Genomic DNA, 57,671 nt, shown 5'->3' with positions numbered 1-57,671 from the left:
AGCTCGGCGAGCAGCGGCGTGTCCGCAGACGGACGCGGCAGGCTGTCGACGAGGGCAGCCCTGCGCGCCTCGTCCTGGTCGCCGAGCGGGTGCGGAGCCGTGTCCACGGCCCCCTCCTGCTGCTCTGGCAGGTCTTCCACGGTGCCTCTCTCGTCCTCAGGTGGCGTCCCGCTGCTGGTGACGCCGGCTGTTGCTTCTGGAGCCCCTGGGGGCGGCTCCCCCGCCGACCCTGGTGCTCCGTGTGCACCGTCCGGTGCGCTCACGCGCGGCCCTTCCGGCAGGTCGTCCATGTCGTCGTCCAGCGCGCCGCCCGGTGGCGCTTGTGACGGAGCATCGGGCTGGGCCGACGCGACCTCGTCCGCAGCACCGTCCGCGGCCCAGGGATATGAGGCGCCGAGGTCGACGACCGACACCGGCTGCGGGCGTCCCGCTCGCCGGGGGCGAGGATCCGGTTGGGGGGCGTCATGCGGCGCGGCATCGTGTGAGGTGGTGTCATGCGGCGCGGCGTCCTGCGGGGCGGCGTCATGCGGCGCGGCACCGTGCGAGGCGGCCTCGTGCGGGCTGGGGTCGTGCGGGCTGGGGTCGTGCGGGCTGGAGTCGTGCGCGCTGGCGTCGTGCGCGCTGGAATCCTGCGGGGCGACGTCATGAGAGGCAACTGTTTCGCGCGGCTCCGTCACGGACCCGTCGTCTGTCGTCCCTGTCGTCGGGGACTCTGTTCCACGTGAAACCGCGCCGCTGGCGCCGTCGCCGCGCGAACCGGTTCCACGTGAAACGACGTCGCCGCGGGCGGAGGAATCCGCTACCCGCGCAGCGCCTGAGCCTGAGCCGTTCTCACCGGCCGTGACCTGGACGTCAGCGTCGGCTCCCCTGGCGTTCCGCTGTGCGCCGAGATCCTGCGGCTTCCACCGCGGGCCGGGCTGATCAGGTGATCCCGCCGGCGCGGTCGTCATCGCGCCCGCACCTGTTGGTTCGGAGACGACGCCAGCCGCGGGCGATGACGCCGCTGCGGCAGGTGCCGCGGGGGCTGCGGGAGGCGACGAGGGCTCCGTGGAGGCAACAGACCCGGACAGGGCGGCGGAAGCAGGCGGCGGAGCGCTGTCGCCAGTGGTCAGCCCCTGATCCGCCGTCCCAGCAACGTCGGTGGCCCGTGCGCGCACGTGTGGCTGCGCCTGCACTGGCGACACGTCACGCGGCGCGGACACGAAGGCGTCCGCCGGGTCGGGCATGGCCGGCCGCGGCTGCTGAGGCGTGCCGCCCGTCGGGCGCCCGCCGGCAACAACCGGGTCCGGGATCGTTCCGGATGCCGCTGCGGCCTGCGCCGCTGCCCGCTCCGCGGCCTCGCGCTCCTCGCGGCGCTTCTTCCTACCGAACACGCGCACCTCTTCCTCGGACGGCTGACACGACCCGCGTGGGTTCGGTCCCGGCGATGGTCGTCGCCTCGTGCACGCGGCCATCGGTCAGTCCGACGGACCGCATGACCTTGGCGGCTGCAGCGAGCTCTTCCTCGGCTCGGGCACCCTTCATGGCGACGACACGGCCGCCCTCGCGGACCAGGGGTGCGGTCCACCGGAAGAGCTTGTCCAGAGACGCCACTGCTCGCGCGGTGACGGCGTCGGCCTCCAACGCCCCATCGAGGTCCTGCGCCCGCGCGCGCCTCACCTCGACGTTTGTCAGTCCGGTGCGCTCGACGACGTCAAGCAACCACGCGACGCGGCGTTCCATCGGCTCGACCAGGATCACGTCGGCCTGCGGACGCATCGCCGCCACGACGACGCCCGGAAGCCCAGCGCCTGACCCCACGTCGACGATCACACCCTTCTCAGGAAGGAACGGGACGACCGCCGCTGAGTTGAGCAGGTGCCTCTCCCAGAGCCGCGAGACCTCGCGGGGCCCGACCAGCCCTCGCAGCTCGCCCTCAGCGACCAGGAAGTCATGAAAGGCCGCCACCGCGGGCCATGCTTCACCGAAGTAGTCGGCCAGGCGGGGGTCGTTCTCCCACGGGTCGGCCATCGTCTCGCTCGCTGGCTCAGCGCTCGGTACGTCTGGCACTCGGCGGCTCCTGTTCCACGTGAAACGAGCGCTGGGCGCTTGCGAGCATGGCCCCGCCGTCCCGGTTCGTTGCGGGGATACGCTACCCCGCCGGTCACCGCACGGTGGTCTCCCCCGCGGGCTGTGGAGAAGGTCGCTTGCGACGTTCTCAACGCGGTCAGCCGCTGTGGCAGAGCAGACTCCGCCATCGACGCCACTGCAGGTGCCGCGCCGAGCACCCGCGTTGCGTGAACCCTCCTAAAGTCCTGCCGTTCCCCGGTGCCCCTGTTCCCGCGCCACGGGGCACGAGGCTGCCCAACAGCCCGGTCACCAACGTCCGCACGGCGGTGTCGATCATGCCCGAAGGGGCAGGTCACCGACCCGATCGTCACGCACAACGACTCCCCGCACCCTGGCTCACGAGCCGACCACGTCCCGTGCCCGCCGGCGCGATGCGCACGACGCACCTGTCCACCGCGTCGGGCGCTGCACACCGCCCGCACACGAGGCAGCACCTCCTGGCGCTGGACTGCGGCACAGTCGGGCGTCGCATGGCTGGCGCACCGGCCCGCTGCGTCGATGCAGATCAGCGCGTCGCCCGTTCACGAGGCACAGACCGCGCTCGAGGGCGTTCACCGCGGCAAAACGGCAAGGCCGTGGAACCCGTGGACCCCGTGGACCCCGTCAAGCCCATCGACCCAGGCAGGCCTTTGAGTTCCCCGCCGCCGGTGATCAACCGGACGCCCTGCACAGCTATGCCGTTGGCCGTTGGTCGATGTCCTCACAACTCCGCGGGTGCTCGTCGACCGAACGTCTTGACTACTGTTTCACCAAAGCGCCCGGGGGGCGAGCGCCTCCCGGACGACGACCGCGATGGTCGGGCGCACATGGAACCTCGCCCGCCACCGTCGATGCATGACACTCCTACTGCCTCGCTCACTGCGATGCGTCTGGCGCCGACGACGTGGACCAGCGTCGCTGGTGGCTGAATCCCCTGACGGCCGATAGGTCCGTCACGGGCGACCCGCGGTCCTGCCCGCCGCCTGCCGGTTCCACGTGAACGGCTGAGGGCCGGCCGTGGCCGCTGGCCGCTTCGTTCCGCCTCAGCGTCCGGCAGGGCAGCCAGCGGCCCGTGCCGCATGAGAATCGTCGATGGTGGACGGGGGCCCATGTCTCGTCGCAGGTCAAGCCGCGATCGCTAGTTGATTGTGGGCTCCGCTGCACGGAGCCCTTCCCCGGCGGCTGGGGGACCGCTGCCTGTGAGGCCCTACCCCGGCGGCCCCGGAGGACCGCTCCCCGTCAACCCCCGCCCCGGCAGCCCCGGAGGACCGCTACCCGTCAACCCCCACCCCGGCAGCCCCGGAGGACCGCTACCCGTCAACCCCCACCCCGGCAGCCCCGGAGGACCGCTCCCCGTGAACCGCTGTCCCCGGCGGCCCGGGAGTGCCGCTCGCCCTCAACTTCTGCTCACGGCAGCCCAGGACGACCGCTGGCCGTACTTTTGCCCTCGACACCCGAACGCCGGGGCCACGGCCGGACTTGAAGGCGTATCCCGCGCGGTCCGTACGGTTCGTTCCACGTGAAACGCGTCCAGTCAGACCGTGGCGCACCTCCACACGCACGGCCCCCGTGCGAGGGCAGGCCTGGTCTGCCTCGGGTCCGAGACCGGCCCAGGTGACGAGTTCATGCAGGCCCGTGGCTCGCCCACGCAAGTCCCGTCAACGGCGGGACGCCGCCCCGCGCCCGCGCGCGACTCGCGGTGTGTGGCATACCCCAGGTCAGTTCCGCTCCGTGCAGGCCGCTGGATCCGCTCGACGTTCGCGCAGTCCGCATCTGCCGACCCGGCCCGTCCCGCGCACTCGCGTGCCCGGCCGCCCGCGTTGACGCCACAGGCAACCTGCCCGCCGCGCGCCGCTTCTCTGCTCCACGCGGGCTGCTCCTTGGTCGAGCGCCGACGGCGTTCCACGTGAAACAGATGCTGAGCCTGCCTCGAGCGATACCCCGAGGGAGCCGCTCGGTTGCAGTGAGCTCGCCTGGGTGGACCTCGCCCCGGCAGGACCGTCCGGTCGCTGAGCCGCGCGTGGGCGGACGCCACCCCCAGGCAAACAGGCTGAGGAGACGAGTCGGTCCCGGGAGCCGTCGCCGTGCTGGGACCCGAGGCGACGATGACGAGGAGGCCAGTGACGTGATGGGTCGGTGCTGGTGGGCTCTCGGCCGTTCACTCGATGCACCGGCCCGCGCCCCTGGCCGTCGACCCGGGACCCCCGCGGCACGAGACCGTCCGCCCTCTGGTGCCGATGAGCTCCGCGCAGGTACACGCATGGTTCGCATGCCTCCGCAGGCCAACTGGGTCGCGCCAGATGCCTCCGGATGCGCCCGAGCCGATCCGCCTGTCGGGGCACCATCCATCAGGGACCGGCTAGAAGGATGCGCCCGCGCTGTGCGGCACCCCGACTTAGGCCCTTGACCAGTCGGCCAGCTACCCGCGGCAGTCCCGGCGTCGGCCTACAGCTCCGCCGCTCCGGCTGACGCGCCGGACGCATGGTCGGCTCCCTGACTGCGCCCACGAGCGCGAGTGCGCGGTGAGTCGCCCTCTGCAGCCGCTACGGCGCCACCGCGGTGCGGTCCGCGTCAGGGGACCTTGCCAGGTGGTCCGCCAGACGAAGGCGCGCCGTCCTGACCTGCATCTTCACGCTCGAGGACACGCCAGCACTCCCTGTCCGCACTTCGTGGTGCGTCGTGGTGGTCACGGCCGCTGCGGCCACGTCCGGTGCAGGGGTGGCTATCCCTGACTGCCGCTGGGTGCACGCCCGGACGCGCCGGGCTGGCGCACTAGCTGCCTGCGCTCCACGTGAAACACGAAGACTCAACGCAGCCGGCACCGGTGCGACAGACGGGCCCGTTGTCGTCGACCTGGTGACCACGCGGCCGGACACCGCGCCGATGACTGGAACCTGGAACGGGCGAATGGGTCGGATCCCGGATGCACGACGTCCACGCGGAGAGCACTGGACGGGAGCCTGACGACGTCGCGGGCGCAACGACGCCCGCGACCTACCGCCGTCGTGGCGTGCGGGGACAGGGGTAGCAGTCAGAGGCGACCCCAACCGCCTCCTCCCCAGCGAGAGCCGCTTTTTGCCTATCGCAGGAGCGAGAGCCGGCGTACGGCTCGAGAGAGGCCGCAGCGAGTGAGCCTCCGGACCTGCACAGGTCCGCCTCCCTCAGCAGGACTCAGGCGCACGGCGCGTCGTCGCACGTCGATGCCAAGGAGCATCGGCGTCTTCCAGATTGACCTCGTGTACGGAACCGGCCCACATGCGCGGCCATGTTCCACGTGGAACCAGTGCGCCTTCCGCCACATCGCGCCCGGTCTCAGCCGTCCGGCCGCGCCTCGTCGCTCGACCATGATCGCCACTCGGCACGGGCCCATCGACCACCGGTGGGACACCGTGCGCGACCGCTCACCGCCCGGAGCCCGTGAACGCCCCATAGCTCCACGCGCTGCTGCGCGCCGGCGCCGCGCGACCTGGGCGTCGTCGTTCCACAACACGCCCGCTACCGGGGAGATGGCATCCCGGCCTTGGCATCCCGGCCTCGTCCGAGACCGAACCGGCGCCACGTTGCGAATCGCGCCAGTCGTCAGCAAGAGGTCAAGACAGCACCCCAGCAAGCCTCACGTCCGACCCTTTCACGCGCACACCGCACCATCCATCCAGCGCCCGCCGCACCCGGTTGCGCGACGGCACGCGACCGATTCGATCGCTAGCAACACGATCACCGCCCTCCACCACCGCACGGTTCCACGTGAAACAGCCCCGGCCCCTGCTGCACGAACGTCCACGTGCGCCTGCACGAGTCTCGACGTGCGCCCCACCTCAGTCGCTCTTTGCCGGCAACGTGGGTGTGTCACCGCCTGATAGCCCCACGGGACCTGGACGTCCATGCCGTTGTCCCATCGCCGCTCTCTCAGCACGTAGTCGAGCGATCCGCGTGCCAGCTCTCTTCCACGTCCTGCCACGCGGATCGGACGCGACACGCACCGCGCGCCACAGCGAACAGCCACACCGACGCCCGCGCGAACCCGAGCCGGCCGCTGGCACCCCGCCGCACCCCGCCTGCGCCGCACCGCGGACCCCGGAAGTCGCAGACCGCGCGGGGTGGACATCGGGAGCCCGGCGCACAAGCGCGCAACAGACCGCGGCGGCGGCGCACGAACCGCCGACGTGCGCCTGCACACGGCCAGAGGGCCGGTGCCCTCGGTGGGCCGTTCCACGTGAAACAGGCCGCGGGAGCCGCGACGTGACCGCGCGTCAGCCACCGGAACGACAGAGGGCGGGCAGCTCCCGCCACCCGCCCTCTGTGCAGTCGTTCGCTGCCATCAACCTCGGACTCACACGGCGCGGATCACCACGCGCCGATCGGGCTCGACACCCTCGGAGTCGCTGACGAGCCCGGCCTCGGCGACCGTGTCGTGCACGACCTTGCGCTCGAACGGGTTCATGGGGGCGAGCGTCACCGCCGCCTCCCCGGTCTTGACCCGCTCGATCGCCTCGGCCGCGATCCCGACGAGCTCCTTGCGCCGCGCCGCACGGAAGCCCGCGACGTCGAGCATGAGACGGCTGCGCTCCCCTGTCTTCGTCTGGACCGCGAGGCGCGTGAGCTCCTGCAGGGCGTCCAGCACCTGGCCGTCCTGGCCGACGAGACGACGCAGCGAGTCGTCGCCGGCGTCCTCCGCCACGATCTCCACCGCCGCGCGACCGTGGTCGACATCGATGTCGATGTCGCCGTCGAGGTCCGCGATGTCGAGGAACTCCTCGAGGTAGTCCGCCGCGATCTCGCCCTCCTCCTCGAGGCGCGTCACGAGGTCGCCGTCTACAGCTGTGCCCGGGTCGGAAGTAGCCATGTCTTCTCCGTTCAGCGAAGTCGCTACCGCACCGCCCCACGTCGGACGGGCACGGCGGTGGTCGTCAGGTTCCTGCGGGGCCGTCGGTCGGGGTCGACGGTGAGCCCTTGCGCTTCTTCTTCTTGGGGGCCGTGCCGGCCGGCTGGTCCGCCACAGGTGCGTCCGCCACGGCGTCCTGCACCGGTGCGTCGTCGGTGGCGCCATCGGGGGTGTCCGCCGTCCCGGCTACCTGACCCGGCCGCGCCTTGGCCCGGTCCTTGCGCTTGGGCTGCTGACGCTGTCCCCGCGGCTTCTCCTCGATCACCACGGTCGGCGCCGCGTCCTCGACCGCCTGGCCGCGCGCGGCGGCCTTGCGTGCCTGACGCGCCTTGAACGCCTTCTCGGCCTCAGATCCCGGCGCGGGCATCCGGCGGATCGTGTAGAACTGCTGGCCCATCGACCACAGGTTGGTCGTCGTCCAGTACAGCAGGACACCGATCGGGAAGTTGACACCCGAGAACGCGAAGATCAGCGGGAGCATGTAGAGCAGGATCTTCTGCTGCTGCGCCATGGGGCCCTGGAGGGCCGCCGGCGGCATGTTCTTCATCGTGAGCTGACGCTGCGTGGTGAACGTCGTCACCGACATCGCGACGATGAGGACCACCGTGACGAGCTGGATGTGCCAGTTGCCGTCCGCCTGGAGGAACGTCCCGGAGAGGGGCGCACCCCAGATCGTCGCCGTCTCTGCCTGCGCCGCGAGCTCGGCGGTCATCGGGCCGATCGCGTCAGCCCTGTCGTACGTCCCGGACGCCAGCTGCGGCAGCGAGTAGAGGACACGGAAGAGTGCGAAGAAGATGGGCGACTGCAGCAGGATCGGCAGGCAGGACGCGAACGGGTTGGTCCCGTGCTTCTTGTAGAGCTCCATCATCTCGCGGCTCATCGCCTCGCGAGATGCCGGGTCGCTCTTGCCCTTGTACTTCTTCTGCAGCGCCTGCATCTCGGGCTGCACCAGCTGCATGCCGCGTGACGCCTTGATCTGCTTGAAGAACAGCGGGATCAGCAGGATCCGCATGACGATCACCAGTCCGATGATCGACAGGGCCCACGCCGCACCGCTGGCCGGGTCGAGGCCGACCCACGTCAGCAGATCGTGGAAGCGGACCATGATCCAGGCGACCGCGACCATCAGCGGGAACAGCAGGCCGTCCATCCAGTCCATGAAGCAGTGCTCCTTGCGAGCGTCAGTGCGCGGCAGTCGCCGCGTCGTGCGAGTGGTGCGTGGAGCGTGCTGGAGGAACGTCGTCGACGCCACCGGGGTTCCAGGGGTGGCAGCGGGCGAGCCGCCGGACGGCGAGCCAGACCCCGCGCAGCGCGCCGTGACGACGCACCGCGATCACTGCGTACTGCGAGCAGGACGGGTAGAAGCGGCAGGTCGCGGGCGTCAGCGGCGAGATCAGCCGCTGGTACAGCCAGAGCAGCCCCAGGAGGGCGGACGTCGGCACGCGTCTCACCGTCCGCCACAACGTCCCCCACGTCATCGCCGCACCTAGCCGTCGAGCCGTCGGGTGTGACGGCGGCACGCCGTTGCGACAGCTCCGTCGAGGTCGCGGCCGAGGTCGGCGGACGACGCCCCAGCGGCTGCCGGCTGCGCCCGCACGACGAGCAGTGCACCGTCCGGCAGCTCGCCGAGGCGAGCGGCCACCAGAGCACGCAGGCGCCGCTTGACCCGGTTACGGGTCACGGCGTTGCCCACGGCCTTGGACACGACGAGACCGACCGCCGGCGAGCCGGGGTCGGTCATGGTCGCGAGGTGCACGACGAGCGTGTCGCGGCCCCCACGCGCGCCCCGGCGCACCGTCTGCTGGAAGTCGGCAGAGCGGCGCATCCGGTGCGTTGCGGGGAGCACCGGGACGTGCGTCAGGCCGAGAGCTCGGTGCGCCCCTTGCGGCGGCGCGCCGCGAGGATGGCGCGACCGGCACGCGTGCGCATGCGCAGACGGAAGCCGTGGGTCTTGGCCCGGCGCCGGTTGTTCGGCTGGAAGGTGCGCTTGGTCACGACGTTCTCCACACGTTTGTCGTAGCGATCGCACGCAGTCGCGCGACCAGGTCCTGGTGCCGGGTCCGACAGCTCCAGGGAACGCACGCGGTGACGCGTACGTCGGCGTCAGGGCGCGCCGGACGGAGCCGTTGAAAGGCTGGACCACGCTACGCTCCTGCCCTCGACCCGGTCAAATGCGGTCCGGGCTCTGCGACACACCGCGTCACCCGGCACGCCGCCCTGGCGCTTACCGTAGATGATCCGGCAGGGACACGAGACACGCCGATCAGGCCCCATCTCTCACCCGGTCGCGTGCTGACGCCGTGCCCGCGTCCCCGTTAGCATCGGTTCGTCGTGCGGCTCGACCGCGGCGACGGGTCGTGCCACGCCGCACGCCACCAGCGTGGGAACGTGGTCGGAGCCGGCGTCAGGAAGCCCTCGCCGCGCGGCGACAGCTCATCGGACGAGTTCCTCGTCACGCGCGCTCACAGGTGTGGACAACTATGTGGACGACAGTTGCCCGTGCCACACTCAGCCAGCCCGCACGACCCGATCATCGAGGTAGACGTTGTCACAGGACGAAGAGCCGACCCGCGTCTGGGGCCACGTCGTCACGAGCCTCGAGGCGAGTCCGGACATCACTCCGCGGCAGCTCGCGTTCGTGCGTCTGGCGCACCCCCTGGGGCTCCTGGACGGCACCATGCTCCTCGCCGTCGGCAACGACCTGACCAAGGAGTACCTCGAGACGCGGGTGCGTGCCGAGGTGACGCAGGCCCTGACCGAGGCCCTCGGCCGTGAGGCGCGCTTCGCCATCACCGTCGACGCCGAGGTCGCGGACGACGTGCCGCCGGCGCTGCGTGTCGTGCCTCCCTCCCCCACCGCGCCCGCGCCCTACGAGCGCAACGGCGAGCAGCGTCCGGACCTGGCTCTCGTGACGTCCCACCCGGGCTTCCTGCGCGACCACTCGTCCGACGCGCCGCCGACCGACGACGAGGCGCCGCACGGAGAGCACCGCGCGGAGTCGCGCACGCCGCTGCGCGCCGTCGACGGGTCCTCGTACGACGCCCCTGCCCCCCGGCGCGGCCTGTCGGAGCCCGCACGGCTCAACCCCAAGTACCTGTTCGAGACCTTCGTCATCGGCTCGTCCAACCGGTTCGCCCACGCGGCCGCGGTCGCCGTGGCGGAGGCTCCGGCCAAGGCGTACAACCCCCTCTTCATCTACGGCGACTCCGGGCTGGGCAAGACCCACCTGCTCCACGCCATCGGGCACTACGCGCAGAACCTGTACCCCACCGTCCGCGTGCGGTACGTGAACTCCGAGGAGTTCACCAACGACTTCATCAACTCCATCGGCGAGGGCAAGGCGGGCGCCTTCCAGCGGCGCTACCGCGAGGTCGACGTCCTGCTCATCGACGACATCCAGTTCCTGCAGGGCAAGGAACAGACGATGGAGGAGTTCTTCCACACGTTCAACACGCTCCACAACGCGAGCAAGCAGGTCGTCATCACCTCCGACGTCCCGCCCAAGCAGCTCAACGGGTTCGAGGACCGGATGCGCTCGCGCTTCGAGTGGGGCCTCATCACCGACGTCCAGCCGCCGGACCTCGAGACGCGGATCGCGATCCTGCGCAAGAAGGCCGCGAGCGAGCGCCTGCAGGCCCCGGACGACGTCCTGGAGTACATCGCGTCGCGGATCTCGACCAACATCCGCGAGCTCGAGGGTGCGCTGATCCGCGTCACGGCGTTCGCGAACCTCAACCGGCAGCTCGTCGACGTGTCCTTGGCCGAGATCGTGCTCAAGGACCTGATCACGGACGACCAGACGCAGGAGATCACCTCGACGACCGTCATCGGGCAGACCGCTGCGTACTTCGGGCTGTCGATCGAGGACCTGTGCGGCTCGAGCCGCTCCCGCGTGCTGGTCACCGCCCGCCAGATCGCCATGTACCTGTGTCGCGAGCTGACGGACCTCTCGCTGCCGAAAATCGGGCAGGCGTTCGGTGGACGTGACCACACGACGGTCATGCACGCGAACCGCAAGATCCGTGAGCTGATGGCCGAGCGCCGCTCGATCTACAACCAGGTCACCGAGCTGACGAACCGCATCAAGCAGCAGCACCGGGGCTGAGGCCGACCACTCTCGGCCCCCGTCGGTGCTCGTCGTGGACGACAGGCCCGCGGGCGTCGACCTGGGCGAGCAACGGTGCGCCTGCTGCCCGCGGACGGTGGTCCCGTTCCCGTCGGGCGACGCGGCCTGGCAGGCGACTCCAACAGCCCTCGCGCGTGGATGCCGAGGCCCTCAGGGCCGGGCAGAGCCCTCCACCGATGGTCCTGGCGGTCGAGGTGATCGTGATGACATGGCCCGCCACGTCCGACCCAGCGCCGGCCCTGACCGCGAGATCTCACCCCTCCCCAAGTTATCCACAGGTTTGCCCACCGCCTGGGGACACTTGTGAACTCCTTCACCCAAGCGGACCAACCGGACATCGGTCGCAGGTGTGATGGGGCGTGCGCCACGCCGCTGACCTGCACTGATGCCCTCGAACGCGCGCTGATACGCACCCTCGAGCGGCATCGGCACGCCCTGCGCGAGGCTCCCGGTGGACGCCAGCAGGTCACGACCAAACGTCCTCAACCCCCAGAACCACCGTGTATCCACATCTACTGGACCGGGTGAAACATGCATGGGACGAATGTGCACACCTGTGCACAGACCTGTGGACGGCGGTGGACGACACGCACGAACACTGTGGACGGAGAGGTGGTCATCGGTGGACGACGAAGAACACCGCTCGCACCGTCCACCTCCGTCCACCGGTCCACCGGCGTGGCGTCCCCACCTCCCGCACAGGACGACACGCCTCGTGACCTGCACACGGACCGGTTGTCCCCATCATCAACAGCCCCGATGACGACGACGAACCATCCATCATGCAGAGATCCACACACCGACGTTGGGCCCGGCGGTGCGACGCCTCGGCTCCCGCGCCACCGGTGCGAAAGCAGGTGCGGTGGTGTGTACCGCTGTCGGGCCCGTCGCGTAGTCTTCGGGCAGACCCGCCAGCGCTCGCTGACGTGCCTCGACGTGCTCGCGAACGCCCGCACCGACGAGGGCACCAGGGCCGGACGACGAGAAGGTGATGCATGAGGTTCCGCGTCGACCGTGACGTGCTCGCCGATGCCGTCACGTGGACGGCACGCAGCCTGCCGACGCGGCCTCCCGTGCCCGTCCTGGCAGGAGTGCGCATCGAGGCCGACACCACCGGCACGGTCCAGCTCTCGAGCTTCGACTACGAGGTCTCGGCACGGGCCCAGCTGCCGGCGGACGTCAGCGAGCCGGGCACCGTCCTGGTCTCGGGACGACTCCTCGCCGAGATCTCGCGCGCACTGCCGGCCAAGCCCGTCGATGTCGTCCTGGACGGGACGAAGGTGCAGGTCACGTGCGGGGCGAGCCGCTTCACGCTGCTGACCATGCCGGTCGAGGACTACCCGAGCCTGCCGGTCATGCCCGAGGTCACCGGCACGGTCGACGGCGACGAGCTCACGCACGCCGTCGCACAGGTCTCCGTCGCGGCGAGCCGCGACGACACCCTGCCGCTGCTCACCGGCGTGCGCGTCGAGATCGAGGGCGAGCGCGTCACGCTGCTGGCTACCGACCGCTACCGCCTCGCGCTGCGCGAGATGACGTGGAAGCCCGCGAACCCCGGCGTGGAGGCGGTCGCGCTCGTGCGCGCCCGCACCCTCTCCGACGCGGCGAAGTCGCTGGGCGGCTCCGGCTCGGTGTCGGTCGCGCTGTCCACCGGCGGCGGGATCGACCTCATCGGCTTCGAGGCCGCCGGTCGTCAGACGACGAGCCTGCTGGTCGACGGCGACTACCCGCCGGTGCGCCGGCTGTTCCCCGACGACACCCCGATCCACGCCATCGTGAACCGGCAGGCGCTGGCCGAGGCCGCCAAGCGCGTGGCGCTCGTCGCCGAGCGCAACACGCCGATCCGGTTGAGCTTCAGCGAGGGCCAGGTCGTGCTCGACGCGGGCCAGGGCGACGACGCGCAGGCGTCCGAGGCCCTGGAGGCGGTGCTCGCGGGCGAGGACATCTCGGTGGCGTTCAACCCGCACTTCCTGGCCGACGGCCTGGGCGCGATCGACACGACGTTCGTCCGGATGTCGTTCACGCACCCGAACAAGCCCGTCGAGTTCACCGGTCAGGAGTCGCTCGAGGGCGACGACCTCAAGGACTACCGCTACCTGCTGGTGCCGATCCGCTTCGCGAGCTGACGGGCGGCACGCGCGTCCGTGCCCCGGGTACGGCACAGTGGCCGGGACGGTGGTCGGGAACGGACCACGACGCGCAGCGGAGAGGGGCAAGACGATGCACATCGGTCTGGTGGGCCTGGGCAAGATGGGTGCGAACATGCGCCAGCGGATCCGGGACGCAGGCATCGAGGTCACCGGCTTCGACCGCAACCCCGACGTGACCGACGTGCCCTCGCTGGAGGCACTGGTCGACGCGCTCCCCGCGGGTGAGCGTGTCGTGTGGGTCATGGTGCCGTCCGGGCCGATCACCGACGCGGTGATCCAGGACCTCGCAGGCCTCCTGGCGCCGGGCGACCTGGTCATCGACGGCGGCAACTCCTACTACCAGGACGACGAGCCCCACGGGGCCCTGCTCGCCGAGCACGGCGTCGGCTTCATCGACGCCGGGGTCTCCGGCGGCATCTGGGGCCTCGAGAACGGCTACGGCCTGATGGTGGGCGGCGCTCCGCAGGACGTCGAGCGGGCGATGCCCGTCTTCGACGCGCTGCGTCCCCCGGGCGAGCGTGCGGACGGCTTCGTCCACGCCGGTCCCGTCGGCGCGGGGCACTACGCCAAGATGGTCCACAACGGCATCGAGTACGGCCTGATGCAGGCGTACGCCGAGGGCTACGAGCTCCTCGCGGCGAAGGACCTGGTCACGGACGTGCCCGCGACGATGCGCGCGTGGACCAACGGGACCGTCGTGCGCTCGTGGCTGCTGGACCTGCTGGTCCAGGCGCTGTCCGAGGACCCCAAGTTCGGGGCGATCGACGACTGGGTCGAGGACTCGGGCGAGGGCCGCTGGACCGTCGACGAGGCGATCGACCTCGCCGTCCCGGCGCCCGTCATCTCCGCCGCCCTCTTCGCACGGTTCGCCTCACGCCAGGGTGAGTCCCCCGCGATGAAGGCCGTCGCGGCGCTGCGCCAGCAGTTCGGTGGGCACGCCGTGCGCGCCGCCGGCGGGGAGACCGTCACACCGTCGGCGCCGCCCACCTCGGAGGCCTGAGTCGCGTGTACGTCGCGCACCTGTCCCTCACCGACTTCCGGTCGTACCCGCAGGTCGAGCTCCCGCTCGAGCCGGGCATCACCGCGCTCGTCGGGCCCAACGGGCAGGGCAAGACGAACCTCGTCGAGGCGGTCGGCTACATCGCGACGCTCGGCAGCCACCGCGTGCCGTCGGACGCCGCCCTGGTGCGGGCGGGCACGAGCCGCGCCGTGGTGCGCGCCAAGGTGGTGCGCGAGGAGCGGGCCACGCTCGTCGAGGTCGAGATCACGCCGGGCAAGGCCAACAGGTCGCGCATCAACGGCGGCTCCCCCGGCCGCGCGCGCGACGTGCTGGGCATCCTGCGGACCGTGCTGTTCGCTCCCGAGGACCTGGCGCTCGTCAAGGGCGACCCGGACGGCAGGCGACGGTTCCTCGACGACCTCCTCGTGCAGCTGACGCCCCGGATCGCCGGGGTGCTGGGCGACTACGAGCGCGTCCTGCGGCAGCGGTCGGCGCTGCTGAAGTCCGCGGGGGCCGCGACCCGTGCACGCGCGGGCGCCGACCTGCGCACGCTCGACGTGTGGGACGCCAAGCTCGCGCAGACGGGGGCACAGGTCGTCGTCGCGCGCCAGGCGCTGGTCGCCGCGCTGCGCCCCCGTGCCGCGCACGCGTACGAGCAGGTCAGCGCGGGGCAGGGTGACCTGGTCCTGACGTACCGCTCGTCGCTCGACACCGCGCTGGGCCAGACCCCGGACGACCACGCGGGGTCGGCCCCTGACGCGGGCGTCGAGCTCGTCGAGGCGCGTCTGCTCGACGCGATGGGCCGGCTGCGCGGCAAGGAGATCGAGCGGGGCGTGTGCCTCGTGGGGCCGCACCGCGACGACCTCGTGCTCCAGCTCGGCGACCTGCCGGCCAAGGGGTACGCGAGCCACGGCGAGTCGTGGTCGGTCGCGCTCGCGCTGCGGCTCGCGTCGTACGCGCTGCTCACGCACGGCGTCGACGACGCGGGCGCGTGGTCGGCGGACTGGGGGCCCGACGGCGAGCCGGTCCTCATCCTCGACGACGTCTTCGCCGAGCTGGACACGCGCCGTCGCGAGCGGCTCGCGCAGCTCGTCGCGGGTGCCCGGCAGGTGCTGGTGACGGCGGCCGTGCCGCAGGACGTCCCCGAGCCGCTGGCCGGAGCGCGCGTCGACGTCATGGGTGGGGAGGTGGCGCGTGTCCTCTAGGCGCGCACGTGGCGCCGAGCCCTCCCCCGCGGGCTCGCGCTCGCCCGTCGACGGTCACCGGTCCGCGACGCCGCAGCACGACCCGGCAGACGCCGACACGCTCCTGCCGGCGCCGACGGCCGTCCCGGACGGTGTGCCGGTGTCCGAGCTGGTCGCGCTCACGCCGCCGGAGCAGGTGGTGCGTGCGGCGCTCGCCCGTGCGAAGGCGGCGGCGCGGGCCCGCGGTCTGCGGCCGGGCGTGGTCCGCAGCAGGCCGATCAGCAGCGGGGCGGGCGCCGGCCCTCGTGACCCGCAGCCGCTCGCGGTGTCCGCCGGTCTGCTCGCGCGGGACCTGGGCTGGGAGCCGGGGCTGATGGTGGGCGACCTCGTGCACCGGTGGGCCCAGATCGTCGGGCCGCAGGTCGCGGAGCACTGCGAGTACGTCTCGTTCACGTCCGGTCTGCTGACGGTGCGCGCGTCCTCCACGGCGTGGGCGGCGAACCTGCGGCTGCTCGCCCCGACGATGCTGGCGCGCTTCGACGAGACGCTCGGTGAGGGCGTCGTCGTGCAGGTGGAGGTGCTCGCACCGGCAGGGCACGGGTTCGGGCGCGGACCGCGCCGCGTGGCCGGGCGCGGACCGCGCGACACGTACGGCTGACGTCGGCGACGTCTGCACGGACGGTGCTCGCCGCGCCTGCCCGTGATGGGGTATCCACCAGGTAGACTGGACGGGTCAACAAAGGCGCCTGCGCGCCCTCGTGAGCCCAGAACTCCGCCGCTGTGGGGTGATCTGGACTGTCCGGCGGTTCGCAGCCGCTCACGACGCGCCTGGCGCGTATCGAGCTCTCGAGGAGAACCGCTGCCCGTGGCCGACCAGAGCACCCCTCGCGACCCGCAGGACGAGACCACCGAGGGGCAGGAGCCGGCGACGCCGTTCCGGGAGCGCCTCACGGACGACGGCACGTACGACGCCAGCGCGATCACCGTCCTCGAGGGCCTCGAGGCCGTCCGCAAGCGGCCCGGCATGTACATCGGCTCCACCGGCGCCCGTGGCCTGCACCACCTCGTCTACGAGGTGGTCGACAACTCCGTCGACGAGGCGCTCGCCGGCTACTGCGACACGATCGACGTCACCCTCCTCGCCGACGGCGGCGTGCGCGTGACCGACAACGGCCGTGGCATCCCCGTGGCGATCCACCCGACCGAGGGTCGCCCGACCGTCCAGGTCGTCATGACGATCCTGCACGCGGGCGGCAAGTTCGGCGGCGCCGGGTACGCGGTGTCGGGTGGTCTGCACGGCGTCGGCATCTCCGTCGTGAATGCGCTGTCGTCGCGTGTCGAGACGGTCGTCAAGCGCGACGGGTACGTCTGGAGCCAGGACTTCGCCGACGGCGGCAAGCCCGTGGGTGACCTGCGCAAGGGCGCGCCGACGGACGAGACGGGCACGTCGCAGACGTTCTGGGCCGACCCGACGATCTTCGAGACCGTCGACTACGACTTCGAGACGTTGCGCGCGCGCTTCCAGCAGTACGCGTTCCTCAACAAGGGGCTGCAGATCTCGCTGACGGACGAGCGCCCGGCGCACACGGGGACCGAGGACGAGGTCACCGGCGAGGCCGGTGCGGAGCAGGCGGAGACGCCCGTGCGTCGGGTCAGGTACCGGTACGACGGCGGCCTGGTCGACTACGTGACGCACCTGAACTCGGCCAAGAAGGTCGACCACGTGCACCCCGAGGTCATCGACTTCGAGGCCGAGGACAAGAGCCGCAAGATCGCGGTCGAGATCGCGATGCAGTGGACCACCGCCTACTCGGAGTCGGTCCACACGTTCGCCAACACGATCTCCACGACCGAGGGCGGCACCCACGAGGAGGGCTTCCGGGCGGCGATGACGTCGCTGATGAACCGGTACGCCCGGGAGAAGAACATCCTCAAGGAGAAGGACGAGAACCTCACGGGTGACGACATCCGCGAGGGTCTGACGGCCGTCATCTCCGTCAAGCTCGGCGAGCCCCAGTTCGAGGGGCAGACCAAGACCAAGCTCGGCAACACCGACGCCAAGCGCTTCGTGCAGCAGGTCGTCAACGACCAGCTCGGTGCGTGGCTGGACGCCCACCCCGTCGAGGCCAAGGACGTCATCCGCAAGTCCATGCAGGCCGCGGCCGCCCGCATGGCGGCCCGCAAGGCCCGCGAGGCGACGCGACGCAAGGGCCTGCTCGAGTCCAACTCGATGCCCGGCAAGCTGCGCGACTGCCAGTCGAACAACCCCGCCGAGTGCGAGGTCTTCATCGTCGAGGGTGACTCCGCCGGCGGCTCGGCCGTCCGCGGCCGCAACCCGCGGACGCAGGCGATCATGCCGATCCGCGGGAAGATCCTCAACGTCGAGCGGGCGCGGCTCGACAAGGCCCTGGGCAACCAGGAGGTGCAGGCGCTGATCACCGCGTTCGGCACCGGCATCGGTGAGGACTTCGACGTCTCGCGGCTGAGGTACCACAAGATCGTCCTCATGGCCGACGCCGACGTCGACGGCCAGCACATCCGCACCCTGCTGCTGACGCTGCTGTTCCGCTACATGCCGCAGCTCATCACGGGCGGGTTCGTCTACATGGCGCAGCCGCCGCTGTACCGCATCAAGTGGAGCAACGCGCCGCACGACTACGTGTACTCCGACCGCGAGCGGGACGCCGTGATCGCGGACGGCCGGGCGAACAACCGCCGGCTGCCCAAGGAGAACGCCGTCCAGCGGTACAAGGGTCTGGGCGAGATGGACTACACGGAGCTCTGGGAGACGACCATGTCGCCCGAGCACCGGACCCTGCTGCAGGTGACGCTGGACGAGGCCGTCGCCGCCGACGAGACGTTCACGGTGCTGATGGGCGAGGACGTCGAGGCACGTCGCGCGTTCATCCAGCGCAACGCGAAGGACGTCCGCTTCCTCGACATCTGACGCGGCGCCGGTGACCCCGGCGACGCGACCGACCTGGCACCGACGACTGGAGTGACCCGCACGTGACCGAGACCCCGGGCGAGATCGAGCACGGCAACATCGACCAGGTGGACCTGCAGCTCGAGATGCAGCGCTCCTACCTGGACTACGCGATGGCCGTCATCGTCGGCCGCGCGCTGCCGGACGTCCGCGACGGCCTCAAGCCGGTGCACCGTCGTGTGCTGTACGCGATGTACGACGGCGGCTACCGCCCCGACCGGCAGTTCTCCAAGTGCAGCCGCGTCGTCGGCGACGTCATGGGCAAGTACCACCCCCACGGCGACACGGCGATCTACGACGCCCTCGTCCGCCTGGTGCAGGACTGGTCGCTGCGCTACCCGCTGGTGTCCGGCCAGGGCAACTTCGGCTCCCCCGGCGACGACCCGGCGGCCGCCCCCCGGTACACCGAGTGCAAGATGGCACCGCTGGCCATGGAGATGGTCCGCGACATCGACGAGGACGCGGTCGACTTCCAGGACAACTACGACGGGCACACGCAGGAGCCCGCCGTGCTGCCCTCGCGGTTCCCGAACCTGCTGGTCAACGGCTCGGCCGGCATCGCCGTCGGCATGGCGACCAACATCCCGCCGCACAACCTGCGCGAGGTCGCGGCGGGCGTGCAGTGGCACCTGGACCACCCGGAGGCGTCCAAGGAGGAGCTCCTCGAGGCGCTCATGCTCCGGATCAAGGGCCCCGACTTCCCGACGGCGGCCACGATCCTGGGCCGGCGTGGCATCGAGGAGGCGTACCGCACGGGGCGCGGCTCCATCACGATGCGTGCCGTGGTCGAGGTCGAGGAGATCCAGGGCCGGCAGTGCCTGGTGGTCACCGAGCTGCCGTACCAGGTGAACCCCGACACCCTGGCCAAGAAGATCGCGGACCTCGTCAAGGAGAACCGCGTCCAGGGGATCGCGGACATCCGCGACGAGACCTCGGGCCGCGCGGGCCAGCGACTCGTGATCGTCCTCAAGCGGGACGCCGTCGCCAAGGTCGTGCTGAACAACCTGTACAAGCACACGCAGCTGCAGGACACGTTCGGCGCCAACATGCTGGCGCTGGTCGACGGCGTGCCGCGCACGCTGAGCATCGACGCGTTCGTCCGCCACTGGACGTCGCACCAGATCGACGTCATCCAGCGCCGCACCCGCTACCGCCTGCGCAAGGCGGAGGAGGACATCCACATCTTCCGTGGGTACCTCAAGGCGCTGGACGCGCTGGACGAGGTCATCGCCCTCATCCGCCGCTCCCCCGACGCCGAGCAGGCCCGCAACGGCCTCATGGAGCTCCTCGACGTCGACGAGCTGCAGGCACAGGCGATCCTCAACCTGCAGCTGCGCCGCCTGGCCGCCCTGCAGCGCCAGGAGATCCTCGACAAGCACGCCGAGCTCGAGGCCGTCATCACGGCCCTCAACGCGATCCTCGCCTCCCCCGAGCGGCAGCGGCAGATCGTCAGCGAGGAGCTCGCGACGGTCGTCGACAAGTTCGGCGACGAGCGGCGCACCCACATCCTGCCGTTCGACGGCGAGGTCTCGATCGAGGACCTCATCGCCGAGGAGGACGTGGTCGTCACGATCACGCGCGGCGGCTACGCCAAGCGGACCCGCGTCGACGCGTACCGGGCGCAGCGCCGCGGCGGCAAGGGCGTGCGCGGTGCCCAGCTGCGCGAGGACGACCTGGTCGACCACTTCTTCGTCACGACGACGCACCGCTGGCTGCTCTTCTTCACGAACCTCGGCCGGGTGTACCGGGCCAAGGCGTACGAGCTGCCGGAGGCCGGCCGCGACGCGAAGGGTCAGCACGTCGCGAACCTGCTGGCGTTCCAGCCGGGCGAGCGGATCGCCCAGGTCCTGGACCTGCGCGACTACGAGCAGGCGGAGTACCTGGTGCTGGCCACCCGGCGCGGGCTGGTGAAGAAGACGCGCCTGACGGAGTACGACTCGAACCGCAGCGGCGGCGTCATCGCCATCAACCTGCGCGAGGACGACGAGGGCCGCACGGACGAGCTGGTCGCCGCGCGCCTGGTCGACTCCGACCAGGACGTCATCCTGGTCTCGCGCCTCGGGCAGTCGGTGCGGTTCACCGCCTCCGACGAGGCGATGCGCCCCATGGGCCGTGCGACGAGCGGTGTCACGGGCATGAAGTTCCGTGCCGACGACGACCTGCTGGCGATGGACGTCGTCCGCGAGGACGCGTTCCTGTTCACCGTCACCGAGGGCGGCATCGCCAAGCGCACGGCGCTCACGGTCGAGAACTACCGCCAGCAGGGCCGTGGTGGTCTGGGGATCAAGGTCGCGAACCTGCCCGAGGCCAACGGCGAGCTCGTCGGTGCCCTCGTGACCGACCCGGACGACGAGGTGCTCGTCATCATGGAGCGCGGCAAGATCGTGCGGTCGGCCACGTCGGAGGTCAACGCCACCGGCCGGACCACCCAGGGTGTGATCTTCGCCAAGCCGGATCCGGGTGACCGGATCATCGCCGTCGCCCGGAACAGCGAACGACACCTCGAGGACGATGGCGGTACCGTGGGCGAGAACGTGGCCAACCACGACGCAACCGACGTACCGGACCCGGACGGGTCGGTGCCTGACAGCGGCGACCGACCCGCGGAGGACTGATGAGTGACACGCCCCCCTCGATCCCCCCGCGCAAGCGACCCACGTCACCCCTGACGGGCGGCGGCGCTCGCCCCGGCGATCACGGCGGCTCGGTGCAGGCCGCCGAGCACGACGTGCCGGGCGGCAGCTCGTGGTCGTCGATCGGGGGGGCCGAGGGAGCCGCCCCGCCGACGTACACGGTCGACGCGCGCAGCAGCGCGCTCCCCGCGTCGTCGACCGGGCGCAGCTCGGTGCCCTCCGGTCCCCGGACGGACGACCGTGCACGGCAGGAGTCGTCGGACCCGCGTCCGCCGCGGGTCGCGACGCCGGCCGCCGGTCCCGCCGGTGACGACGACGAGCCGCCCTCGCCGCTGGTCACAGCGGTCGACGCGACGACCGTCTGGCTGAAGAAGGCCGCCGGAGTCACGGGTTCCGGGCTCTCGAGGGCGTACTCTCAGCTGACCCGACCCCGCACCGAGGACGACCACATGACCACGACGCCGACGACAGCCGGTGCCGCAACGACGCAGCGCCCTGCGCCACGATCGACGGCGCCTGTGACCGGGGCGACCTCGCGCCCTGCGACGGGGCGCATCCCGACCGTCGGAGCCGGCCCGCGCCGTGTGCGCCTGGCGGTCTCGCGCGTCGACCCGTGGTCGGTCATGAAGCTCGCGTTCCTGCTGTCGGTGGCGATCGGGATCATGATCGTCGTCGCGGCGGTCGTGGTGTGGTTCACGCTCGACAGCCTGCAGGTGTTCTCGCAGCTCGACGGGCTGATCCGGCAGGTCGCCGGGCAGGAGAGCCCGGACCTGCTCGCGTTCGTCTCGTTCGAGAAGACCGTGTCGGCCGCCACGCTCGTGGGCGTCATCGACGTCTTCCTGCTGACGGCGCTCGCGACCATCGGTGCGTTCCTCTACAACATCGTGGCGGCGCTCGTCGGTGGCGTGAACGTCACCATGACGGACGAGTGACCCACAGGGAGCACCTCGCGGTGCGGCGCTCACCGGTTTGGGTGCGGCGGCTCGCCTGGGGTACTCTCGACCGTCGCGCCCGCCGGTGCTGATCTCCCGCCAGAGGTCGATCCGGTGGACGTGTCACGGGCCTATAGCTCAGACGGTTAGAGCGCTTCCCTGATAAGGAAGAGGTCACAGGTTCAAGTCCTGTTAGGCCCACGCTGCCGGTGCGCACGTCGTACCGCGGACTGCCGGCACCCACCCGAGACGGGGGATCCGATGAAGAAGCTCCTGGTTCTGGCCGCACTCGCGGCCATCGGTTACGTCGCCTGGCAGAAGTACGCGGAGGACCGTGACGAGCGGGACCTCTGGGCCGAGGTCACCGACACCTTCGAGTGACGACGGCCTATCGGGGGCCATGGCGCAATTGGTAGCGCACCTGCTTTGCAAGCAGGGGGTTAGGGGTTCGAGTCCCCTTGGCTCCACCACGCCGGAACGGCGCAGGACACCCGTGTCCTGCGCCGTTCCGCGTTCCCGGCACCGCGCGGCGAGGTCGTGCGCCGCGGTCGATCAGACCGCGAACGTCGCCCAGATGTTCTTCGTCCGCCCGGTCGCGTACCACCCGACCTCGAGCGACAGCTGCCGCGCCAGGTGCAGACCGAGCCCTCCCGCGCCCGTGATGCGGGCACCCGCGTAGACGGGCTCCGTCTCGGGGTCGTGGTCGGCGACGTCGATCAGCCACTGGTCCTGCCCGCGGGACAGCGTGACGATCGTCGGGGGCAGGCCGTGGGTGAGGGCGTTGGCGGCGAGCTCGGTCGCGATGAGGACGAGCTTGTCCGGCGTCGCCTCGAGGTCCTGGCGGACCGCGGTGGTCCCGGCCCCGATCTCGTCCGCCAGCTCGTGACGGAGCGTCCGCAGCTGCGCGGTGGACGCCAGCGCCCACTCACGCACGGGTTCGAACCGCGCCGGGGGCCTGCTGACGGGCAGCCCGGCGTCCGTGTCCGTGAGCACCAGCCGCTCGCGCCTGCCGTCGGTCAACTCCGCCTCCTGGGTGGTCCGGCATCGAGCGTCACAAACCCGGGCCCTTTCTGCATCCGGAACGACGGTCACTCCCCCACGGGAAAATGCGGTGACCTGGAGGGGGTGGGCCGTGGATCCTCCTCACGGCCCGGCGGACACCTCCGCCACCAGGTCCCGTCCCGGTCGCCCGGGTGTGATCCCCCGAAGGAGGGATGTCATGACCAGCACGTTCCCCGTCGAGCTGCGTGGTGCGGCCGCGTCCACGCTCATGTGGGCGCACGAGCACGACGTCGAGCCGGCGGCGCTCCAGCAGCTGCGGAACATCGCTTCGCTGCCGTGGGTCCACGGGGTGCGGGTCATGCCGGACGTCCACCTCGGCAAGGGTGCGACCGTCGGGTCCGTCATCGCGATGCGTGACGCGGTCTCCCCCAACGCCGTCGGGGTCGACATCGGGTGCGGCATGATCGGCGTCCGCACGTCCCTCGTCGCGGACGACCTGCCGGACGACCTGCACGCGTTGCGCACCGCGGTGGAGGCCCGCATCCCGGTGGGCTTCCACGCCCACGACGAGGCGGTGGACCTGCGTCGGCTGCGGCCCATCGGCGCCCGGGCCCGGACCGCCGAGGCGCTGCGGGGCGCCGACGCCTTCTGGGCGCGCTTCGACTCGCTGACGCCGCGTGTCCGGGACCTGGAGACCCGTGCACGCCGGCAGCTGGGCACGCTCGGCGGCGGCAACCACTTCCTGGAGGTCTGCCTCGACGAGGACGACACCGTGTGGCTGCAGCTGCACTCCGGGTCCCGGAACATCGGCAAGTCGCTGGCGGAGGTGCACGTGGCCGTCGCCAAGGACCTGCCGCACAACCAGGGGCTCGTGGACCGGGCCCTCGCGGTCCTGCTGGCCGGCACGCCGCAGATGGACGCCTACCTGAACGACCTGTGGTGGGCGCAGGAGTACGCGGCGCGGTCCCGTGCGGTGATGATGACGCTGTTCGTCGACGCCGTGCGGGCCACCTTCGCGGACCGTGACGTGACCTTCGAGGAGGTCGCGAACGTGCATCACAACTACGTCGCGACCGAGCACATCGACGGCGCCGACCTCGTCGTGACCCGCAAGGGTGCGATCCGGGCCGGAGCCGGCGACCTGGGCCTCATCCCGGGCTCGATGGGCACGGGGTCGTACATCGTCCGGGGCCTGGGCAACCCGGCGTCGTACTGGTCGGCGTCCCACGGCGCGGGGCGCAGGATGTCACGCAACGCGGCCAAGCGGACGTTCACGCTCGACGACCTCGCGGCCCAGACCGCGGGCGTCGAGTGCCGGAAGGACGCCGGGGTCCTCGACGAGATCCCCGGTGCGTACAAGGACCTCGACCAGGTCATCGCCGCCCAGGCGGACCTGGTGGAGGTCGTGGCCCGGCTCCGCACGATCGTCTGCGTCAAGGGCTGACGGCCTTCTGACCTGCACGGACGCGGCCCTCGGCACACCCTGGACACCCGGGTGCGCCGAGGGTCGTCAGCACGTGCGCGGACATCGTGATACTGTCTTCACTGCGTCATGCCGCGCGAATACCTCCGCGGCGCACTTCGGGCCTCAGCATCGAAGCGAGGACCATGCGCACCCGGCAGCACCGCTGTCGGTCAGGATCTCCGCCCACCCGGGTGCGGAGCGGAAGCAGAGAACATCACACACACCATCTTCGAGAGTCCCTCGGTCGCCGTAGCGCCGAGCGTGACCTCCGGACCGGCCGCCGTTTGGCGTGCCGCCGACGACGACCTCTGGGTCGGGACCGTCGGTGGCGAGTACGCGGGCATGATCGCCCGCCACCCCGACGGCTACCACGCCCACGACCGCTGGACGCGGCCCGTGGGTATCGCACCGACGTTCGACCGTGCGGCGTGCCTCCTGGCACCGGCTCGCACGAGCTCATCCCGAGCGCGTCGCACGTCGACCCTTCACCGTCTGCGTCCCTCGGGACGCGGCAACCGGCGCCGCACCAGCGCGCCGGCGGAACGAACGAGAGAAGACATCATGGCCACCGGCACCGTTAAGTGGTTCAACGCTGAGAAGGGGTTCGGCTTCATCGCCCCCTCGGACGGCTCCGCCGACGTGTTCGCGCACTTCAGCGCGATCGTCTCGACGGGCGGCTTCCGCACCCTCGAGGAGAACCAGCAGGTCGAGTTCGAGGTCACCCAGGGCCCCAAGGGCCTTCAGGCGTCGGACATCCGTCCGCTCTGAACCACGAGCACCCGAAGGCCGCGCAGCGACTCGCTGTGCGGCCTTCGTCGTTCCTGCGTGAGGGTGCGGCGGGCCGCTGCAGCCCTGCTCGGTGCGCTCAGCGGTGCACCCCGCGCCGGGCGCGCGCGACCACGTCCGCCAGCACGTCGTCGGCGTAGACGGCCACCGGGTCCTCGGTCACCAGACCGTCCTCGAGGGTCGACCACTGCCAGTGCGGGTGTACGTCCGCGGTCGCCGCGTCCTCCCGCAGCCGCAGGTCGATCAGGACCGCGTACCGGTACCCGAAGCGCTGCTGCACCGCGTGCGCGACCGTGAGGTCCGCCGCCCCGGGCGCGGCCGCCGACGCGTCGGCGGTCAGCTCGACGAGCAGCAGGTTGTGCTCCGGACCCAGCCGTCCGCGCTGGTGGACGATGAGGTGCGGCGGGCGCGTCCTGGACCCGTCGAGGCGGACCGACTCCTCCAGGACCATGCCCGAGCGGTCGTAGTCCGCGTCGACGTCCCACGACTTCTCGATCGTCCCGTGCAGGGCCCAGCCGAGGTGGAACGAGATCGTCCGGTCCGACGGCCGGCTCGTCCCGGCCGAGGGCGCGAAGAGCGTCCACCCGTCGACGAGCGTGGTGGTCAGTGCGATACGCACCCTGGCCTGCAGGTCGGCGAGCAGCATGACGGGACGTTACTCCCGCGCCGACGGCGCCGGACAGGACCTCCGACGCGCGGGGCGGGCGTCAGGCCATGCCCAGCTGCTCCCGGACGGGCTCCAGGCCCTCGATCGTCACGTCCAGGCGCAGCTCGTCCGGACGGGCGTCCCAGTCGGCGCGGTCCAGGACGTACAGCTGGCTGTCGACCGGCCCGCCCTCGCGCGCCTGGTGCAGCACGCCGTTCTCGCGGTAGCCGATCCTGCGGCTGACACCCGACGACCCGGGGTTGTCGACGAACGCCGAGCTCGTCGCGTGCAGGGCGTCGAACCCCTCGAAGAGCAGGTGCAGCATCAGCAGCCGCATGCGGGTGCCGACGCCGCCGTGCTGGTGCTGCAGACCGAGCCACGAGCCCGTCTCGGCAGTCCGTGTGACGAGGAAGTCCTTGGCGTACACGCCCTGCGTCCCCAGCGGCTCGCCGTCACGGACCACCGCGAGCTCGATCGCCCAGTCGGCCGGCGTGGTGCGCTGGCGCAGGCCCCACTGGTACGTCATGACGCTCCGTGCGACCTGGACGGGGGTCCCGCGGGTCCAGGGGACGAGGAACGGCATGTAGTCCTCGCGGTGCACGCCCTGCGACGCCACACGTGCCAGGTCGAGCAGCATCCGGTCGTCCGGCGCGCGCAGCTCGAGACCCCCGCCGACGACGCGCAGGCCGGTGAGCGGCCAGATGTCCGCGTCGCTGAGAGCTGGTGCGGCGGGCTGCGGGGGGAGGGGTGCGTCGCTCACCCTCGCAGCGTCCCGGCAGGACGGTGCGCGGTCAACCGCAAAGGGCCAGAGGGCGCCAGAGGGCGACGAGGGCGTCGCGCGCAACACGCGACGCCCTCGTGCGGCGTCCGACCGCCCCCGCGTCGGACGCCTCCCCGGGCGGGCGGAACGGGCCGCCCGCCCGGGTGGTGGATCGGTCCCGATCCGGCGACGTCGGGGGTCGAGCCGGACCGGGACCCGTCTGGTCACCCCGCGGCGCAGGTCGCGCCGTTGACCGCGAACGACGTCGGGGCGGTGTTCTGGCCGGTGTGCGAGCCGTTGAAGCCCAGGTCGACCGACGCACCGGGGGCGAGCGTGGCGTTCCACGCCGCACCCGTCGCGGTGACCGTCGTACCCGTCTGGGACCACGTCGCGCTCCAGCCCTGCTGGACCTTCTGACCGGCCGGGAGGTCGAACGTCAGGTTCCACGTCAGGGGAGCCGTGCCGGTGTTCCTCAGCTTCACCGACGCCGTGAACCCGGTGCTCCAGCTGTTGGCCGAGTAGGCGACGACGCACGACGACGGGGTCGTCGTGACCGTCGGCGTCGGCGAGGGCGTGCTCGACGGGGGGAAGAGCACGGTCTTGGTCACCCAGGGTGAGACCGAGCCGTCCGCGGCCACGGAACGCAGGTGCAGCGTGTACACGCCGAGCGGCGTGCCGGACAGGGTCCTCGACGTGGCCGTCCCGCGGTTCGGGTTCACGGAGCCGTTCGACCCGACGACCGCGGACTCGAAGGCGACCACCTGGGGCTCACCCGCCGGGGCGTCCCAGAGGAACTGGCCGACGAAGCCGGTCATGTCGATCATGAACCTGACGTTGGTCGGCACCGGCACCGTCGTCGGCCACTCGCCGGCCGCGGGGATGCTGACGGTCCTCACGACCCAGCCCGAGGTGCCCTCGGACGCCTGCGACCGCACGCGGATCGTGTGCTCCCCGGGTGCCAGGTCCAGCCGGTTGTACCAGGTGTTCTGCGTGCTCTGGACGGGCTCGTCGTCCAGCTGCGTCTGGTAGGCGGTGACGTCGGCGCCGATGGTCGGCTTGGTCCACGTCAGGCGCAGCTCGTCGCCCGCCGCCACGAGCCGCACGTCCTGCGGCGTCGCGATGATCGGGTTCATCGTCTCCGTGGGCGTCGGCGTCGGCGTCGGGGTGGGCGTCGGCGTCGGGGTGGCGGTGGGCGTCGGCGTCGGGTCCACCGAACCGTCCGGCACCGTGCCCCACAGCAGCGTGCCGCCCTCGTGGAGCGTGATGCCCTTCGTCTTGACGGGGTCTCCCGTGGCCGGCAGACCGTCGAACGACGGGTCGTTCGTGGCGTTCCACTGCAGCGTGCCCTGGACCCGGAACTGGATCTCGCGCCGGTGCTGCGACTGGCCACCGGGGTGGATGTTCTGCCCCGCGCAGCTGACCTCCGCGTAGTACAGCGAGCCGGACGCGTGCTTGATCGCCGCGGGCTGGCTGCCGCACTCGCTGTAGTTGGGCGAGACGGAGAGGCTCGAGGCAGGGACGCCCTCGTCGAGCGTGAACCAGTAGCGGATCGACGCGTTGGTCAGCGACCGCGCGGGGAAGGCCGACCGGTTGCGGATGATCGCCTTGACCTCGGTGAACGCACCGGACTGCGGCTGGTTGAGCTTCGCCTCGACGAAGAACTCGTCCTGGTCGGGCGTCTCCGCGGTCGGGAAGCCAGCCAGCGGCGTGCCGCCGTACTCCGCCGTCAGGTACGCCAGCGCGCTGGTGAAGCCGGCGTTGTAGTCGGTGGCCACCTCGTTGGCGACGTAGTCGCCGCGGTCGTCGGTGTACGCGTCGTTGGCCGTGCCGGGCCCGCCGACGAGGGCGCCGTAGAGCACGTGGCGCGTCTCGGCCGGGTCCTTGAGCGAGTCCAGCCACGACCCGTGCGCGGTGCGGTGGTGCGGGTTCTCGGGCGGGTTGGCGCCGAAGCCGACCACGTAGGACGCCTTGCGGGGGTTGTCGCCCAGCGCGTAGTTGATCTGCCGGACGCCGAAGTCGTGGTACCGCGCCTTGCGGGTGGTGTCCGTCAGCCAGTCGGCGTAGACGAGCGCGACGAAGGACGTGTTGGCGGCGTACCGCAGCGCGCCCCACGAGTCGAGGACGGCCATCCCGCCGGGGGAGTGGTTCACGCGGGCGCCGTTGACGCCGACGGTCCAGTAGTCCAGCCAGCGGTTCGCGTCGTCGACGTACTTCTGCTTGCCGGTCTCCATCGCGAGCAGCGCGTAGGTGGCGTACGACTTGTCGTCCCACGCGACGGTCCACTTGTAGGACTTGGTCGTCGTCTGGTTCTCGTTGCTGAGCTTGTCGTACTCCGACTCGGCCTTGGTCAGGTACGTCGCGTCACCCGTGGCCTTGTACAGCCAGTACGCACCCCACACGAGCTCGTCCTGGTAGCCCGACCACGACTTGTAGAACGACTGGGCGTCGGTGACGCAGTCGGAGTACTTGCCGCGGTACGTGTCGGCGAAGGAGTAGAGCTGCTTGGCGTGCGTCAGCAGGGTCGCCGAGTACGCCGCGTCGGAGGACTTGAAGACGATCGACGCGGACGCCATCGCGGCAGCGGTCTCGGCGGCGGCGTCCGAACCGGGGCAGGACGCGCTGATCTTGTAGGACGGGCGGGCCATCGTCATGACCTCGGCGGGGCCCCACCACTTGTGGTCGTCGTCGCCCTTGCCGACCTGCACGTAGAGCTCGTTGGGCGCGGTGTGCGCCTTGACGAAGTAGTCGTTGACGGCCCGCAGGTTGTCGCGCAGCTCGTCGGTCTGGCCGGCGTGCGTGTAGCCGGCCGGGCTCTCGATCGCACCCCAGGCGAGCATCGTGGCGGTGAACGCCATCGGCAGCCCGAACTTCACGTGGTCGCCCGCGTCGTACCAGCCGCCCGTGAGGTCCTTGCCGACGTCCTTGCCGTCGTCCATGCCCGAGTCCCCGCGCCAGGACACCGGGTAGTCGGCCGGCAGGTCGCCCGAGCGCTGCGCCTGGTAGAAGAACATCGACTTCTGCAGGGCCTCGGCGTAGTTGTACGCCGGAGCGGCCTGCGCCGCCTGCAAGGGCACCGTGAGTGCACCGGCGACGACCGCGACGGCGGCTGCGCCGGCCCACACCGCGCGGCTGCGCGGGCTGCGGGCGGAGGTGCGGGGCATGGCACGTCCCTTCAGACGGGGTAGAGCGCCGGGTGGAGCGCTCCCACAGGTGCCGCACCCGCGACGACGCCGACGTCGCACGGGGAGGAGACCTGCCGCTGATCGTGCTGACGCCGGGCGCCGACTGTCTATGTCTGAAACCTTTAGCCCGCACGCACGTCGGCCCCGGCCCGTCGGTGGACGGGCCGGGGCCGACGAACGTGCTGTCAGGACTCCTTGTCCACCACGGGGTCCGGGGTGTCCGTCGCGGGAGCGTCGGCCGCGGGCGCGGCGGCCGCGGGTGCCGCGGGTGCCTCGCCCGACGTGGCGTCACTGTCGTCCAGCTTCTTCGACACGGAGCGACGGGTTGCCCGACGCGCCGTCTCCTGCGCGGCCTGGCCGGCCTCCTTGGCCTTGTCGCCCAGCTCCTCCGTCGCCTGCGCGACGGCCCCGGCGGCCTCGCGGCTCTTGGCGACCGCGGCGCCGGCCGCCTCGCCGACCGCGTCCGCAGCGTCACCGACGGCGGTCTGCGCCCGGGCCTTGAGCGACTCCGAGCCGAGCGAGTCGGCCGGTTCCCACGGCTCGGCCCACGGGTCGGTGGTCGAGCGCGAGCGCATCCACGCGAACGCTGCGGCACCCGCGCCGGCGAGCCCGGCGACGATCCAGAACACCTTGGCGCCGGACCCCTTGCGCTCGGCCTTGGCGGCCTCCTTGGCGGCCTTCTGCGCCGCCTTCGCGAGCTTCTTCGACTGCTTGCCGGCCTGGCCGGCTGCGACACCGGCGGCGATCTCGGCCTGCGCGCCGGCCTTCGCGGCCGCCTCGTTCACGGCGGCGACGAGCTTGGGGATGAGCTCGTCGACGAGCTTGTCGTGCGCCGTGTCGATCGCCGGCGTCGCCATCCGGGCGGCCTTCTCCACCTGGGGGGCCGCGCTCTTCACGCTCTCCTTGTAGAGGTGGTCGACGTGCGGGAGCAGCCAGGCGACGAAGGCCTCGACCCGGGGCGTCGTCCACTCCTTCGCGTGCCCCGCCGCGTCACCGGCTCTCCCTGCTGCATCCTTGGCGCCGTCGGCGAGCGAGGCGCCGATCACGGCGGCCTGCGTCTTGAGCCGTTCGGTGTCCACGTCGATCTTCGGACGATGGGTCATGTGCCACTCCCGCGCTGTCTCGGCTGGTCTCGGCTGGGTCGGGTCGACGTCCTGACCAGACACTCTGCCACTGTCCGTGCCGTCGTGCCCGCGCGAAACGGCGGTTCGCCGACGGCGAATCCGCTGCGTGCCAGGGCGCGCGGTCCGTGCCGGGTGCCAGACTGGCCCCATGTTCGCGACCATCCACACGTCCGCCGGTGACATCCGGGTCGAGCTCTTCGAGAACCACGCGCCGCGCACCGTCGAGAACTTCGTCGGCCTCGCGCAGGGCACCAAGGAGTGGACCGACCCGTCCACCGGAGCACCCCGCACCGACCCGCTGTACTCCGGCGTGGTCTTCCACCGTGTCATCCCCGACTTCATGATCCAGGGCGGCGACCCGCTGGGCAACGGCCGCGGCGGCCCCGGCTACCAGTTCGACGACGAGATCCACCCCGAGCTCACGTTCTCGGAGCCCTACCTGCTGGCCATGGCGAACGCCGGCAAGCAGCTCAACCCCGTGACCGGCAAGGTCGGCGGCACCAACGGCTCGCAGTTCTTCATCTCCGTCGCTCCCACGACGTGGCTGAACGGCAAGCACACGATCTTCGGCAAGGTCGCGGACGAGGAGAGCCGCAAGGTCGTCGACGCGATCGCCGCGACGCCGACGCGCCCCGGCGACCGCCCGGTGCAGGACGTCACGATCACGTCCATCACGGTGGAGAGCTGACATCAGCATCCCTGACGTGCCGGGCGGCCCCGTCGCGGGGTCGCCCGGCGTGCCCGGTGACGGGACCGGGCAGCCGCCCGTCTGCCCGCGCCACCCGGACCGGGTCGCGTACGTCCGCTGCCAGAGGTGCGGACGCCCCGCCTGCCCGGAGTGCCAGCGGCCCGCGCCGGTGGGCGTCCACTGCGTCGACTGCGTCGCCGAGGCGGCGCGGACGTCCCGTGAGGGGCGCACCGCCTTCGGTGGCCGGGTCCGGGGCGGACGTCCCGTCGTCACGCTGACGATCATCGGGCTGTGCGCGGCGTCCTACGTGCTGCAGCTCGCCGTGCCCGGGTGGACGTCCCGCTGGGCGTTCAGCCCGGTCGCCGGGGCCTACGAGCCGTGGCGCTTCCTCACGGCCGCGTTCCTGCACTCGCCCGGCCAGGTCTTCCACATCCTGTTCAACATGATCGCGCTGTGGATGGTCGGCCCGTACCTCGAGTCGACGCTCGGGCGTGGCCGGTTCGCGACGTTGTACCTGGTCAGCGCGCTGGGCGGCTCGGTCGGGGCCGTGCTGCTCGCACCGGCGACGGGCACGTGGCTCACGGCGATGGTCGGCGCCTCGGGTGCCGTCTTCGGGATGTTCGGGGCGGTGCTCGTCGTCCTGCGCCGCACGGGCCGCGACGCGGGGCCCATCATCGGCATCCTGGTGCTCAACGGCGTCCTGGGCTTCGTCCTGCCCGGGATCGCCTGGCAGGCGCACCTCGGCGGCCTGGTGGTCGGCGCGCTGCTCGGTGCCGCCTACGCGTACGCCCCGCGGGACCGACGGGCGCTCGTGGGGTGGGCCGCGCCGGTGGCCCTCGTGGTCGTGCTCGCGGTCGTGACGTGGACGATGTACACGTCGTACGGCGTCCTCTGACGAACGACAGGTCCCGCGGGAACCGGCCCCTCCCCAGAGTTACTCACACCTGTGGAATTACACCCGTGTAGTTCTCCACAGGTATGTGCACCGCCTGTGGACAACAAGCATGGCCGTCTGTGGACGAGGCTGTGGGCACCTACCACCCACAGCCTCGCTCCGGGAACGCGTGGGACGTCTCAGCGCCAGCGCGTGAGCATCCCGAAGCCGACGATGATGACCGTGAAGCCGATGGCGAGGTTCCACTGGCCGATGCCCGGGACGGGGTAGCCGGCGCCCGGCGACAGGTACGTGACGACGAGCCACACGAGCCCGAGGATCATCAGACCCAAGGACACGGGCAGGAACCATCGCGGCAGGGGCTTGGGTGCGGAGGCCTTCGACGGCGGCGGGGTGTACGTCGCCTTCTTGCGCGACTTCGACTCGGGCACGGGTGGGCTCCTGTCTGCGACGGTGCGGTGGGCAGGCGGGGCATCGACGTCACCGGGACCGCGGGTACGGTGGGCCGTCCGGGTGCGTTGGTGTCGTCGACCTGCGGACCGGTGTCGGCGTGCGCCGAACGTGACCTAGCGTAGTGCTGTCGTCCCGCTGCCCGTGCGGGCTCTGGCGGAGGGAGCGGCATGGCATCGAGCTCCGACCCCCGCGCGCCCCGGGCACGCCGCGTCGGCCTGTGGCGCGGCGCCGTCTCCGTGGGGCTCGTCCTCGGCCTGTCCGGCCTGATGTTCACCGTCAACGCGCGCAGCACCGGGGACGACGACGGTCGTCACCCGCAGGACCTGCGCGAGCTGGCGCTGAAGCAGGCGACGACGGTCCAGGACCTGTCCGCCGAGGTGGACGAGCTGCGCTCCGAGGTCGAGCGCCTCACCGCCGAGCAGAACGCCCTGGCCGGTCGTCCGGTCCTGACCGGCGGAGCGGGTGACCTCGTCGCGGCCGGGTCGACCCCCGTCACCGGTCGCGGCCTGCGCGTGGCGCTCGACGACGCGCCCTTCGACGTCCGCAACGAGGACGTGCGCCCCGACCTGCTCGTCGTCCACCAGCAGGACATCCAGTCGGTCATGAACGCCCTCTGGGCCGGCGGCGCGGAGGCGATGGGCCTCATGGACCAGCGGGTCGTGTCCACGACGGGCGTGCAGTGCCAGGGCAACGTGCTGCGGCTGCACGGACGCATGTACTCGCCCCCGTTCGTCATCACGGCCATCGGGGACCCGGACCGGCTCCGGGCCTCGCTCGCCGACGACCCCGCCGTCAGCACCTACGTGCGGCACGCGGCCGAGCTGGGTCTGGGGTGGGACGTCGAGACCCGCGACGCCCTGGAGCTCCCCGCGTACTCCGGCGCGACCGAGCTGACCTGGGCGCGGGTGCCCGACGACGTCGAGGTGCTGCCCGGGCTCGCGGAGCCCACCTCGCAGCCGTCCGAGCCGCCGGTCCCCGCGAACGCGGCAGCGACCCGTCCGACGACCGTGGGGGACCCGCTGTGAGCACACCGCCCGTCGTCGTGCGCCCGCCGGCGAACTCCCGCTCGGCGCGCACGCCCAGGTCGTCCGTCGTCTACGGCGTGGTCGGCGTGGTCGGCGAGCTGCTCATCACGATCGGTGTCCTGCTGCTCGGCTTCCTGGTCTGGCAGCTGTGGTGGACGGACGTCGAGGGCAACGCGGTGCAGGCGGAGATCGTGCAGGACCTGGGCTTCGAGGAGCCCCCCGCGACCGAGGCCGACGACGGCGTCGCGGAGCCGCGCCGTGACGAGCCCCCGGTGATCGACGAGCCCGCGCACGCCACGTCGTTCGCGACGCTGCAGGTGCCGCGCTGGGTCGGCGAGCAGGAGCGCCCCATCTCGCAGGGCACCGACCGCCCGACCGTCCTCGACGTCCTGGGCATCGGTCACTACGAGGGCACGGCGATGCCGGGCGGCCTCGGCAACTTCGCGCTCGCCGGGCACCGCGTGACGTTCGGCAAGCCGTTCAACCGCATCGAGGAGCTGCAGGTCGGCGACCCGTTGGTCGTGCGGACCGCGGACACCTGGTACGTCTACAGGGTCACCTCGACGGAGGTCGTCATGCCGGCCGACGTCCGCGTCATCGCACCCGTGCCCAACGAGCCGGGCGGCGAACCGACCGAGCGGTACATCACCCTGACGACCTGCCACCCCATGTTCTCCGCGCGCGAGCGGTACGTCGTCCACGGCGTGCTCGACTACTGGGCACCCGTGGCCGACGGCACCCCCTCCGAGCTGCTCGGGTGACGCCGTGAGGAGCACGTGACGACGGGCGACGTGATCGGCAGGCGGGACCGGGCTGGGCGGACGACGACGGGAGGCTCATGATGTACGGATGGTTGTGGCGGCACCTGCCGGGCCCTGTGCCCGTGCGGGTGCTCCTCGCGGCCGTGCTCGTCGCAGCGGTCCTCGCGGCGTGCTTCCTGTGGGTGTACCCGGCGATCGCGCCGTTCATGCCCTTCAACGAGACCACGGTGGGTGAGGGATGACGCGGATCCTCGTCGTCGACAACTACGACTCGTTCGTCTACACGATCGTCGGCTACCTCGACCAGCTCGGGGCGAAGACCGAGATCGTGCGGAACGACGCGGTGCCGCCGGCGGCCGAGCGCGCCGCGTACGACGGCGTGCTCGTCTCGCCCGGCCCCGGCACGCCCGCGGACGCCGGAGCGAGCACCCAGGTGATCCGGGACTGCGCCGCCGCCGGCACGCCCATGCTCGGCGTCTGCCTGGGCCACCAGGCCCTGGGCGAGGTCTTCGGTGGCACCGTGACGCACGCACCCGAGCTCATGCACGGCAAGACCAGCCCGGTCGAGCACGACGGGCAGGGCGTCCTGGCCGGGCTGCCGACGCCGTTCACCGCGACGCGCTACCACTCGCTCGCGGTGGTCGACGGCACGTTCTCCGACGAGCTGGTCGTCACGGCGCGCACCAACGGCATCATCATGGGACTGCAGCACCGCGAGCTGCCGCTGCACGGCGTGCAGTTCCACCCGGAGTCGGTGCTCACCGAGGGCGGGCACCGGCTGCTCGCCAACTGGCTGCAGGTCTGCGGCGCGGCCGACGCGGTCGAGCGGTCGCAGGGCCTGCACCCGCTCGTGCGTCTCTGACGCCGCCGCAGCGACGCCGCTCGTAGCGGGAGCACCCGCCACCGCGACGACGAACGCCCCGGCCTTCCGGCCGGGGCGTTCGTGTGCTGCTGGGTTCCTGCCGGTCCTCAGTTGTCGTTGCCGGGCGTCGCGCTGGCGCTCGGCCCGGGGTTGTTGCCGTTGTTGTTGGGGGCCGGCCCGCGCGAGATCCGGAGCGTCACCCGCTGCTCCTTGGCGATCTGCGTACCACCGCTCGGGTCGGACGACACGACGGTGCCCTGCGGCTCGTCCGACTGCACCTCCTCGGAGGTCACGCTCGTCAGGCCGACGGCCGCGAGGGCCTGCACGGCCTGGTCGTAGGTCATGCCGCGCAGGTTCGTCGGGACCGTCGCGGTGGTGGCGGCCTCGGCGATGCCCAGCTTGATCGTCGTGCCCTGCGGCACGATCACGTCCGCGCGGTCCTGCGAGACGACGGTGCCCTCGGGTTCCGTCGACTCCTCACCGGTCGTGCTGACGCGCAGGCCCAGCGCCTCCAGCTCCGCCACGGCGTCCTCCTGGTGCTTGCCCCTGACGTCCGGCACGACGATGGTCCCGGACGACACGAACAGCGTGACCGCGTCGCCCGCCTTCGCGGGGCTGTCCGCCGCCGGGTCGGTCCTGATGACGCGGCCCTTCGCGATCGTCGGGTGGTCCTCGGTCTGCCGCGTCGGCGACACGGTGAGGTCTGCCGCCTCGAGGATCTTGACGGCCTCCGCCTCGGTCTTGTCCGCGACGTTCGGCACCGTCACCTCGGCGGGTCCGGTCGAGATGTAGACCGTGACCTGGGACTCCTTGTCGACCGGGGTGCCCTCGGGCGGGTCGGTGCGCGTGACGAGGCCGGCCGCGACGTCGCTGGGCTCCTGAGCGGGCTCGGGGCGCAGGTCTGCCTCCCGCAGGGCAGCGAACGCCTCCTCCTGCTGCAGCCCGGTGACCGCGGGGATGTCGACCTTCGTCTCGGCGGGCGGGGTCTGGTTGGCGACGATCGCCGCGATGATGCCGCCGACGGCCAGCAGGGCGACGAGCGCCAGCACCCAGATCAGCCAGGGCCGCTTCTTCTCCTCCTCGGCGTCCTGCTCCGTCTCGGTCGTCGTGGCCAGACCGGTGGCACCCCACGGGGAGGTCGCCGGCGGCATCGCCTGCGTCGCGGCGACCGGGGGTGCCATGACCTGGGTGGTGTCGCCCGTGGGGACCGCCGCCATCGCCGCACCGACCGCGGGGGCGCTGACCTGGCCACCCCGCAGGACGGCCTCGAGGTCGGCGCGGAACTCCGCGGCCGTCGAGTAGCGCGCGTCGCGCTCCTTGGCGAGCGCCTTGAGCGTGATGCGGTCGAGCGACTCCGGCAGGTCGGACGCGATCGTGCTGGGCACGGGCGGCATCTCGCGGACGTGCTGGTAGGCGACGGCCACGGGGGAGTCGCCGACGAAGGGGGGACGGCCCGTGAGCAGCTCGAACAGCAGGCAGCCCGTGGAGTACAGGTCGGAGCGGGCGTCGACCTGCTCGCCGCGCGCCTGCTCGGGGGAGAGGTACTGGGCGGTGCCGATGACGGCCTGCGTCTGCGTCATCGTCGCCGCGGAGTCCGCCACGGCACGCGCGATGCCGAAGTCCATGACCTTGACCGCACCCGTGGGGGTGATCATGACGTTCGCGGGCTTGATGTCCCGGTGCACGATGCCCGCGTGGTGCGAGTACTCCAGCGCCGACAGGACGCCGGCGGTGATCTCGATCCCCTCGTCGATGGGCACCGCGTGGCCGTCGCGCAGGATGTCCCGCACGGTGTGACCCTCGACGTACTCCATGACGATGAACGGCACGTGCGCGACGTTGCCGGACGGCTCGGTGAAGACGTCCTCGCCGGTGTCGTAGACCGCGACGATCGCGGGGTGGTTGAGCGCGGCCGCCGACTGCGCCTCCCGGCGGAAACGCGCCTGGAAGGACGGGTCACGTGCCAGGTCGGAGCGCAGGATCTTGATGGCGACCGTGCGTCCCAGGCGCGTGTCGTGCCCGATGTGCACCTCGGCCATGCCGCCGCGCCCGATGAGCTCGCCGACCTGGTACCTGCCGGCGAGGATGCGCGATCCGTCGTCCACCACTAGGAGTCCTTCACTTCAGTCGGTCGCGGACCGCCGGCGCCTGCCGGTGATCCGTCTGCCGGGCCGGCCGTACCGGCCCCGGTGGGTTCTGCGGCGATCATCCCACCTGGTGGGCCGCCATGAGGGTACTCGGCGGTGACGGAGCCCACGGACGGGCCCGCCGGGCCGGAGCCCAGGAGTCGGTCGGCGAGTGCTGCGCCGAGCATCGCGACGAGGACGAGGACCAGCGCGACGAGCGGCAGCCGGAGGCGGCGCACCCAGGTGACAGCCGTGGTCAGGAGGTCGTCGGACACCCGGTCCGCCGGCATCGCGCGCCGGTCCCGCCGCGAGACGTCGCCGCTCGGGCCCGGCGCGCGGCCCGCGCGCTCGCGGCGCGACGGCGGGTAGGACGGCGGTGTCCCGGCTCCGGCCTGCGCAGCGTGCGCGGTGTCCGACGCGGTACGCGGCCTCGTCGCGACACGTCGCTCCTCGCGCGCGGGGGCGGGCCTGCTCACCAGGACCGCGACGCCCGACGGCGGCGTCTGCGGCATCAGGCGGTCCAGGAGACCCGCCAGCTCCTCGCCCGACGCCGGGCGATCCGCAGGCTCCTTCGACAGCAGCCGCAGCACCAGTGCCGCGAGCTTCTTGTCGACCGACGCGGGCAACGGCGGCACCGGGTCGTTGACGTGCGCGACCGCGATGTCCACGGCCGTCGGCCCCGTGAACGGCCGCTTGCCCGCCAGCCCCTCGTACGCGACGACGCCCAGGGAGTACAGGTCCGACAACGGGGTCGCGGGCCGCCCGACGGCCTGCTCGGGCGACAGGTACTGGGCCGTGCCCATGACCATGCCCGTCGCGGTCATCGTCTTCTGGTCGGCGGCCAGCGAGACGCCGAAGTCCGTGATCTTCACCTTGCCGGAGCGTGCCAGCAGGATGTTGCCGGGCTTGACGTCCCGGTGGACGACGCCCGCCAGGTGCGCGGCGTGCAGCCCGCGGGCCGTCTGCGCGAGCATCGGCAGCAGGCGCCGCGGCGGCAGCACCGGCTCGCGCTCGAGCAGGTCGGACAGCGGCTCGCCGACCACCAGCTCCATGACGAGGTACGCCGAGCCGTCCTGCTCCCCGTAGTCGAACAGCGCCGCGATGTGCGGGTGGTGCAGCGCGGCGGAGTTGCGGGCCTCGGTGCGGAACCGCTCGAGGAAGCCGGCGTCGCCCGCGAACTCGTCGCGCAGCACCTTGACGGCCACCGCGCGTGCGAGCGCGTCGTCGTTGGCCTCCCAGACCTCGCCCATGCCGCCGACGGCGATGCGGCGCAGCAGCCGGTAGCGGCCACCGCCGAGCGCGACACCCGGTGCGGTCCTCACGACGCGAGCACCGCCTCGATCACGGCACGCGCGATGGGCGCGGCGACCGCGCCACCGGTCGCCTCGTTGCCCAGGCTGCCGCCGTTCTCGACGATCACGGCCACCGCCACCCGCGGCGCCTCGGCCGGTGCGAACGCGGTGAACCACGCGTGCGGGGGCTGGCCCTCGACGGTCTGGGCCGTGCCGGTCTTGCCCGCCACCTGCACGCCGTTGATGCGGGCGGCCTTCCCGGTGCCGGAGTCGACCACACCGACCATCATCTGCGTCAGGGCGCTCGCCGTGGACGCCGACACGGCGTCGGAGAGCACCTGGGGCTCGGTGGTGGACACGACGGTGAGGTCGGCGGCGCGCACGGTGTCGACCAGGAACGGGGTCATGAGCCGTCCCCCGTTGGCGATCGCGGACGCGACCATGGCCATCTCCATGGGGGACGCCTGCACGTCGCGCTGGCCGATCGCGGACTGCGCGAGCTGCGCGGGGTCGAGGTCGGAGGGGAACACCGACTCCACGACCGGCATGGGCACCGTGAGCTCCGGGTCGTGGAATCCGAACCGCTCGGACTGCTCGCGGAGCGCGTCCTCGCCGAGCGTCATGCCGAGGCTCGCGAACGCGGTGTTGCACGAGATGCGCAGCGCCTCCGCGAGGCTGATCTGCTCGCCGCCGCAGCTGCTGCCGCCGAAGTTGCCGATCGTCGCGGACGTCTGCGGCAGGGTCAGCGTCGTGGGGGACGGCACGGCGGTGTCGGCCGTGTACTGCCCGGACTCCAGGGCGGCTGCGGCGGTCACGAGCTTGAACGTGGACCCGGGCGCGTAACGCTCCTGGACCGCGTTGGAGCGCAGCGGATTGCCGGGGGCCTGGTCGAGCGCGCGGTACTGGGCGGCGGCCTCGCTGGTCGAGTGCACGGCCAGGACGTTGGGGTCGAAGCCGGGGGTGGACACCATCGCCAGGATCCGCCCGGTCGACGGCTCGATGGCGACGACCGCGCCGCTCTGGCCGGCCAGCCCGGCGAACGCCGCCTGCTGCGCCGCGGGCACGATGGTCGTCTCGACCGCGGCGCCCTCGGGCCGCTTGCCGGTCAGCAGGTCGCGGATCCGCGTGAAGAACAGCTGGTCCGACCGGCCGGTGAGCTGGTCGTTCTCGTACTTCTCCAGCTCGCTGCGCCCGTTGGCGATCGAGTAGAAGCCGGTCACCGCGGAGTACAGGTCGCCCTGCGGGTAGACGCGCTGGTACCCGAACGGGTCGTCGACGGGGACCGAGGACGCGATCGCCTCGCCGCCGGCGACGATCGGTCCGCGCGCGTTGCCGTGCTCCCGGTACAGCGTGCGGACGTTGCGGGGGTCGGTGTTCAGCGACTCCGCCTGGAAGAACTGCACCCACGTCGCCGAGGCCATGAGGGCCACGAACATGACGAGCGTGATGGTCGCGAGGCGACGCAGGGGGGTGTTCATCGCGTCTCGCCTCCCCGGTGGTCGGTGTCGCGGCCGTCGGGGTCGCGCCCGTCCGGCTCGTCCGGGATCAGCGGGTCGGCGCCCAGGTGCTCGGTGGGGCTGTCGTCGGGCACCGGGCCGGTGTCGACGACGGCGCCGGACGTGCGGACCGGCGCGTCCCCGACCACCACCGGCGTGCCGGCCGCGGGAGTGCCCGTGCGCCCCGTGCTGCGCCCGCCACCCACCGGCCGGGAGCGGCCGGCTGCGGACAGCGGGATGCCGATGTCCGGGGTCGCGACCGCGCGCACGGCCGGGACCGGCCGACGCGCCTCGTCGGAGATCCGTAGCAGCAGGGCCGCGATGATCCAGTTGGCCACCAGGGACGACCCGCCGTACGCGAGGAAGGGTGTGGTCAGGCCCGTGAGCGGGATGAGTCGCGTCACGCCGCCGACGACGACGAACAGCTGGAACGCCACGACGAACGACAGGCCGCCGGCGAGCAGCTTGCCGAACCCGTCGCGGACGCCGATCGCCGTCCGCAGGCCGCGGGACACGAAGATCGTGTAGAGCAGCAGGATCGCCAGGAGCCCCGTGAGGCCGAGCTCCTCACCGAGGGCCGCGACGATGAAGTCCGAGTAGGAGAACGGCACGAGGTCGGGCCGACCCTGGCCGAGGCCGGTGCCGAACAGCCCCCCGTTGGCCATGCCGAACAGCCCGTACACCAGCTGCCCGGAGCCGCCCGGGTCGCGGCTGAAGATCTCGTCGTCGAGCGCGTGCAGCCACACGTCGAACCGCGCGCCGACGTGCCCGAACGTCGCCGCGGCGACACCCGCGCCCCCGACGAACAGCACGAGCCCGATGATGATCCACGAGGTCCGCTCGGTCGCCAGGTACAGCACGGCGACGAACAGCCCGAAGAAGAGCAGCGACGTGCCGAGGTCGCGCTGCAGGACGAGGACCGCGAGGGACGCCACCCACACCAGGATGATCGGGCCGAGGTCGCGGGCCCGTGGCAGCTGCAGGCCCAGCACGCGCTTGCCGGCCAGCGCGAGGGTGTCGCGGTGCGTCACGAGGTAACCGGCGAAGAACACGGCGAGCGCGATCTTCGCGAACTCGGCGGGCTGCATGCCGACCGGCCCGACGCGGACCCAGATGCGGGCCCCGTTGATGGTCTGACCGAGCCCGGGGACCAGCGGCAGGACGATGAGCACGAGCGCCGCGACCATCGCCGTGTAGGTGTAGCGGCGCAGCGTGCGGTGGTCGCGCAGGAACCACAGGACCGCGATCGCCAGGGCGACGGAGATGGCCGTCCACGCGAGCTGGCGGTCGGCGATGTCGGCCTCCGACCGGCCGCGCTCCGCGTAGGCGATGGAGATCCGGTAGATCATCGTCAGGCCGATGCCGTTGAGCGCGACCGCGATCGGCAGGATCACGGGGTCCGCCCACGGCGCGCGCAGCCGCAGCACCACGTGCATGACCAGCGCGAGCACGGTGGTGCCGACCGCGTACGCGATGACGTGCGGCGGCACGGACCCCGTCGCGCCGAGGCCCGCCAGGACGTACCCCGCGATGCCGATGCCCAGGGCCGGGACGAGCAGGAGCAGCTCGGTCCCTCGCCCGGGCCGGACCCGGTGCGGCTGGACGGTGGCCATCACAGCGCTGGGGCGACCGCGGGCGGGCCGGGGGTCGGGGCACCGGCGTTCGGCTCGGGGACGTCCGGGGGCGGGATCACGGGCTCGACGGACTGTGCCGGCAGGGTCGCGTCCGGTGCGGGCGTCAGCGTGGGCGAGGGGGTGACCGTGGGCGACGGCTTCGGCACGGCTCCGTCGGCCAGCATGTCGACCAGGCGACGCGCCTCGTCGAGGGACCCGGCGGAGATCGTGCGCTCCACGCGCTCGCGCAGGTAGGCGGGCAGCTCGTCGACCTTCACGTCGGACGTCTCGACCAGCGACGCGAGCTCCACAGGGCCGAGCGACTGCGGGATGCCGCGGTAGACGGCGACCGTCCCGTCGGGCGCGCCCACGAAGTACTGGGTCTGTGTCCACAGGTACGCGCCGGCGAGGGCGGCGACCAGCGCGACGCCCACGGCGACCCAGGTCAGGGCGAGGCCACGGCGGCGGGGCGCGGGCTCCAGCGGCTCGTCCTCGTCGTCGCCCGCCCGTTCCGGGCCGTCGTCGGGGGAGGAGGGCGGCGGGTCGTCCCCGTCGCCGGTGTCGTCGCCGCGCGCGTCGTCGTCCGACGCGCCGGCCTCCGAGCGTGCCTTGCGGCTCAGTCGCGCGGCACGTGCGGCCGGGCCGTCCGCGGCGGCCGACGGACGGTTGCGGCTGACTGCGGCCGCCCCGACGACGGCGCTGGCGGTCGACGGCATCGCCCCGTCCGCCAGGGAGTCGAGCTCGACGACGTCCGCGATGACGACGGTCACGTTGTCCGGGCCGCCGGCGCGCAGGGCGAGCTGCACCAGCCGGTCGGCGCACGCGTCGACGTCCTCGATCTCGGCCAGCGTCTCGGCGATCGTCTCGGCGGAGACGTAGCCCGAGAGCCCGTCCGAGCACAGCAGCCACCGGTCGCCCGGCCGCGCCTCGCGCACCGACAGGTCCGCCGTCACGTCGCTGTCGAAGTCCCCGAGGACGCGCATGACGACCGACCGCTGCGGGTGGTGCTCGGCCTCCTCGGGCGTGATGCGGCCCGTGTCGACCAGGTGCTGCACGAACGTGTGGTCGGTGGTGACCTGCGTGAGCGTGCCCTCGCGGAACAGGTAGCCGCGCGAGTCGCCCAGGTGCACCATCGCGAGCTTGTTGCCGGCGCGCAGGATCGCCGTCACGGTCGTGCCCATGCCCGCCAGGTCCGGCTCGGCGTCGCTGCGCGCGATGATCTCGGAGCGGGCGTCGTCCAGGGCGGTCTCGAGCTCGTCGAGGGCGTCGTCGGGACCGTGCGACTCCCCGTCGAGGGGTGCCAGCGCGGCGACAGCCACGGACGAGGCGACGTCGCCGCCCGCGTGCCCGCCCATGCCGTCGGCGACGACGAGCAGGTGGGGACCCGCGTAGGCGGAGTCCTGGTTGTCCGAGCGGACGAGGCCGACGTCGGAGCGTGCGGCGTAGCGCAGGGCGACTGTCACTCCGCTACCTCTGCAGCTCGAGCAGGCTCTGGCCGATCCGCACCGCGGTACCGGTGGGGACGGGCGTGGGCTGCTCGACCCGCTGCTCGCCGACGAACGTGCCGTTGGTGGAACCGAGGTCCTCGACGAACCACTGGTCGCCCTGCGGGAAGATCCGCGCGTGGCGGGACGACGAGTAGTCGTCGTCGAGGACGAGCGTGCAGCTCGGCGCGCGGCCGACGAGGACGGCCGAGGAGCCCAGCGGCAGCGTGGTGCCGCGCAGCGGGCCCTCCGTCACCACGAGCCGGGTGGGGCCGCCGGTGCCGCGTGCGCGCCGTGGCGCACGGGGCGTCTCGCCGACGGGCACGGGCGACTCGGTCGACGCCTTGCCGGCCGCGCGGCGCCGGTCGATGATCCGCGTGCCGTACAGGTCGCGCCGCAGCACGGTGATCGCCGACAGGACCAGGAACCACAGCAGTGCGAGGTACCCCAGCCGCAGCAGGGTGATGGTGAGCTCACTCATGCCGCGGCATCACTCGTCCACGTCCGCGTCGCCGCCCGTCCAGAACAGGATGCGGGTGCGACCGATGGTCAGCGTGTTGCCGTCGAGCAGCGTCGCGGCGGGCACCTGGTGCCCCTCGACGAACACGCCGTTGGTGGAGCCCATGTCGCTGGCCACGACGCCGTCCGGCGTGACGCGGATCTCCAGGTGGCGACGCGAGACCCCGGGGTCGTCGACGATGATGTCGGCCTCCGAGCCGCGGCCGATGACCGTGACGGGGCCGGTGAGGATGTAGCGCTGGCCGTCGATGTCGATGAGCGGGTGCCGCGGGCTGGGTGCCGCGTTGGTCGCGGGGGCCACCGCACCGCGCACGGTCGCGCTGTGGACGGCGAACCGGCCGGCGTCCTGCTCCGTGTTCTCGGAGAACGACACGGTCACGGGCCCGACGAACGCGTAGTGCTGGCTGGACGCGTGCTCGGTGACGTTGGCGGCGAGCTCCTCCGCGAGGGCCTCGGCACCCCACGCCTCGACCTGGTCGTAGTCGGGGGTGGACAGCTCGATCGTGAACTCGTTGGGCACGACCGTGCGGTCGCGGCCGACGACGGCGGCACGGTCGTCGAGCTCACGACGCAGCGCGTCGGCCAGCTCGATGGGCTTGACCTCGCTGCGGAAGGCACGGGCGAACGCGTTGTTGACGACTCGCTCCACGCCGTTCTCGAACTTGTCGAGGAATCCCACGTCCACCTCCTCCCGCGTCGGGCGGGCCGGGTGGCCCGTCCCTGTGCTCATCGGCTCGCGCGGCGCGGTGCGACGACGATCCGCCTCGATGGTATCCGTGCGACGGGCTGGACGGGTGCCCCTGGGGGTGAACGGTGCACGCGCCGCGTGGGCGAGGCACCTGTGGACGGATCGGTGCGCGGCCGGGCGCCCGACGCCGGCCGCAGCGGGGAGGGGGGCGGAAGTGGTCACATCGACGTCGTGCAGCCTTCGCACGTGGTCACATCGGTGACCACGTGCACGGTGGGTGGGGCCGTTCGTGAGGCAGCGGCGGTGGGGCCGACCGGGGCGGTTCGGTGGTGAGGCCCGCACCGTGCTAACGTTCTGCGGCGCGCGCGAGTGGCGGAACGGCAGACGCGCTGGCTTCAGGTGCCAGTGTCCGAAAGGGCGTGCGGGTTCAAATCCCGCCTCGCGCACAGTGGGGTGGTTCCGGAAGGAACCGCTCAGGTGGTACCGAAACTCCCGGTCAGGGTTCTCTGACCGGGAGTTTCGTGGTTCTGGGGTGCTTGAGGCGGTCTGGAGGCGCTCGCGGACGGCGAGAAGCCCTGCCGAGGGGTCTCGGCAGGGCTTCTTGGGTCGGCGACGGCGCTGTGGGGCTGTTTCCGGGCCGGAGCCGACGGCCGGAACTAGCTGGGTGACCGGACGCCGATGCCCGGATTCCGTCGGATCTCGGACTCGATGCGGGTGCCGGCGGCCGGGCGGTGTGCCTGGGTCCGGTGCGCCCGTCACCGCGCTGATGGCACGCGGGGGTGTGAGGCTGCCTAGCCACCCGCCGTCGGACGCCTCGACCCCTCCGAGGCGCGCCGAAGTTGTCGCACGCCGCGCAGGCGGCGACAGCTCCGTCATGGCGCGCCTTCATCCGCGATGGCGGTACGCCGTCACGAGCTTGGCGAGATGACGAGACCGGGCCTCGGAGGTGAGGACCCAGAACAGGAAGCCGAGACCGAGCAGCGGCAGCCTGATGGCCAAGAAGATCGCGGTGGTGAGGTTGCCCTGCTGAGCGGAACGGATGGGCCCCGCCCAGATGCCCCTGCGGCGGCAGGACTAGGGGAGGTGGCCCAGGAGCCGGGGAGCGTGCCATCGCCGCCGCCGCCGCTCAGCACGCCCGTGACGCCGGACGCCGTTGGGCATCCACCACCGGAAACGGTCGTTTGTGGGAACCAGCCTCCGGTCCCTGCCCACGTCGCGGCGGGTAGTGCCCCGCTCACCCCGACACCACCGCGGGCCTGTTGACCGAGACTGCTGCGATGCAGCGCCCAGTCGTCAAGGAGCCGACGCGCTGCCCGATGAGCGATCGCCAAACGGGAAGACCTCAACCCCCCGGGCGAGCGCGCCCGGTGCCTGCGGCATTCGGATGAACCCCCGGCATGTCGTCACCCGCGGCGGCGGCGAGTGCAACAGTCGAGCCCTCAGAGCAGGGGGACCTCGACGTGGCAATGCATGGTGGCTCAACACATCGCACGCATGGGCAACGGCAGAGGTCCCGCCATCGCGTCACGGCCACCGGTGTGCTGATGGTCGTCGCACTGATGCTTCAGGGAATGCCGGCGGCCGCCGTGGACGAGATTCCCGCGCCAGTGGTGTGGATCGATCCTTCGGACGCGTGGGTGACGACGTCATGGGTGAGCGCCTCCTGGGCGATCGACGGTGAGGCCGACGTCGCCGGATGGGCGCTCACCGTCGACCAGGAGGCCGCGTCCGATCCCGGCCCGTCATGAGCTCGGTGGACATCGAGGAATGGCTCCCCCACCACGAGTTCTTTCACCAGGTGCAGTACCGGTACCTCCAGTCGCCCGCGCAGCTCCTGCGGCTGGCCTCCGGGTCCGCCGACATCTACTGGTGGGGCGAGGCGACCGCGAACTGGGGCGCTCACCTGGTGCAGAGCACCGATGCCGTGCAGAGCGCCGATGGCAAGGGCACGTTCCCTCCCCGGGATACGTACGCGCACTTCCTGCAGACGTTCCTCGACAACTCGGCCGACAGCCTCGACAGCGGCACGCTGATCGAGCCCTTGACGGGCGGCGGCCCCGAGTACGGGGCCTTCCCCGTAGCTGAGTTCCTGCAGCAGCAGTACTTCGACGACGCTACCGGTGGCGCGGCCGCCATCGAGGCGACCTGGCGCAAGATCGGTCGCTTCTTCCTTCCCCCTAGCGCGGTGGGCGCCATCGCGTCCGTGATGGCCGACCACGGGGACAGCTACAGCGAGCAGATCCACCTGTTCCGGACGTGGATGTACTCCTTGGGTTACGTCGACGGCTTCGGCGGCTTCACGACCGAGGATGCAAAGCCGGGCGGGTTCTGGCGCGACGAGCTCAATACCCCGCACATCGAGCCGGCGGAAGAGGTGACCTTCGGCGAGACGCACCGCCAGCAGTCCGGCACCGTCCGCCTGGGTCCAGGGGGCGCCGCCTACATCGAGTTCACCGGGCCGACCGACCTGACGGGTCAGTTGACCGTCACCGTCGGCGAGGGGGCGGCGGCAACCCTCATCGACGGGGTCGCCGCTTTCCCAACGATCTGCCCGAGGTACACCGGCCCGACTCTGATGTCAGCGTCGTCAGCGCCAGCCGCCGGTCACACCTCTTCTTTCGGCTCAGAGGGCCTGACTTCGACGGCAGCCTCGTCAGCGCCGGCCGCCGGTCACACCTCTTCTCTCGGCTCAGAGGACGGATACGAATGCCGCAACGCGGTGCTGGTCGTCACCAATACCGCTCTGAGCAAGCCGTGGTCGGTTGCCACGACCGTCAGCTGGACGGCGACGTTCGTCCCGGACAGGGTGATGCTGCAGAGCGACTGGCTCACGCTGGGAGTCGGCAACACGGGAGTGGTCGGGTACCGCAGCGGCGTCCAGCGCGATGGCACCTATCACGTGTCCTTGGATGACGGTTGGGCAGTGGGGGACGACGAGGTCGCGGGACAGGACTTCGACTACCAGAGCACCAGGACGGTCGAGCCCGGCGTGTTCACCTTCAACCCCGAGCGGTCCACGGCGTACACGGGCACCTCCGTCGGCGTCAGCCTGTTCAACACTTCCACGCTCCGCGTCCGCCAGAGCGTGCACCCGTCGCAGGACCCGAACCTCTACGCGGTGGACGTCACCGTGGAACGCCCGGAGCCACTGCTCGGGCAGACGCCGTCGGCCGGTGGCCACGTCTACTACCGACGCAGCACGTCGTGGGACGTGACCTGGTCGCGGTGGGTGTGGCAGATGGGTTCCACCTGGGCGAAGAGGCCGGGCGGCGACGACTCGCGGGTGGTCGACGTCACGGATGACGCGACATGGTCCGGCCAGTCTGTTGCCCCGTGGGGCACCGCCGGGTACGCGACATCCGGCCCGCACTGGAGCGCCGGCAGCACTCTCGACCTCGACCTGGGCGTGATCGACCCCGGAGACTCGGTCTCCTTCACCCTCTACTACGGCGTCGCCCTAACCAAGGCCGACGCGGAAGCAGCCGTGGCTGCCGTGGAGGCCGACGTCTTCTACCTCGCCTATCCGTCATGGCCGGCCCCCGACCAATCAGCGACAGGGATCTTCGCCTACCGAGCCACCACGCCTACCAACGGAGCAACCCCGTGACAGCTCACGCCGCAGCGGCGCGCCAGACCCTGTCAACTATCGCGCTGGCAGTGGCCTGTGCTCTCACGACGACGGGCTGCTTCTACGACCCCCCCTGCCACAAAGGGCCGAGCTGGTGAATGAGGGCACGACGTCCGTCACCCTGACGTTCGACGGCCCGGCCGCAGAGCCCCAGGAGATCGCGGCACGCGAAGGGCGATCGATCCGGTACGAGGGCGAGCTCATCAGGGAGGAGGACGAGCGCTGTGTCGATGTGGGCTTCACGGTGACCGACACGGCCACCGGCGAGGTGCTGGGGACCGTCGATCCGCCGATCTGCCCCGAGACCCTGATCTACGTCCGTGAGGACGGCACCGTCGAGGTGCGCTGACCGTCCGGCCGCGCCAACCTGGCCGAGCGCGAAGACGCCCGACTGCATGGCGCGCGGCGCTGACGACGGCCGCCGACCGCCCGTCCCAGTTCCTTGGAAGTGGGACGGACCTGTTCGCTTCCTTCTTCGACCCCGATGAGCTCGACCGGCTGTTCCCGGCGGCCGCATCGTCGGGCGCGGTTCAGCCGGTCGCGGTCGCCGCGCGCAGGTAGTTGTCGAGCGTTTCGCGGCTGATGCCGAACTCCTTGGCCAGCGGTCCGGTCACACCGCGCCGTTCCTCGACCTCGGCGCCCGGTAGGCGCACCCACGGCGTCACCGCTCCTTGAAGTACCGGAACAGATGGCTCTCCCGGGTCGCCACGACACCGGCGAGGATCCCCAGGATTGCAGCGGCACCACCCGCCAGGACGGTCCGCATGCCGGTGATCCACGCGGCGAGCGCGGGGTCCGGGTTGCCGTCGATGGCCGCATGGGCGACGAGCGCGGCCGACAGCGCCGTCCCGGCCCCGACCCACGCCGCGGCCTCGAGCACGTGCTGCCAGGTGAGGTGCGCCCGCGGGACCCGCGCGTGCATCGCGCTCGCGATCTCGAGCCGACGCGCACGTACGGCCAGCAGGCCGAGCGCGGCGCCCAGCATCGCGGCTGCGAGCGGCGCGAGGCGGGTGGGTCGTGCGGCGAGGAGCTGGGGCCCGTCGAGCGACGAGCCGAGACTCGCGTTGAGCGGGCTGGTGCGCGACGCCGCGACGCCGGCCGGCTCGAGCGCAGTGTGCAGCAGCCCGGCCACGCCCTCGTCGACCGGCCACACCTGCGCCCAGCACCGGTCGAACGCGCCTGCTGCGGCGACGGGGGCCAGGACCGCGTACCCGAGGTCGCGGGCGCGCCCGTCGTCCGGCCACGTGTAGATCCCTGCGACGCGCACCGTCCCGCCGGGCGTCGTGAGCTCGTCGTCGGGACGTACCCCGAGGGCGAGCGCGAGGTCGTCGGACAGCCAGACCCCGAGGCCTGCGCTGCCCGCGACTGGTGAGGCCCCGGCGGCAGCCAGCAGGTCGACGACGCCGGGCGTCACCTCCCAGGTGCGCAGGTCGGTCCCGGGCAGGGCGAGCAGATCGAGGGCCACACCGGGGCGCAGGGCTCCGGCCGCGACGACCCCGGCCGTCCCGGCGAGGGCGTCACACCGGCGGCCGTTCACCTCACGGCCCTCCGTGCTCACCGTCCGCACGGCCGAGCCCGACGACCGGTACGTCTCCGCGTCCCTGACCACTCCCACGTACGAGTGGACGTCGGCCCAGGCCAGGCCACCTGCGCCGAACGTGAGGACGAGCGCCAGCAGGGTGGCACGGGTCGTCCGGCTCGCGACGTTGCGTACGGCCTCCGACCAGACCGAGCCGACGCGCATGCGTCCCGTCACGCCGTCCCCTGCCCAGCGGTCGAGGGCGCCTGCGCTTGATGGTGGGCGAGGTCGACGACGCGCGTGCAGGCGTCGCGGGTGGCGGGGTCGTGGGTCGCGACGACGACGATGCCGTCATCGCGGGCGATCCCGGCGAGCACGGCGTTGACCGTCCCGGCCGTCGAGAGGTCGAGCTGCGCTGTGGGCTCGTCGACGAGCATGAGGTCCGACCCCGTGGCCGTGGCGCGGGCGAGCATGAGACGCTGCGCCTCACCGCCCGACAGGGCCCGGAACGGGCGGTCCGCGACGTGGGCGAGCGCAAACCGCTCCATGAGGCTTCGCGCCTCGTCCTCGGCGTCGGCACGGTGCAGCCCTCGCGCGATCAAGGGCAGCACCACGTGGTCGAGAGCGGCGCGCCGAGGCACTCCGTGGGGGTTCTGGAAGACCCATCCGGTGTGCGTGATGCCCTCGCGCTCGATCGTCCCCGCAGTGGGTCGAACCCACCCGGCGATGATCGACAGGAGGGTCGACTTGCCCGACCCGGACGGTCCGACGAGAGCGACCACCTCACCCGGGAGGAGGTCGAGGTCGAGGTCGGTGAACAGCGGGCCCGTGCCGGTGAAGGCGTGACTCAGGCCGCGGGCTCGGACGGTCTTCACCGGCAGGTCGTCCCTGCCGCGGGGCGCGTGTCGACGCGCGCGGGTAGGGGCCCGTCGAAGGACACGAGGGTCTGGCCGAGAGCGGACGAGACGACGGTGACGGGCTTGACGCCCTCCTCCGTCACGACGCAGCCGGCACCACCGGCGAGCGAGGTGACAGCGCTGGGCGGGACGACGGCGACGTCGGCCGGTGCCGCCCAGGCGTACTCCACGTCGATCGTCCCGGAGCCGTCGTCCGACAGGGCGAGCTCGAGCTCCGGGCCCGCCTCGACGGCAGCGAGGAACGTGGGGTCGACGACCTTGCCGTCGGAGGGAACGGGCGCCGTCACGTCCCGGTACCGGACGACCCACTCACCTTCGGCGGGGTCGGCGACCTTGAGGGAGGTCAGTCCGCCGGCGACCTCGGCCACGACGCCGTCCGTCAGGCGATCCCCCGGACGGACGGCGCACGTCGCCGTCCGGACCTCCTGGGCGGGAAGCCAGAGGACGGACGCGACGGGCAGAGCGCCCGTCGGACGCTCGACGCCGATGCCGCGCATCAGCGCCTTGACCGCGTCGCGGGTCCGCGTGCCGTAGACGCCATCCGCCTTGACGGGGTGGCCGAGCCGCGCGAGCTCCTCCTGCAGGGCTCGCACGTCGGGCCCGCGGGCGTCGACGTCGAGGTCCCGCCACAGGGGCGTAGGGGTCGCCAGGGCGAGCACGGGCCGGTCGTCCACGGTCAGCGGGCTCGAGCCGGACACCAGAGCGGTTCCCGGCGCGCACGTGGAGGCGGTGATGCGACCGGAGTCGGTCACCGTGAGCTCGGTCGACTCCGTGACCTCCGGCGTGAGCTGGACCTTGCGGGCGCCGTCGTACGACTCGGTGCTCACCGCGACGAATCGGTCCCCCTGGGCCGGGCCGAGCGACGGGGAGACCTGCTCGGGCAGCAGGACGGCACCGATGGCCGCACCTGCTGCCACGAGAGCGAGCGCGGCCAGTCCGACGGTGCCGGCTGCCCATGACAGCCCGGTCCGCTTCCCACGGGTCACTCCGTGTCCTGCTGGAGCGGCTCCATCGGCTCCTCCATGAGGACGTCACTCTCCGGGTCGATGAAGCAGCTCTGCGCCCACGCCGTGCTCGGGGTGTAGTCGGGGGACTCGAGCAGATCCTTGAACGCGTCGTCCGTCAGTCCCGCACCGTCCTTCACGTCGTGCTCGTCGAAGCACTCACGGATCAGTTGGACGGAAGTCTTCCCCTGAGGGTTGTCACGCATCGCGGCGTGCAGCATACCGAGGGCGCCCGTCGTCCCGGTTTCGCAATCGTCGACCAGGGCCTGGTAAGCGGCTCGGCCCTCCTCCTCCGAGGAGAAGGAGTCGTAGAACTTGTCGAGAGGACCGATATCGAATCCACCATCCGGGAGAATTTCGACGTCGAATCCGTACGGCAGGTCCTCTATGCAGGACTTGAACGCGTTCCGTGCTTCGCTCATCTCGCCGTCGCTGATCTTTCCGTCGGCAAGGGCGCGCTTCTCCAGATCGCTCGGCGAGTCGGCGAGGATGCGGTCGATCTCGGCTGCCCACATCGGGGCCACGTCGTCACGGGCGGGAGCGCCGCCCCCCGTGCACGCCGCGAGGGCGAGCACGAGGGACGACGCGCCCGACGCCCGAAGGTGTCGATACGGCATGAGGATCAGTAGCCGATCGAGCCAGCAATCAGAGCGGCAGTGGAAATCATCGCAAGAAGTGAACGCTTCATTGTGTTCCTGTCTGGTGACGCAGTTCCCGCGGGGCGCCTGGGGTGGAGGTGCGTGGTGATCTTGGCAGTGCGACCGAGTCGAGTCAACTCGCCTGTGACCGCGTGTGTCGCAGGCGCATGATCTCGCCTCGAAAGCCTGGCGGGCGACTGCTCGCGCAAGGCCGCGGTACGCGTGTTGCGCATGCGTGCGGGGTGAGGGTGAGGTCCGTGATCTTGGGGAAGTACTGACGCAGCAGGCCGTTGGTGTTCTCGTTGCTGCCGCGCTGCCAGGGTGCGTGAGGGTCGCAGAAGCAAACGGCGGCGTCGCGCGGGTGTGGCGTTCAACCAACGTCCCGGTCGCCGAGCGGTGACCGGTCCCACGATCAGATCGCACTCCCAGTGCCCGGGCTGCCTGCGGTCCTCGGGCGGGAACGGGCCGTCGTGGATCGAGAGCATCGTCTGCTCGAACCTCGGCCGGCGCCGCCCGCGACCTCGCATCACTCACGAGCGCCTACGTGACCACCAGACGCGGATCCGCGGGCGACGTGTTCCATGCGGGGCGAGAGCGGCCGCCTTGTGCTCAGTCCGGGACGAGCCCCGTCGCAATGGCGTCGGTGCACACCCGCGAGCCACGCAGCTCGGGCCACTCCACGCGGCAACGCTCGGCAAAGACGGTCGAATCCATCGTCGTCGGGTCCGCCGCCCCCACGAGGTCGGGGTTCTGGACCGCAGCCGCGAACCACTCCTCGGTGTTGGCGCAGCCCTCGAGCCCGATGAGCTCGATCGCGCGGCCGTCCGGGTCCGAAAGGTTGACCGGAACCGTGTCGGCGGCAGCCCGGCGCATCTCGGCGAACGCGTCGCTGCACGCGGCCGCGGGTATCGACGGACCGATGTGCGCCATCGGCGGCTGCGTGGCGCACCCGCCCAGCACCACCACGACGGCGAGGACCGCTGCATGAGCCATGGGTCCGGATGTCACGCGTTCGAGCGTAGTGGTCCAGCGCACCTGACGACGGCGGCTCCCCGCCGCCGTACCACCCACTGGAGTGGCGTGCCTGTGCGCCCGCTCCACGACGAGAGGAACCCATGAGGCCACATCGCATCACGATCGTCATCGCGGCCGCTGCCGTCGTGCTGATGACCTTGCCCACCGCGGCCACTGCGCTCGGCAAGGCGCCGACGCCGCCGGGAACGGTGGCCGTGGCCGGCAAGGCCCCGGGTGAGCGAGCCAGGGTCACCCCGGACCTCGTCGGCGCGCTCGGCACCGTGCCCCTCAAGGTCGAGGAGGAGCTCTGGAAGGTCGGCATGAAGTCACCGGACCCGGACGTGTGGTAGTTGGAGCCCTCTGCGAGGCCTCCGGCGACCTCAGGCTTGATCCAGTACATCAGCGCTTCCGAGGGATGAAGTGGTGTCCGAGCAGATCATCGACCCTGGTTGCGTGGTCGAACAGCTCTTGGCGGCTGGGATTGCGTCCGGCGGCCGTGAACGCGTCGGGTGCCGCGCTGTGGGCCGGATTCGAGGCAGGCTAGGTGGGGCGACCGTGACACGTCACCGATCCCGCGCCAGGATGGGCGGATGTTCGGACGCCGCCGCCGCGAGCCCGCCCCTGGACCCGATGAGCAGGGCGCCGAGCCCGGACCTCCGGCGCCGGTGTCGCTCGACGCGCTGCTCGCCGCGGTCGTGGCGGAGCACCTCGACGGCGCGGAGGTCGAGGAGGGGACGGCGCGCGTCGTCAGTCCCGAGGTGACCGTGCTGTGCCACGTCCCCGGGGTCACGGATCTGGGACGGCAGCGGCAGGCGGCCTGCTTCTTCCAGCTGTCCGGTGGACGTCTGGGCGGCACGCCGGTCTTCACGTCGGTGCCCGGGTACGGCCCCAGCGAGCAGGAGGCCGTCGCGCAGGGCGGTCACTCCCTGGCGGGCCTGGTGTCGGCGCTGCTCGGGGCGATCGACGGTCGCGAGCCGGCGGCGGCGCACCCGGTGGTGCGGTGCCAGGTCGAGCTCGACGGGCGGCGGTTCGGGCTCGTCGTCGCAGGGCTCGACCGTGGCTCCGCCGGGCCGGACGGGTCGGCCCGGCTCGCCGAGCTCCGCGAGGCCCTCGGTGGCACGCCCTTCCTGCTGCCGCCGTTGATCGGTGACGTCGGGTGCTTGCCGTTGCTCCAGGGCGACGACGCCGTGCTCGTCAGCCTCTTCGTGGCCCAGTGGCCGAGCTCGCGGACGGTCGAGCTGAAGGTCCACGGCGCCGACTGGACCACGACCGGCCTCCTCGACGACCCGGTGGAGCTTCCGGCGGGCGTCGAGGCCGCGCTGCTGCGCGAGCTCGCGATGCTGGTGCCGCTCGACCCGCCGGCGCCCATGAGACGCGAGGCCGTCCAGCGGACCCTCGACGGCCTGAGCGAGCGGCGTGCGCCCCGCCAGGCGGCCGGCTGGCAGGGCTGGGCCGTCCACGGTGGTCGGCTGGGGCCGGTGCTGGACGACGAGCAGCTCGCGGCGGTCGAGACCGGGACCGGTCCGCTGCCGGACGACGTGCGGGACTTCCTCCTGCGGGTCGCCGGCCCGGGTGCGGGCCCGGGGTACGGGCTGCTGCCGCTGCGGCGGGTGGGCGACGTCGTGCCGCTCGCGCACGCGGGGTGCGGCAACGCCTGGGTGCTCGCGCTCGAGGGGGAGCGGCGTGGCACGGTCTGGCTCGACGCGTCCGGCTCCGCCGGGGAGACCACCCAGGTCGCTTCGTCGTTCACCGAGTGGTTCACCGACTGGTTGGACGCGGCCGTGCGTGACACCGGCCCGTGGCTGCAGTACGACGTCCGCGGGTGCTCGCCGGTCGGCGTCATGTCGCAGGTGCTCGACGCCCGCTCGGAGCACGCGGCCGCCGCGGGCGAGCCGGAACCGACGTCGCTCGCCGGGCTGCCGGACGGGGCGATCTGCACAGTCGGGGACGCGACGTACCTGCCGCACGGTCCGATGGACCCGTGCCACGGGTGCGTCTCGCTGGCCGGGTCCCTGGGGCTGGCGCCGACGGTGTTCGCGCCCGGCCTGCTCATGGGTGCGACGGGCTGAGACCTCAGGGCCCGCCATGACGCAGCCGCACCGCCTGACCCGCGCCGACGCGCGCCGGGTCGCGGTGCGCGCCCAGCTGCTCGCGGCGGAGCGTCCCACCGACGTGCTCGACGTCGTCCGGCACCTCACGGTGCTGCAGCCGGACCCCACGAGCGCGGTCGCGCCCAGCGCGGACGTCGTGCTGTGGAGCCGCATCAGCAGCGACTACGACCCGCGCGAGCTGCGCGACCTGGTGGACCAGCAGCGGATCGTCGAGATCCGGGGGTTCCTGCGCCCGGCGCAGGACGTGGCGCTGTTCCGTGCCGAGATGGACGAGTGGCCGGGCAGGGGAGACGTCCCGCAGTGGCGTGAGGGCGTGCGGCAGTGGGCGGAGGCGAACGAGGGGGCCCGGCAGGACGTGCTCGAGCTGCTGCGCGCCGACGGCCCCCTGCCCGCGAGCCGCATCCCCGACACGTGCGCGCAGCCGTGGCGCTCGACGGGGTGGAACGACCGCCGGAACGTGCAGATGCTGCTCGCCGTCATGGCGGCGCGCGGCGAGGTCGCCGTGGCGGGCACCGAGCGGCGCGAGAAGCTCTGGGACCTGGCCCCGCGCGTGTACCCCGACGCGCCGGCCGTGCCGTCGGCGCAGGCGCGGCGCCTCCGGGACGAGCGGCGGCTGCGGGCCCTGGGCATCGCGCGGCCGCGCGCGAGCGAGCGTCCCGGTGAGCCGGACGACGTGGGCGAGGCGGGGGAGCCGGCCGTCGTCGAGGGGGTGCGGGGGACGTGGCGCGTCGACCCCGCGGCGCTCGACCGACCGTTCGCGGGGCGCACCGCGCTGCTGTCCCCGCTCGACCGGCTCGTGCTGGACCGCAAGCGGCTCGCCGAGCTCTTCGAGTCCGACTACCAGCTCGAGATGTACAAGCCGGCAGCGAAGCGCCGGTGGGGGTACTGGGCGATGCCGGTGCTGCACGGTGACGCGATCGTCGGCAAGCTCGACGCCACGGCGGACGTGCGGGCGGGCGTCCTGCGCGTGACGGCGGTGCACCGGGACGTCCCGTTCACCGCGGCGATGACCGCCGACGTGGACCGCGAGATCGAGGACCTGGCGCAGTGGCTGGAGCTGGAGCTGCTGGTCGCCTCCTGACGGTGGCCCCAGGTGGTGCAGCACCTGGTCGATCGTCCCGCGTCGTCACGTCCCCGGCACCTTCCTCGTCATCCCGGTACCGACGACGAAGGAGTCACCATGGCCCGCATCGCCCCACCCGCCCGCCAGCGCCTCGCCGACCGGATCGCCGCCGTCGCGACCCGGCGCATGTTCGGCCGGCCGCTGGAGCCCGCGGCGGTCACGTCGCACCACCGCGGTGTGTTCTGGTCGCAGCTCCTGGGTGAGGTGGTGCTGCTGCGCGCGCGCCACCACCTGCCCGTGCGGTTGCGCAGCCTCGTCGAGCACCGGGTCTCGGTCGTGATCGGCTGCCCGTGGTGCATCGACTTCGGGGCGATGCTCGCGCTGCGCGCCGGGGTCGACGCGCAGGAGGTCCTGGCGGTGCCCGACTACGCCACCTCCCCGGCGTTCAGCGGCCTGGAGAAGCGCGCGATGGCGTTCGCCGACGCGGCCACGGCCACCCCGCCGCGGGTGAGCGACGCGATGGTCGCCGACCTGCGGGGCGACCTGGGGGACGCGGGCCTGGTCGAGCTCGCGCACCTGGTCGCGCTCGAGAACCAGCGCTCGCGGCTCAACCACGCGCTCGGCATCACGGCGCAGGGGTTCACGGACGCGACGGTGTGCGCGCTGCCGACGTCCGTCGACGCGCCCGCGGCCGCCGTCACCCGGCGACGCGCACCCGGGTGAGCTTCTCCGGGTTGCGGACCATGTCGACCCCGTGGACGAGGCCGTCCGGACCGACGCGCGGCAGGACGACGTTCATCCCCGCGCTCGCGCGCGACTCGCCCTCGCCCACGTCGACGAGGGCGCCCAGCTCGCCGTTGACCAGCACGGGGACCACCGTGACGGGGGAGCCCGCGCTGCGCGTCACCAGGCCGATGAGCACGCGTGCG

At 72.0% G+C, this 57,671-nt stretch carries 52 protein-coding genes, 3 tRNA genes and 1 pseudogene (2 of these 56 cut by a window edge); 27 read left to right on the top strand and 29 right to left on the bottom strand.

What is annotated here, in order from left to right:
* From IR158_RS10130 to rpmH, 7 genes are all read right to left on the bottom strand, one after another.
* Positions 1-107: the 5' end (the start) of a ParA family protein gene (locus IR158_RS10130; RefSeq protein ID WP_291812586.1), read on the bottom strand. 910 nt of this gene lie to the left of the window's left edge; the window shows 107 of its 1,017 coding nt (coding positions 1-107); it begins with the start codon at positions 105-107; the stop codon falls past the left edge of the window.
* A 1,255-nt stretch (positions 108-1,362) separates the two neighbouring features.
* Positions 1,363-2,010, bottom strand: coding sequence for a 16S rRNA (guanine(527)-N(7))-methyltransferase RsmG (gene rsmG / locus IR158_RS10125; protein WP_291812585.1), 648 nt, complete (start codon positions 2,008-2,010; stop codon positions 1,363-1,365).
* 4,408 nt (positions 2,011-6,418) lie between these two features.
* Complete coding sequence (locus IR158_RS10120; RefSeq protein WP_291812584.1) at positions 6,419-6,931, bottom strand: R3H domain-containing nucleic acid-binding protein; 513 nt, start codon at positions 6,929-6,931, stop codon at positions 6,419-6,421.
* Between the two features lie 64 nt (positions 6,932-6,995).
* The gene (yidC, locus tag IR158_RS10115; RefSeq protein WP_291812583.1) at positions 6,996-8,129 is read right to left on the bottom strand and encodes a membrane protein insertase YidC; all 1,134 of its coding nucleotides are present in this window, start codon (positions 8,127-8,129) and stop codon (positions 6,996-6,998) included.
* A gap of 22 nt (positions 8,130-8,151) precedes the next feature.
* Entirely contained in the window at positions 8,152-8,448 is a 297-nt protein-coding gene (yidD, locus tag IR158_RS10110; protein WP_291812582.1) for a membrane protein insertion efficiency factor YidD, read from the bottom strand.
* Positions 8,449-8,456: 8 nt separating this feature from the next.
* Positions 8,457-8,816: a ribonuclease P protein component gene (gene rnpA / locus IR158_RS10105; protein ID WP_291812581.1), complete on the bottom strand. Its 360-nt coding sequence runs from the start codon at positions 8,814-8,816 to the stop codon at positions 8,457-8,459.
* 11 nt (positions 8,817-8,827) lie between these two features.
* Positions 8,828-8,965 (bottom strand): 50S ribosomal protein L34, encoded by a 138-nt coding sequence (gene rpmH / locus IR158_RS10100; protein ID WP_191783193.1) that lies wholly within the window; start codon positions 8,963-8,965, stop codon positions 8,828-8,830.
* Positions 8,966-9,515: 550 nt separating this feature from the next.
* Here rpmH and dnaA point away from each other — a divergent pair.
* From dnaA to gyrA, 7 genes are all read left to right on the top strand, one after another.
* Complete coding sequence (dnaA, locus tag IR158_RS10095) at positions 9,516-11,075, top strand: chromosomal replication initiator protein DnaA (protein WP_291812580.1); 1,560 nt, start codon at positions 9,516-9,518, stop codon at positions 11,073-11,075.
* A 1,016-nt stretch (positions 11,076-12,091) separates the two neighbouring features.
* The gene (gene dnaN / locus IR158_RS10090; protein ID WP_291812579.1) at positions 12,092-13,222 is read left to right on the top strand and encodes a DNA polymerase III subunit beta; all 1,131 of its coding nucleotides are present in this window, start codon (positions 12,092-12,094) and stop codon (positions 13,220-13,222) included.
* A 94-nt stretch (positions 13,223-13,316) separates the two neighbouring features.
* A complete protein-coding gene (gnd, locus tag IR158_RS10085) occupies positions 13,317-14,246 on the top strand; it encodes a phosphogluconate dehydrogenase (NAD(+)-dependent, decarboxylating) (RefSeq protein ID WP_291812578.1) in 930 nt (309 codons plus the stop codon).
* 5 nt (positions 14,247-14,251) lie between these two features.
* Positions 14,252-15,451: a DNA replication/repair protein RecF gene (gene recF / locus IR158_RS10080; protein ID WP_291812577.1), complete on the top strand. Its 1,200-nt coding sequence runs from the start codon at positions 14,252-14,254 to the stop codon at positions 15,449-15,451.
* Positions 15,441-16,088 carry a DciA family protein gene (locus IR158_RS10075; RefSeq protein WP_291812576.1) on the top strand — a complete coding sequence of 216 codons (648 nt, stop codon included), beginning with the start codon at positions 15,441-15,443 and terminating at the stop codon, positions 16,086-16,088. The genes recF and IR158_RS10075 overlap by 11 nt, the downstream gene beginning before the upstream one ends.
* A gap of 207 nt (positions 16,089-16,295) precedes the next feature.
* Positions 16,296-18,377, top strand: a complete 2,082-nt coding sequence (gene gyrB, locus IR158_RS10070) for a DNA topoisomerase (ATP-hydrolyzing) subunit B (RefSeq protein ID WP_291812575.1) — start codon at positions 16,296-16,298, stop codon at positions 18,375-18,377.
* Positions 18,378-18,439: 62 nt separating this feature from the next.
* Positions 18,440-21,031 carry a DNA gyrase subunit A gene (gyrA, locus tag IR158_RS10065; RefSeq protein ID WP_291812574.1) on the top strand — a complete coding sequence of 864 codons (2,592 nt, stop codon included), beginning with the start codon at positions 18,440-18,442 and terminating at the stop codon, positions 21,029-21,031.
* Positions 21,032-21,110: 79 nt separating this feature from the next.
* Here gyrA and IR158_RS10060 read toward each other — a convergent pair whose 3' ends face one another.
* Complete coding sequence (locus IR158_RS10060) at positions 21,111-21,437, bottom strand: hypothetical protein (protein ID WP_291812573.1); 327 nt, start codon at positions 21,435-21,437, stop codon at positions 21,111-21,113.
* Between the two features lie 130 nt (positions 21,438-21,567).
* Between IR158_RS10060 and IR158_RS10055 the strand changes: the two genes are divergently transcribed.
* The 4 genes from IR158_RS10055 to IR158_RS10040 all read left to right on the top strand — a co-directional run bounded on the left by IR158_RS10055 (position 21,568) and on the right by IR158_RS10040 (position 22,451).
* Positions 21,568-21,981, top strand: coding sequence for a DUF3566 domain-containing protein (locus tag IR158_RS10055; RefSeq protein WP_291812571.1), 414 nt, complete (start codon positions 21,568-21,570; stop codon positions 21,979-21,981).
* 127 nt (positions 21,982-22,108) lie between these two features.
* Positions 22,109-22,182 (top strand) — tRNA-Ile (locus IR158_RS10050).
* Between the two features lie 60 nt (positions 22,183-22,242).
* Positions 22,243-22,362 (top strand): DLW-39 family protein, encoded by a 120-nt coding sequence (locus tag IR158_RS10045; RefSeq protein WP_291812569.1) that lies wholly within the window; start codon positions 22,243-22,245, stop codon positions 22,360-22,362.
* A gap of 13 nt (positions 22,363-22,375) precedes the next feature.
* A tRNA-Ala gene (locus IR158_RS10040) sits at positions 22,376-22,451 on the top strand.
* Positions 22,452-22,533: 82 nt separating this feature from the next.
* On the opposite strand, the gene IR158_RS10035 is transcribed toward IR158_RS10040, so the two are convergent.
* Positions 22,534-23,001 (bottom strand): ATP-binding protein, encoded by a 468-nt coding sequence (locus IR158_RS10035; RefSeq protein ID WP_291812567.1) that lies wholly within the window; start codon positions 22,999-23,001, stop codon positions 22,534-22,536.
* Positions 23,002-23,251: 250 nt separating this feature from the next.
* On the opposite strand from IR158_RS10035, the gene IR158_RS10030 reads away from it, so the two are divergent.
* Positions 23,252-24,427 (top strand): RtcB family protein, encoded by a 1,176-nt coding sequence (locus tag IR158_RS10030; RefSeq protein WP_366928440.1) that lies wholly within the window; start codon positions 23,252-23,254, stop codon positions 24,425-24,427.
* 582 nt (positions 24,428-25,009) lie between these two features.
* The gene (locus IR158_RS10025; protein ID WP_089802810.1) at positions 25,010-25,216 is read left to right on the top strand and encodes a cold-shock protein; all 207 of its coding nucleotides are present in this window, start codon (positions 25,010-25,012) and stop codon (positions 25,214-25,216) included.
* A 97-nt stretch (positions 25,217-25,313) separates the two neighbouring features.
* Here IR158_RS10025 and IR158_RS10020 read toward each other — a convergent pair whose 3' ends face one another.
* The 4 genes from IR158_RS10020 to IR158_RS10005 all read right to left on the bottom strand — a co-directional run bounded on the left by IR158_RS10020 (position 25,314) and on the right by IR158_RS10005 (position 30,925).
* Positions 25,314-25,880 carry a hypothetical protein gene (locus IR158_RS10020; protein ID WP_291812557.1) on the bottom strand — a complete coding sequence of 189 codons (567 nt, stop codon included), beginning with the start codon at positions 25,878-25,880 and terminating at the stop codon, positions 25,314-25,316.
* Positions 25,881-25,941: 61 nt separating this feature from the next.
* Entirely contained in the window at positions 25,942-26,640 is a 699-nt protein-coding gene (locus IR158_RS10015; RefSeq protein ID WP_291812555.1) for a GNAT family protein, read from the bottom strand.
* Positions 26,641-26,864: 224 nt separating this feature from the next.
* Positions 26,865-29,801 (bottom strand): glycoside hydrolase family 9 protein, encoded by a 2,937-nt coding sequence (locus IR158_RS10010; protein ID WP_291812553.1) that lies wholly within the window; start codon positions 29,799-29,801, stop codon positions 26,865-26,867.
* Positions 29,802-30,007: 206 nt separating this feature from the next.
* Complete coding sequence (locus IR158_RS10005; RefSeq protein ID WP_291812551.1) at positions 30,008-30,925, bottom strand: hypothetical protein; 918 nt, start codon at positions 30,923-30,925, stop codon at positions 30,008-30,010.
* Between the two features lie 169 nt (positions 30,926-31,094).
* Between IR158_RS10005 and IR158_RS10000 the strand changes: the two genes are divergently transcribed.
* Entirely contained in the window at positions 31,095-31,634 is a 540-nt protein-coding gene (locus IR158_RS10000) for a peptidylprolyl isomerase (RefSeq protein WP_291812549.1), read from the top strand.
* A gap of 16 nt (positions 31,635-31,650) precedes the next feature.
* Complete coding sequence (locus tag IR158_RS09995; protein ID WP_291812547.1) at positions 31,651-32,529, top strand: rhomboid family intramembrane serine protease; 879 nt, start codon at positions 31,651-31,653, stop codon at positions 32,527-32,529.
* A gap of 179 nt (positions 32,530-32,708) precedes the next feature.
* On the opposite strand, the gene IR158_RS09990 is transcribed toward IR158_RS09995, so the two are convergent.
* Positions 32,709-32,960: a cell division protein CrgA gene (locus IR158_RS09990; RefSeq protein ID WP_291812544.1), complete on the bottom strand. Its 252-nt coding sequence runs from the start codon at positions 32,958-32,960 to the stop codon at positions 32,709-32,711.
* 189 nt (positions 32,961-33,149) lie between these two features.
* Here IR158_RS09990 and IR158_RS09985 point away from each other — a divergent pair, with 189 nt between their 5' ends.
* The 4 genes from IR158_RS09985 (at position 33,150) to IR158_RS09970 (ending at position 35,630) form a co-directional block, all read left to right on the top strand.
* Positions 33,150-34,007: a DUF881 domain-containing protein gene (locus IR158_RS09985; protein ID WP_291812542.1), complete on the top strand. Its 858-nt coding sequence runs from the start codon at positions 33,150-33,152 to the stop codon at positions 34,005-34,007.
* Positions 34,004-34,768, top strand: coding sequence for a class E sortase (locus tag IR158_RS09980; protein ID WP_291812539.1), 765 nt, complete (start codon positions 34,004-34,006; stop codon positions 34,766-34,768). Before IR158_RS09985 ends, IR158_RS09980 begins: the two co-directional genes overlap by 4 nt.
* Positions 34,769-34,845: 77 nt before the next feature.
* A complete protein-coding gene (locus IR158_RS09975) occupies positions 34,846-35,010 on the top strand; it encodes a hypothetical protein (RefSeq protein ID WP_291813357.1) in 165 nt (54 codons plus the stop codon).
* Positions 35,007-35,630 carry an aminodeoxychorismate/anthranilate synthase component II gene (locus tag IR158_RS09970; RefSeq protein WP_291812537.1) on the top strand — a complete coding sequence of 208 codons (624 nt, stop codon included), beginning with the start codon at positions 35,007-35,009 and terminating at the stop codon, positions 35,628-35,630. The genes IR158_RS09975 and IR158_RS09970 overlap by 4 nt, the downstream gene beginning before the upstream one ends.
* Positions 35,631-35,737: 107 nt before the next feature.
* Here the strand turns inward: IR158_RS09970 and pknB are convergent, their stop codons facing one another.
* The 7 genes from pknB to IR158_RS09935 are packed head-to-tail and all read right to left on the bottom strand — an operon-like array spanning position 35,738 to position 44,839.
* Positions 35,738-37,735: a Stk1 family PASTA domain-containing Ser/Thr kinase gene (gene pknB / locus IR158_RS09965; RefSeq protein ID WP_366928429.1), complete on the bottom strand. Its 1,998-nt coding sequence runs from the start codon at positions 37,733-37,735 to the stop codon at positions 35,738-35,740.
* A gap of 2 nt (positions 37,736-37,737) precedes the next feature.
* Positions 37,738-39,078, bottom strand: coding sequence for a serine/threonine-protein kinase (locus tag IR158_RS09960; RefSeq protein WP_291812533.1), 1,341 nt, complete (start codon positions 39,076-39,078; stop codon positions 37,738-37,740).
* Complete coding sequence (locus IR158_RS09955) at positions 39,075-40,526, bottom strand: penicillin-binding protein 2 (RefSeq protein ID WP_291812531.1); 1,452 nt, start codon at positions 40,524-40,526, stop codon at positions 39,075-39,077. The genes IR158_RS09960 and IR158_RS09955 overlap by 4 nt, the downstream gene beginning before the upstream one ends.
* Positions 40,523-42,157: an FtsW/RodA/SpoVE family cell cycle protein gene (locus IR158_RS09950; RefSeq protein WP_291812529.1), complete on the bottom strand. Its 1,635-nt coding sequence runs from the start codon at positions 42,155-42,157 to the stop codon at positions 40,523-40,525. The genes IR158_RS09955 and IR158_RS09950 overlap by 4 nt, the downstream gene beginning before the upstream one ends.
* Entirely contained in the window at positions 42,157-43,620 is a 1,464-nt protein-coding gene (locus tag IR158_RS09945; protein ID WP_291812527.1) for a Stp1/IreP family PP2C-type Ser/Thr phosphatase, read from the bottom strand. Before IR158_RS09945 ends, IR158_RS09950 begins: the two co-directional genes overlap by 1 nt.
* A gap of 4 nt (positions 43,621-43,624) precedes the next feature.
* The gene (locus tag IR158_RS09940; RefSeq protein ID WP_291812525.1) at positions 43,625-44,122 is read right to left on the bottom strand and encodes an FHA domain-containing protein; all 498 of its coding nucleotides are present in this window, start codon (positions 44,120-44,122) and stop codon (positions 43,625-43,627) included.
* A 9-nt stretch (positions 44,123-44,131) separates the two neighbouring features.
* Positions 44,132-44,839 carry a DUF3662 and FHA domain-containing protein gene (locus tag IR158_RS09935; protein ID WP_191783144.1) on the bottom strand — a complete coding sequence of 236 codons (708 nt, stop codon included), beginning with the start codon at positions 44,837-44,839 and terminating at the stop codon, positions 44,132-44,134.
* 372 nt (positions 44,840-45,211) lie between these two features.
* Here IR158_RS09935 and IR158_RS09930 point away from each other — a divergent pair.
* The 4 genes from IR158_RS09930 to IR158_RS09915 all read left to right on the top strand — a co-directional run bounded on the left by IR158_RS09930 (position 45,212) and on the right by IR158_RS09915 (position 48,825).
* Positions 45,212-45,294: transfer RNA gene (locus IR158_RS09930), tRNA-Leu, on the top strand.
* 1,098 nt (positions 45,295-46,392) lie between these two features.
* Entirely contained in the window at positions 46,393-46,596 is a 204-nt protein-coding gene (locus tag IR158_RS09925; protein ID WP_291812520.1) for a hypothetical protein, read from the top strand.
* On the top strand, positions 46,593-48,455 hold the full coding sequence (locus IR158_RS09920) for a hypothetical protein (protein ID WP_291812519.1): 1,863 nt from the start codon (positions 46,593-46,595) through the stop codon (positions 48,453-48,455). The genes IR158_RS09925 and IR158_RS09920 overlap by 4 nt, the downstream gene beginning before the upstream one ends.
* Positions 48,456-48,570: 115 nt before the next feature.
* Positions 48,571-48,825 (top strand): hypothetical protein, encoded by a 255-nt coding sequence (locus IR158_RS09915; RefSeq protein WP_291812517.1) that lies wholly within the window; start codon positions 48,571-48,573, stop codon positions 48,823-48,825.
* 181 nt (positions 48,826-49,006) lie between these two features.
* On the opposite strand, the gene IR158_RS09910 is transcribed toward IR158_RS09915, so the two are convergent.
* The 7 genes and pseudogenes from IR158_RS09910 to IR158_RS09880 form a co-directional block, all read right to left on the bottom strand.
* Entirely contained in the window at positions 49,007-49,141 is a 135-nt protein-coding gene (locus tag IR158_RS09910; protein WP_291812515.1) for a hypothetical protein, read from the bottom strand.
* Positions 49,138-50,232 (bottom strand): hypothetical protein, encoded by a 1,095-nt coding sequence (locus tag IR158_RS09905; RefSeq protein ID WP_291812513.1) that lies wholly within the window; start codon positions 50,230-50,232, stop codon positions 49,138-49,140. The genes IR158_RS09910 and IR158_RS09905 overlap by 4 nt, the downstream gene beginning before the upstream one ends.
* The gene (locus IR158_RS09900; protein WP_291812511.1) at positions 50,229-50,870 is read right to left on the bottom strand and encodes an ATP-binding cassette domain-containing protein; all 642 of its coding nucleotides are present in this window, start codon (positions 50,868-50,870) and stop codon (positions 50,229-50,231) included. Before IR158_RS09900 ends, IR158_RS09905 begins: the two co-directional genes overlap by 4 nt.
* A complete protein-coding gene (locus IR158_RS09895) occupies positions 50,867-51,898 on the bottom strand; it encodes a peptidoglycan-binding domain-containing protein (protein WP_291812509.1) in 1,032 nt (343 codons plus the stop codon). The genes IR158_RS09900 and IR158_RS09895 overlap by 4 nt, the downstream gene beginning before the upstream one ends.
* On the bottom strand, positions 51,895-52,431 hold the full coding sequence (locus tag IR158_RS09890) for a hypothetical protein (protein ID WP_227576982.1): 537 nt from the start codon (positions 52,429-52,431) through the stop codon (positions 51,895-51,897). Before IR158_RS09890 ends, IR158_RS09895 begins: the two co-directional genes overlap by 4 nt.
* A 367-nt stretch (positions 52,432-52,798) precedes the next feature.
* Positions 52,799-53,003: pseudogene (locus IR158_RS09885) on the bottom strand (IS30 family transposase); the annotation flags it as partial.
* Positions 53,004-53,163: 160 nt separating this feature from the next.
* A complete protein-coding gene (locus tag IR158_RS09880; RefSeq protein ID WP_291812506.1) occupies positions 53,164-53,562 on the bottom strand; it encodes a hypothetical protein in 399 nt (132 codons plus the stop codon).
* A gap of 107 nt (positions 53,563-53,669) precedes the next feature.
* On the opposite strand from IR158_RS09880, the gene IR158_RS09875 reads away from it, so the two are divergent.
* The 4 genes from IR158_RS09875 (at position 53,670) to IR158_RS09860 (ending at position 57,465) form a co-directional block, all read left to right on the top strand.
* Positions 53,670-53,918 (top strand): hypothetical protein, encoded by a 249-nt coding sequence (locus IR158_RS09875; protein WP_291812504.1) that lies wholly within the window; start codon positions 53,670-53,672, stop codon positions 53,916-53,918.
* Between the two features lie 240 nt (positions 53,919-54,158).
* A complete protein-coding gene (locus IR158_RS09870) occupies positions 54,159-55,637 on the top strand; it encodes an SMI1/KNR4 family protein (protein WP_291812502.1) in 1,479 nt (492 codons plus the stop codon).
* A 16-nt stretch (positions 55,638-55,653) separates the two neighbouring features.
* Complete coding sequence (locus IR158_RS09865; RefSeq protein ID WP_291812500.1) at positions 55,654-56,760, top strand: crosslink repair DNA glycosylase YcaQ family protein; 1,107 nt, start codon at positions 55,654-55,656, stop codon at positions 56,758-56,760.
* A gap of 99 nt (positions 56,761-56,859) precedes the next feature.
* Complete coding sequence (locus tag IR158_RS09860; protein WP_291812498.1) at positions 56,860-57,465, top strand: carboxymuconolactone decarboxylase family protein; 606 nt, start codon at positions 56,860-56,862, stop codon at positions 57,463-57,465.
* Here IR158_RS09860 and sigJ read toward each other — a convergent pair.
* Positions 57,440-57,671 carry the final stretch of an RNA polymerase sigma factor SigJ gene (gene sigJ / locus IR158_RS09855; RefSeq protein WP_291812497.1) on the bottom strand. The gene runs 680 nt beyond the window's last position, so the window shows 232 of its 912 coding nt (coding positions 681-912); its start codon lies off the right edge, out of view; it ends in the stop codon at positions 57,440-57,442. The two genes, IR158_RS09860 and sigJ, sit on opposite strands and share 26 nt — an antisense overlap.

The organism is Cellulomonas sp., assembly GCF_015234515.1.
Lineage (GTDB): Bacteria > Actinomycetota > Actinomycetes > Actinomycetales > Cellulomonadaceae > Cellulomonas.
The sequence above is the reverse complement of the archived record's forward strand: the minus strand, read 5'-3'. Positions and strand labels throughout refer to the sequence as shown.

What these genes read in the sequence shown, in the direction of transcription:
- rsmG (WP_291812585.1), bottom strand. Translation starts at nt 2,010, where the DNA reads ATGGCCGACCCGTGGGAGAACGACCCCCGCCTGGCCGACTACTTCGGT.
- IR158_RS10120 (WP_291812584.1), bottom strand. Translation starts at nt 6,931, where the DNA reads ATGGCTACTTCCGACCCGGGCACAGCTGTAGACGGCGACCTCGTGACG.
- yidC (WP_291812583.1), bottom strand. Translation starts at nt 8,129, where the DNA reads ATGGACTGGATGGACGGCCTGCTGTTCCCGCTGATGGTCGCGGTCGCC.
- yidD (WP_291812582.1), bottom strand. Translation starts at nt 8,448, where the DNA reads ATGACGTGGGGGACGTTGTGGCGGACGGTGAGACGCGTGCCGACGTCC.
- dnaN (WP_291812579.1), top strand. Translation starts at nt 12,092, where the DNA reads ATGAGGTTCCGCGTCGACCGTGACGTGCTCGCCGATGCCGTCACGTGG.
- gnd (WP_291812578.1), top strand. Translation starts at nt 13,317, where the DNA reads ATGCACATCGGTCTGGTGGGCCTGGGCAAGATGGGTGCGAACATGCGC.
- IR158_RS10045 (WP_291812569.1), top strand. Translation starts at nt 22,243, where the DNA reads ATGAAGAAGCTCCTGGTTCTGGCCGCACTCGCGGCCATCGGTTACGTC.
- IR158_RS10030 (WP_366928440.1), top strand. Translation starts at nt 23,252, where the DNA reads ATGTGGGCGCACGAGCACGACGTCGAGCCGGCGGCGCTCCAGCAGCTG.
- IR158_RS10025 (WP_089802810.1), top strand. Translation starts at nt 25,010, where the DNA reads ATGGCCACCGGCACCGTTAAGTGGTTCAACGCTGAGAAGGGGTTCGGC.
- IR158_RS10020 (WP_291812557.1), bottom strand. Translation starts at nt 25,880, where the DNA reads ATGCTGCTCGCCGACCTGCAGGCCAGGGTGCGTATCGCACTGACCACC.
- IR158_RS10010 (WP_291812553.1), bottom strand. Translation starts at nt 29,801, where the DNA reads ATGCCCCGCACCTCCGCCCGCAGCCCGCGCAGCCGCGCGGTGTGGGCC.
- IR158_RS10005 (WP_291812551.1), bottom strand. Translation starts at nt 30,925, where the DNA reads ATGACCCATCGTCCGAAGATCGACGTGGACACCGAACGGCTCAAGACG.
- IR158_RS10000 (WP_291812549.1), top strand. Translation starts at nt 31,095, where the DNA reads ATGTTCGCGACCATCCACACGTCCGCCGGTGACATCCGGGTCGAGCTC.
- IR158_RS09985 (WP_291812542.1), top strand. Translation starts at nt 33,150, where the DNA reads ATGGCATCGAGCTCCGACCCCCGCGCGCCCCGGGCACGCCGCGTCGGC.
- IR158_RS09975 (WP_291813357.1), top strand. Translation starts at nt 34,846, where the DNA reads ATGATGTACGGATGGTTGTGGCGGCACCTGCCGGGCCCTGTGCCCGTG.
- IR158_RS09970 (WP_291812537.1), top strand. Translation starts at nt 35,007, where the DNA reads ATGACGCGGATCCTCGTCGTCGACAACTACGACTCGTTCGTCTACACG.
- IR158_RS09955 (WP_291812531.1), bottom strand. Translation starts at nt 40,526, where the DNA reads ATGAACACCCCCCTGCGTCGCCTCGCGACCATCACGCTCGTCATGTTC.
- IR158_RS09950 (WP_291812529.1), bottom strand. Translation starts at nt 42,157, where the DNA reads ATGGCCACCGTCCAGCCGCACCGGGTCCGGCCCGGGCGAGGGACCGAG.
- IR158_RS09940 (WP_291812525.1), bottom strand. Translation starts at nt 44,122, where the DNA reads ATGAGTGAGCTCACCATCACCCTGCTGCGGCTGGGGTACCTCGCACTG.
- IR158_RS09925 (WP_291812520.1), top strand. Translation starts at nt 46,393, where the DNA reads ATGGTCGTCGCACTGATGCTTCAGGGAATGCCGGCGGCCGCCGTGGAC.
- IR158_RS09920 (WP_291812519.1), top strand. Translation starts at nt 46,593, where the DNA reads ATGAGCTCGGTGGACATCGAGGAATGGCTCCCCCACCACGAGTTCTTT.
- IR158_RS09890 (WP_227576982.1), bottom strand. Translation starts at nt 52,431, where the DNA reads ATGTGGGCAGCCGAGATCGACCGCATCCTCGCCGACTCGCCGAGCGAT.
- IR158_RS09875 (WP_291812504.1), top strand. Translation starts at nt 53,670, where the DNA reads ATGAGGCCACATCGCATCACGATCGTCATCGCGGCCGCTGCCGTCGTG.
- IR158_RS09870 (WP_291812502.1), top strand. Translation starts at nt 54,159, where the DNA reads ATGTTCGGACGCCGCCGCCGCGAGCCCGCCCCTGGACCCGATGAGCAG.
- IR158_RS09865 (WP_291812500.1), top strand. Translation starts at nt 55,654, where the DNA reads ATGACGCAGCCGCACCGCCTGACCCGCGCCGACGCGCGCCGGGTCGCG.
- IR158_RS09860 (WP_291812498.1), top strand. Translation starts at nt 56,860, where the DNA reads ATGGCCCGCATCGCCCCACCCGCCCGCCAGCGCCTCGCCGACCGGATC.